A 52,611-nucleotide genomic window follows, 5' to 3' on the forward strand; every position below is an offset into this window, starting at 1 on the left:
ATCACCACGCGTCACAGATCGTTCCTGCAGCAGCCGGAAGCCTCCCGGGAGCCGAAGCAACCCATCAGTGATCTGAACTCAGAACAGGCCCTAGTCGACCAGGCCGAGGCGCGCGGCCCTGACTCCCGCGGCGAACCGGCTCTGAGCCCCCAGCTTCTCGACGATCTGGGTGATGAGCCTTCGTAGCGTCCGTTCGGAGCAGCCGAGCCTACGGGCGATGCTCTCGTCCTTGGCACCCGCCGCGAGGAGCGCGAGCACCTCCCGCTCCTGCGGCGAGAACCGGCTCGCGGGGTTCCCCGGCCCGGTGCCCCCGAGGTGCGGTCGGCCCACCTGCCAAGTGTGCTCGAAGACCTGCAGGAAGCACTGGGTGAGATCGGGGCTGTGCAGGATCACGTCCCCGTCCCCGCCGTGGGGGCCCGAGCCGAGGGCGATCACGGTGATCGCCCGGTCCAGGATGTTCATGTAGAGCGGGAGGGCCGGTACGACACGGACGGCCGCACCGCCCTCGATGAGCGTGTCGAGATAACGCGCCACGCCCGGGCTGCGCAGCGCTTGTGCGGAGACCAGCACCCGGACCGCGATCCCGTGGGCGAGCATCTGCCGATCCGATTCCAGGCTCGCCTCCAGGACGGGCGGCGGCGGGAAGGAGTTGCGCATCGCAAGGAACTCTTCCCGGCTCAGCGCATCCAGTTCCTCGAGACGTTCCCTCGTATGCGCCCGGTCCTTGAAGAACTCGACCTCCACGGTCTCCCGGCCATTGAGCTGCGTCGAGGAGAACAGGGCCAGTACGTCGTCGAGGGCCAGCACGTTCCGCGTGAGCGTCTCGGTCGCTGCCCGCAGCTGCCGCTCATGCTCCGAGAGCAGTTCCCGCAGGGCTCGTTCGGGCGGGCTCAGCCTGGTGCGTCTGCTGTCCAGCAGCCGTCGTTCGGTGAGCCAGTGCCCGACCTCCTTCGGAAGGGCCCCGATCTCCCGCGATTCCTTCGCCGCATCCCGCACCCCCGAGTTGGTGATCCGTTCCACCATCGAGACGTATGTCTTACGGGCCTGCGCTGTTTGGCCGGCGTGTGCATCCCCGTCGCACGGCGGTTCTTCCCGAAGGGAGGACGGCCGACGGTTCGGGCCGCTGTGCTCGACAGACATACGCGCACCATAGATCGCCCAACGGCTCACGACCAGAGACGAATTACCGGATCGGCGCCGTCGGCCGGGGGTGGTCATGTTGGATCCGGCCAGAGTTCGACTCGGAGGTGGCTCCCACAGCGGCCGCTACCGCTGCCCGCGCACCGGCCATGACGAGGGGTTCGCCGTGAAGCGCCCTCGGGGCGGACCTGTGCCGCTCGAATAGTCGTCGTCACAGGTCACGTGGCGTATCTGTACTCGTTGATGAGGCCGCCGACGGTCCGGGTGCGCAGCGGTCTGTGGGTGCGGACGTCCATCGCGGCCGGCTGCTCGGTAGTTGGCTGCGGGCCTGGTGGGGTCGGTGCTGATTTTGACAGGTCTCAAGGACCCTCCAGGCGTGCGCTTCGCCCATGACGAGGACGTGATCCCGCCGGCCCAACCGGGGATTCTCGCCGGCGAGCCGAAGCACGAGGTTTCTGATCGCGGCTCGAGTGGGCGGCCGACCGGTGCGCCTGCGCGCGCTGTCGTCCCACTTCGCAGCGGTGAATCGGCGATGCCGGCCGAGCAAGGTACCAGGGGTGATCGGGAAGACGTCGCGCCAGAGGTTTCGAGGTATCAGCCGGACAGGCCGCGAACCAGAATCGATCGGCTGGCGTAGAAGCCCGGGACGGCGTCGAGCAGATCCTCAGCTGAGGCCAGGACAGGGGCCGGGGCACACAGGCGTATCCCCAGGAGCGCGGCATGCACTTCGTGCTGGGCTTGGGTGTGGTTCCTCCATGCCTCGTCCCGGAGTTCGACGAACCGAGCGTCTAACCGCCGACGGCGGCTCTGAGCGGCTTCAGCGTCGCGCCGCCGGTAGAAGTAGAGGATCTGAGTGTCGATCACGTGAGCGATGGCGTCGAGGAAGCGGCGGTAGCTCTGCGCACGGTCCTCGGCTACCCACACGGGCGACGCCGACGGGGCGGTAGCGGTTGAGAGCGGCCTTGGTGACCATGCTGGCGGCCCGGACGGCCGCGCACGGGCCGCGGGCCTGCAGGCGCGGGTGCATCCGGTCCCAGGCGAGGGCTTCGGCCCGGCCGTAACGGGTGGTGTCGCAGGCAGTGGCCTGGTCGGGGGTGTGCCACGTCTCGGGCTTGGCGAAGGTGAGGACACCGCCGTGCTTGCGGGGCTGCCCGCCGCGCGGGGTGGAGCGACGCGGTCCGGCGTCGCGGAGCATGACCCGGTCCGAGCGCAGCCGGCCGACCAGCTCCACGGGCAGATCTGCCAGGACGTAGGCGAGCCGGGTGACGTCGTAGCCGGTGTCCATGACGATGAGGATGGGCTCGTCACCCGGGCGCCAGTGCCCGGCGCGCACGAGCCGGCCCACGACCTCGCGGAGCTGGGCGGCAGTCACCGCGGTGGCGTCGTCCGCCGGACCGAGCCGGATGGCGTCCAGCAGCGCGGTCCAGGACGTGCGGCCGGTCTCCAGCGCGGCGACGAAGGAGTAGGGCCAGCCGGGGATGAACTGGTCGGCGCTGCGGCCTCTGCCGTAGACGTGGCAGAACAGCAGGTCGGGGCTGGTGGGTGCGTCGGGACGCAGCCAGTTGCTCACGTCCACCGCGAGGACGATCCGCCCGTCGGCGGCACGCGGCAGCGGCGTGGAGGCAAGCAGCCGCCGTAGGCGGCGCGGTTCCAGCCAGCCGTGATTGACCGCGTCGTACATCGCCCCGTGCCCCCGCCGATGCTCGGCCGTCAGTGTCAGCTCGACCAGCGAGGTCACCGGGCCGTCCGCGCACAACGCCGCGTCGGTCAGCTCGAAGAGCGCGTCCGCGCGGGCGTACAGGCACTCGTAGAACTCAACCCGAAAGCGCGACAACACACCCAACGCCTCGACGGCGGGGGCATCGACGGGGAAACTCATCTCAGGGCCGTTCCTTCACGCTCCGTTACTCGACATCTCGAAGCGTGGGGGACGGCCGCGTCACGTGCGCCCGGAAACTGGAGATCTCAGCAGGTCGGGTGACGTGCGAGGTTAAACATCAAGCTTAGGCCAGAGTGCGGCTGCATTGACACCCCCCGACCTCACGCCGCCCGACAACCCACATCATCCCGCCTCGCCGCCAACCACTCCCCACCGTCGGAATTAGGCACCATAGTCGTGAAGCCTGTCAAAGCTCCAATCACGCTGCTGAAACTAGGGGTTTCCTTGGGAGCGCAGGGTGTATGGATTGGGGTGGGGTGGTACTCGTTGAGGAGTTAGTCGAGCACGTGTCAGAGCCTGACGGCAATTGCGGGAAGCGGGATGACGCTCGGATTGTCGTCCGGGGCCGTAGGCCCAGACTGCGGTGGCCGGCGACCCGATGGCCGCCCAGGCGAACCTGTGCGACGGCCTGACGGCCAGCTGCGGCCTGGGCGACGTCCTCTCGACCGCCGTCTACCAGGGTGCCCTCGCCCCACTGCTCCTGTGGCAACGTAATGGTCAGTCCTTTATCCAATTGCGCCAAACGCTGGCCATCCCGGGTCATGGAGGCACCTCCGCAGAGTAGTGTGGACCGAGGGGAATGTCGCGGAGCAGTGGCAATATGACGTGCTCTCAGAGTTACGAGAAGGGTCTCTACCGTCTTCGGGTGCGCTTGACAAGAAGACGAGGAACTTGTGCTTGACAAGAAGGCGAGGAGTTCCTGTCGTGCGCAAATTGGAAGGGCGAATGGCATGCCGGACAGCCGGATCGATCCGCATCTCATACCGGAGCCGCACGGCACGAGGTCCGCGAACCCCGGTGGTGATCGGCTGATCCATGAGATGGTGGCGCGCCAGGCCCGGCGGCGTCCGGCCGCACCAGCCCTCGTCTTCCGCGGAGAGACGATGTCTTACGGGCAGCTCGACCGCGCTGCCGACACCTGCGCGCGGGCGCTGCTGTGCAGCGGCGTCACGGCGGGACGGTTGGTTCCGGTGCTGCTGCCGCGCTCGCCCGAGCTTGTGGTGGCGCTGCTGGGGGTGCTCAAGTGCGGGGCCGCCTACACAGCCATCGACCACCGCTGGCCGGTGGAACGGGTCCTTTCGGTGGTCCGTGCCCTGGCCCCTCCCCTCCTGGTCACCAGCCGCCGATTGCCCGGCCTGGACCTGCCGACCTGGCGGCCGGGTCAGGAGCCGCAGCGGTCGGCTGACGAGGCTGCCAGTGCGGCTCCGCTTGGGGCGGTGCCCCTGCCACATCAGCCGATGGACGGTTCGGCCCTGGCCACCGTCTTCTTCACCTCGGGCACGACCGGTGAGCCCAAGGGCGTACTCTCCCCTCACCAGGCAACCACGCGCTTATTCGGCCCTGGTGGCTTACCAGGGTTCGGCCCGGGACGGGTGATGCCGCAGTTGGCACCGGTGCCCTGGGACGGCTTCACCCTGGAGCTGTGGGGCATGCTCACCACCGGTGGCACGTCGGTGATCGCGGACGACGACTATCTCCTGCCGGACGGCCTGCGTGCCATGGTGCGCGCATACGGTGTCGACACCAGCTGGTTCACCTCTTCCCTGTTCAACTTCTTCGTCGACGAGGACATCGACTGCTTCTCCGGAATGCGGCAGGTGCTCACCGGCGGGGAGCGGCTCTCGGCGGCGCACGTGCGCAGGTTTCTCAGCCGGCATCCCGAGGTGGCACTCGTCAACGGCTATGGGCCGGTGGAGAGTTGCGTCTTCGTCTCCACACACCGGGTGCTGCCCGTGGACTGCTCCCTGCCGGAAGGAATCCCGATCGGCCGTCCGGTGGCCGGCACCGAGGTGTACCTGCTGGACGGCGAGGACGGCGACGTCACCGCGCTCTCCGGCGAACGGCCGCTCCCGCCGCAGGGCGCGACCGGTGAGATCTGCGTCGCTGGGGACGGGCTGGCGCTGGGCTACCTCGGCGATCCGGCAGCCACTGCGGCGAAGTTCATCACCGCCGCTGTCGACGGCAGACCTGTCCGGCTGTACCGCACCGGTGACATCGGTCACCGGGACGCCGACGGCCTGCTGCACTTCCTGGGCCGCCGTGACCGGCAGTTGAAAATCTCCGGCCACCGCATCGAGCCGGGCGAGATCGAGGCTGTGGCGCGGCGCGTCCCCGGCCTGGGGGAGTGCTCGGTGGTCGCGGCTCCGAGACCGGACGGCAGCGGTGTCGACCAACTCGCGCTCATCTACACCGTGGTCCGGGATGGCACAGCGGCGGCCGGGCCGCCCCCGGAGCCCGATGTCGTCCGCCGCTCGCTGGCCCGGCTACTTCCCCACCACCTGGTGCCGCACATCATCCGCAGGGTCGCCGCACTGCCCCGCACCGCCAACGGGAAGGCCGACCGCGCCGCGCTCGTGGACTCGCTGTGCGCCCCGCAGGGCGGCGACAGCGCCGCGAACTGAGGGTCCACAGAGAAGTAGAGACAGGGGAGCACGGTGCTTTCGAACAATGCACGCGTGCGGGGCCGTCGTCGGCCCGGCACTGTGTGCATGGCGCAGGACTCCGGAACGCGGCCGTGGTGGGCCCGGATGCTGCCAGAGCCGGGTCCACTGCGCCCCCTGGCGGTCGCCACCGCGGCCAGCCGGATCGGCCGGGGGGCCTTCTACACCATTCTCCCGCTGTACCTTACGCGCGTCATCGGCCTGACAGCCGGCCAGGTGGGGCTGGGGCTGACCCTGGCCTCGCTGCTGGGCATGGTGGCGGGAGTGCTCGCGGGCCACCTCGCCGATGTGCTTGGTCCGAGAGGGCTGCGGATCACGGTCCGGCTGGCTGAGGCACTGATGTTGTGCGGCTACGCGCTGGTCGGCGGGTTCCGCGGTTTCGTGGCGGTGGCCTGCGTGGTGGCAGTGTGCGAGTCAGCCGGGCTGGCCGCTGAGGGTGCGCTGATCGCAGGCGCGCTGCTTCCGGAGCGCCGGGTACAGGGACGGGCCTATCTGCGCGCGGTCACGAACGCCGGATGGTCCGTGGGGGCCGTACTGGCCGCCGCGGCGCTTGCCGTGGGGAGTCGCCGAGCGTACACCGCGGTGATCCTCGGGGCGGCGACGTGCTACGTGGTCTCTGCCCTGGTCGTCAGATTGGTCCCGCCGCAGGCCCCGATCCACCAGCCGAGGCCGGTGGGCCCACGGTGGACAGCGTTGCGAGATGGTCCCTATGTGGTCCTGACGATGCTGAACGCGGCGCTGAGCATGAATGTCGGGATGTTCACCGTGGCGCTGCCGCTCTATATCGCCGACCGTACCCGTGCGCCGGCGGCGTTGTACGCCGGGCTGGTCCTGCTGAACACGACCGCGGCGACGCTCTGGCAGGTACGGGCGAGCAGGAACACCGACTCGGTGCGGGGGGCGGCGGTGGCGCAGCGCCGCTCGGGGGTGCTGCTCGCCGTCGCGTGCGCGATGTTCGGGTTCGCCGAAGGACGAGGTGTGGGGGTGGCCTGTGCCCTGCTGGTCGTGGGCGCGGCGGTGCATGTCTGCGGCGAACTGCTCCAGGCGGCGGGCTCTTGGGGGCTGTCCTTCGAGCTGGCGCCGCATGACGCCGTCGGCCAGTACCAGGGGGTGTACGGGGCCGGGCGGGACCTCGGCCAGCTCCTGACACCGGTCGTCGCCACCTCCGCCATGGTGTCATGGGGTTGGGGCGGCTGCCTGCTGCTGGGCGGGATCTTCCTTGTCATGGGCGGTCTGGTGCCACCGGCGGCTCGGCGGGCACAGCGGCACCCGCGGTCTTCTGAGGCCTGAGGCGCCCGGCGGTCTGGTCGGCGACGTGCCCGGCAACCTGCCCGGCAACCGGAGGCGGCCGGGCGCTGGGGGCGGCCGGAGGCAGGAACGGGAAGTCGCAATCATCCGGACGCCGGAGTCAGGCATGGGGAAGCACGTCGAACAGCTTCGGGTCCACGATCGCCTCCGCCAGCGACCGCACGGTCGGTCGGCGTAACACGGCGGAGGGCGGTACCTCGATGCCTTCCTCGCCGATACGGCGGGCGATGACCAGGGCCTGGAGCGAGTCGCCGCCCAGCTCCTGGAAGTTGGCATCCACGGTGACTTCCGGCACCGCGAGCACCTGTTGCCAGATACGGCTCAAAATGACGAAAAGGTCTTCGATACGCGGCGGCACAGTGTTTGACATGGATGTTTCTTTCCACTCGCGTGCCTGTGCCAACCATCTGTTTCCAGATTTTTTTCGGCCAAGCCCCCGACTGCCGATCCGGTCACGCTTTCCTGCGTCCCGCCTGTGGTGCTGATGGCGACGACATAAAGAGCGGCGAGCCTCGAAACTTGCGCGTAGTCGCATTCTGGCCAAGTCCGATACGGCAGTGCCTCATCGGCTTGACAGTCGCGATTCAAGGCTTAAAGTTGCGTGAACGTCGAATGAATGACGTCATTCGACGGCCAAGCGCGGAAGTATTTCGTAAGCTTCCGTTGTGCACGCCGATCGCGGTAGAAGTCGGCCCCTTGCCCCACGACGTGGTGGGCAGTATTCCCCTCCCTCAGGGAATGAGAGCGTAAAGACTTCTCAAAAACTTCACACGAATTACTAGGGGAATTACTAGGGGAATTACTAGAGCGCTCCGGCGCTCGCGGTGATTGCCGGACTGGAGGAGACATGCAGCAGCAATCTGTGCGGAGGGAGCCCTCGGCGCAGTCCGATGCGTCCCACGTGAAGGATCAGGACTGGGTGCCGTTGTCCGATGCCGACCGATATTCTTACCAAAAGAACGGTTACCTCCTTTTACGCGGGCTGTTCGACTCCGCGGCGGTGCGACGCGGCCGGGAACTCGTACGGGCTGCCCATGAGGGCAGCACGCCCAGCATCGCCGCCCATGAGAGCTTCACTGACCGCCCGCACACCGTTCGGGTGCGTGACGCCATCGCCCACCATCCGGGCCTGGCGGAGTTCCTCGACCACCCCGGCCTGATCGGCCCGCTGGTGTCGGTCCTCGGACTGAGCGTGCAGGTGCTCGGCACGGAGATCTTCGTCCGCGCGCAGCACGACGCTCCGCTGGAGTCCTGGCACACCGACGGGGGCGAACACCTCCAGCGGATACGGCTGGCAGCCGAAAGCGCAAGCCTCCAGGTAAAGGCGCAGGTCTTCTTGAGCGACGCCTCCGAGGACGACTGCGGTAACTTCCTCCTGATCCCGGGAAGCCACCGACGGATGCCCAAGAAGACGATCCCCACCTGCTACATCGCGGAGCTCAACGAGCCGTTCGAGCGTGGCGAACTGCCGGACGACGCCGTGACGGTGCATGCGGCCCCGGGGGACGTGCTGCTCTTTCCCTACTCCTTGTGGCACGCGGTCGCGAGGAACACCCGGCGTCCCCGCGAGACCTTCATCTTCCGTTACGGCCAGCTCTGGCACCGCCCCCACGACTACCTTCAGCAGCCGCCGGAGGTGCTGGCCAATATGTCGCCCCGGCTGCGCCGGATGTTCGGCGACTTCGGCGCCGACCCGCACCCCACGGAGTTCTACAAGCCCAACGATCAGCGGCGAGTCATGGCCGGTGAGGTGGAGGCTGGTAGGCGATGAAGCCGTTGGCTCAGGCGGCTGGTGGAGTTGTGGCCGGTCCCGACGGGCGCATCGTCGTCGTATGCCAGCAAGGACGCTCCTGGTCCCTGCCCAAGGGGCATCTGGAGGACGGCGAGGGTTCGCGCGAGGCCGCCGAGCGGGAGATCGCCGAGGAGAGCGGGCTGAGGGACCTGCGCTACGTAAGAACGCTCGACTCCTACGTACGGTCCTCCATCAGCGGCACCGGCCGCATACTCCCGGGCCGGCTGAAGAACATCGAGATGCACCTCTACACCACGGCCGGCGGCCCGTTGGTCCCCCACGACCCGGACAACCCATACGCCGTGTGGGCCGACCTCGCCACCGCGGCCCGACTGCTGACGCACCCGGCCGACGCCGAGTTCCTCAACGCTCACGCGGCGCACATCACCGCGCGTGCCCAAGCGCCCGAGCCTCCCCGCCCGGCGCACACCGCCGTGATCCTTGCCGCCGGGCTCGGCAGCCGACTGGCGCCGCACACCGAGCTGGCGCCCAAGGCATGCGTGCCGGTGGCCGGAGTGCCGCTGGTAGTACGGACCCTGGACGCCCTCGCCGCTGCCGGGATAGGGAGCGCCGTAGTCGTGGTCGGCCATCTGAGGGACCGGCTGATCGAGACCGTACGCCACTGGCGGCCGCGGTACGAGGTGCGGTTCGTGACCAATGAGCACTACGCGACCACGGGCACAGCGGTATCCCTGCGCGTGGGGCTCGCCGCGCTTGATCCGGTGGACGTACCGCTGGTCATCGAGGGCGATGTGGTCCTGGAACCGGCCGTCCTGCGGCGGCTGCTCGCCCGTCCGGGTAGTGCCACGGCTGTCGAGCCATACCGGCCGGGGCTGTCGGGCTCCTTCATGACCTTGGGCGACCAGCGACGCGCCGTGGCCATCAGCCGGGCGGACTGGCGTGCCCCGGACGACGATGTCACCCAGCAGTACAAGACCGTCAACGTCCATCTGGTCTCGCACGCCGACCTCCTCGCCACCTGGTGGCCGGCCCTGGTGGAGCTGACCGAGCGGGATCCGCGCGCACATCTGGAGCATCTGCTGCACCACTGTATGGGCGTGGGCATGCCGCTCGAAGCTGTGGACGTGGCGGGCCTGCGCTGGTGCGAGGTGGACGACAGCGCGGATCTGGCCGTCTCGGAGAGGCTGTTCACCTCTGCCGCCGCCCCGGCCGATCGGCGATAGCGGCGATGTGCGGAATCTGGGGTGCCGTGGGCACGGGCCAAAACGGGCACGGTCTCGACCGCGAAGCGGCCGGGGACTGCGTCCGTCTGCTGCGCCACCGAGGGCCGGACGGAGAGGGGCTGTGGTGGACACCGCGCACAGTGCTCGGCCACACCCGGCTGGCTATCTTCGACACGACTGACAACGCTGTCCAACCGATGACTTCCGAGGACGGCCTCCTGCGCATCGTGTTCAACGGTGAGGTCTTCAACCACGCCGAGATCCGAAGCGAACTGGAGTGCCTCGGTCACCGCTTCCGCGGCACCGGGGACACGGAAGTCCTGCTCGCCGCATACCGCCAGTGGGGCCTGGCCGTCCTGGACCGGCTCAACGGCATGTTCGCGCTGGCCATCTGGGACCGTGCCGACGGCAGCCTCACCCTGGCTCGTGACCGCTTCGGTATCAAGCCGCTGTACTACTTGCGGCAGGGGGAACGATTCGCCTTCTGCTCCGAGCCCAAGGGGCTGCTCCCGCTGTTGCCGGGACCACCCACGGCGGATATCCAGGGGATCTCCGCCTTCCTGTCGCTGCGTCACGTCCCCGCGCCACGCACGCTCTTCACCGAGCTGCGTCAGCTGCCGCCGGGTTCCTGGCTGCGCTGGCGCGACGACGACGTCACCACCGGAGTGTGGTGGGATCTGGCTCGGCAGCGGACCACGCCGCCGCCTCCCTGGCGGCGGGCGGCCGCCCTGCGCCGCGTCGTCGAGGAGGCCGTCGATGCCTGGAGCCGGTCCGATGTCCCGGTGTCTGCGTACCTGTCCGGCGGCCTGGACTCCAGCATCCTGGTCAGCGAACTCGGCCGCCTCGGCCGCTGCGCCGGGACCTACACCGCCGAGTACGACGTGCCTGGCTACTCGGAGGCGGACGGCGCCGCGGAGGTGGCCGCGGACCTGTCGCTGTCGTTGCACGTGGTGGGGGCCCGGGTAGCCGTCTCCCCCGAAGAGCTCGCCCACATGGCACGCATCCGCGATCACCCGCTGGGCATGCACAACGAGGTAGCCCTGATCCGGCTGGCGCAGGCGGTGAGCTCCGCGGCCCGCGTCGTGGTGTGCGGTGAGGGCGCGGACGAGCTGTTCGCGGGATACGGGCGGCTTTATCGGCTGCCCTTCGAGGTACGCAAGCGTCGGTTGGGTTGCCGCGCCCGCCGCCCCGCGGCCACCGGCTGGCGGCGTCACCTCGGCTCTCCGGTGCTCGCACAACTCCTGGAGGAATACTGCTACATACCGCTGGACACCAAGCACCGGCTGCTGCGTGATGACGTTGCCGCGCGACTGGACGACGACGCGGAGCTGATGCGGACCCTGCGCACCGAGTGGAACCGGCCGCGGCGCGTCGGGCTGCATCGCAGGCTGACCCACTTCATGGTCAAGGTGCACCTGCCCGGGCTGCTGCAGGTGCTGGACGGCACCGCCATGGCGGCGGGCGTGGAGGCCCGGGTGCCCTTCCTGGACCACCGCCTGGTGAGGTGGGCCTATCGGCTGCCGCAGCGCACCAAGCTGCGCTGGCATGGCCTGTTCGCCGCCGCCCGCGCGCTGGCGGAAGAGCCCAGCCGTTACAGCGAACGGCGCGACACCACCAAGTGGCTGCTGCGCCGGGCCTTCGGCGACCGCCTCCCGGACGGGGTGCTCACCCGCCGCAAATTGCCCTTCCCCGCTCCCCTCAACGAGTGGCTGGCCGGTCCCGGGGCGGCCGAGGTGGCCCGCCTCGTACTGGACGACGGAGCCCGCCTGCACGAGATCTTCGCCGCGGACCGCCTGCGCGAATGGTGGGCCGGCCGCGGAGAGGGCAGCCCGACTTTCGGCCGGCAGGCATGGATGCTGATGAACCTGGAGGTCTGGCTGCGGGTCTATTGCCCGCCACGCGGCCACGTCACCGACATCACGAGCAAAGAGGTCGTATGAACCGACTACTGTTCAACCCCGGTCCGACGAACACCCGGGCCAGTACCAAGCGGGCTTTGGTGGTCGACGACATGTCGCACCGCGCCCCCGCGTTCCGGGCCGTCCTCCAGCAGGTGCGCGACGCGTTGCTGAGAGTGCTGGGCGCCGAGAGCGATTTCGAGGCGTTGCTGTTCGCCTGCTCGGGCACCGGGGCCAATGAGGCCGCGGTGAACTGCCTGCGCGGCCCGGTCCTCGCGCTCGTCACCGGCTACTACTCCGAACGGCTCGCCGACATCGTGGAGCGCTCCGGCCTGGAGGTACGGCGCATGCGCTTCGGTACGTTCCAGGGAATCGATCCGCGAGAGGTGGCGGCGGAACTCGACGCGACGCCCGGGATCCGATCACTGACGTTCGTCCACCACGAGACGGCGACCGGCGTGCTCACCCCGATGGCCGCGCTCAACCGGCTCGCGGCCGAGCGCGGCATCCTCACCCTGGTCGATGCCATCAGCAGCGTGGGTGCTCACCGGATGACCCTGGATGCTGACGGCCCGGATGTGCTGACCGTTACGAGCAACAAGGGTCTGGAGGGGCTGCCGGGCGTGTCGTTCGTGGTGGGGAGGCGGGCGGTTCTGGAGAACGCACGGCCGGGCCACAGCTACTACTTCGACATCGCGCGGCAACTGGAGATGCAACGCGGCGCGGAGGTCCCGTTCACCGTCCCGGTGCAGGTCATCTGTGCTCTGGCCGAGGCGCTCGGCCACTTCGAACGAGAGACGCCCGCCGGGCGGGCCGCCCGGTACGCGCTGACCGCCGGTGTCCTGCGGGCAGGTCTGGCCCGGCGAGGGTTCCAGCTGGTCGACCTGGCGCCCGGCCGGCGCTCCGAGGTGGTGGTCCCGGTCCGGCTGCCGGCCGGGCTGGACTACGAGCGGGCGCGGAATGAACTGGACTCCCTCGGCATCGAGATCTACACGCCGGGCTACGCCGTCGCGGCCGGCTATTTCTTCATGGCGACGATGGGACCGCTCGGCCACGCTGATGTGGAGAACGGTCTCGACGCCTTCGTCGCGGCCTGCGAGCGACAGGGCTGCCCGCCCGGCGGCGCGCTGGAAGCCGCCGGGTACGAGGAGGACACCGGCGCGGCGCCGCTGCCCGGACCAACGGCCGGCACCGACCGGGAAGAGGCCGTGGCCTCCGTTGCCAAGGCGTCGGCATGAGCGGGCGGCCGGCGGCCAAGGCGCCGTTGTCCCCCACCTCCGGGCTCAATGCCCGGGTACGCGAACTGGTGGCACTGGGCCATGACATCACCGTGCTCACCGCGGGGGAGTCGCCGGGGAGTCCGCCGGAGCATGTGCGCCAGGCCGCCGCGCGGGCGGCACTGTCGCCGGACGGCCACGGCTACGGGCCGACAGCGGGCATGCCGCAGTTGCGTGACCGGGTGGCACAGTCCACCCCCGGCACCGCCGGTGAACTCCTCAGCACGGAGAACGTGGTGATCACCGGAGGCGCCAAATCCGCGCTGTTCTCCATCTTCCTGTCAATGCTGAGCCCCGGCGACGGGGTGCTGATCCCGACACCGGCGTGGCCGACCTACGGCCACGCGGTACGGCTGGCCGGCGGACGGACGGTCGTGGCGCCGACCACGTCCGCCACGGGCTTCCAGCCGACGACCGAACTGCTGGAGCGGCACCACGACGCCGGGATCCGGCTGCTCGTGCTCTGCTCGCCTGCCAATCCGACCGGGGCGGTGTTGGACCGCGAGCGGCTGCGGGAGATCGGCGGCTGGTGCGCGCGGCACCGGGTGACGGTGGTGCTGGACCAGGTCTACGGCCAGCTGAGTTGGGCCGGGGTCGACCAGCCGGCGCGGCGAGTGCTGCGCGAGGCCGGGGCGGAGGTCGTCGTCGTCGACGGGGTCTCCAAGACGTACGCGATGACCGGCTGGCGGGTCGGCTGGCTCGTGGCGCCCGCCCCGGTCGCCGCCGCCGTGACGGCCGTCGTCTCCCACACCGCCAATCACCCCAACCGCGTCGCCCAGACCGCGGCTCTCGCCGCGCTCGAAGGCGACCAGGAGTCGGTGGAACAACTGCGCCGGCATCTGCTGGGAAACCGTGAGCGGCTGGGCCGGATGCTCTCGGCGGTGCCCGATGTCGTCGACTACCACGAGCCCCAGGGCACGTTCTACGCCTTCCCCTCGCTCGCCCCCCTGCTGGAGCGCAGACCCGCACTGTCCGACGCCGCGACGGTGGCCGACAGGCTGCTCAACGAGGCGGGTATCGCGGTGATTCCGGGCGGCCCCTTCGGCGCCGCCCAGCACATACGTGTCTCGTTCGTCGAACCGGCAGAGCAGTTCGAACGCGCGATTCAGCGGATGATCGACCATCTCACAGCCATGAAGTGATAGGAAACAGCAGAAATGTCTTTAGAGTTGCCGCCCCAACCCCGCCAGGACAAAGCCCGGCTGCTGCGTGAGCGGCTGCGGAGCGGACAGCTGCTGAAAGCGGTCGGGGCGCACGACGGATTCACCGCACTGCTCGCGGACCGGCACTCCTTCGACGCCCTGTGGGTGAGCGGTCTCGGCATATCGGCGTCGCACGGGCTGCCGGACGCCAGCATCCTGACCATGACCGACTTCCTGGCCGCCGCGCGCATCGCGGACCGGGCCTCCAAACTCCCCGTCATCGCAGACTGCGACAACGGCTTCGGGGACGTCAACAACATCGTGCACATGGTGTCCGAGTACGAGCGGGCGGGCATCGCCGCCGTCTGCATCGAGGACAAGCGGTTCCCCAAGCGCAACAGTTTCAGCGAGGGCCAGCGGCTCGCCGACCCGCACGAGTTCGCGGCCAACGTCATGGCGGCCAAGAAGGCCCAGCGGACCGCGGACTTCACCGTCATCGCCCGCGTCGAGTCCCTGGTCGCCGGGGAGCGCGTGGACGACGCGCTGCACCGCGCCGATCTCTATACGGCGGCGGGCGCGGATGCCATCGTCATCCACTCCAAGGCGAAGGTGGCGGACGAGGTGCTCGCCTTCGCCCACCGGTTCCGGGCGGCGCACGAGCACGTCCCCCTGGTCGTCATACCCACCACATATCCGCTGGTGACCGAGGAAGAACTGACCGCGGCCGGGGTCTCCGTGGTCATCTACGCCAACCAGATGCTGCGTGCCTTCGTGGGCGCGGCCGACAGCGTGCTCTCGCGCATCCTCGCCGACCGCACGGCCGGCGCCGCCGACACCGAACTGGTCGACGTGCGCTACGTCCTGGAGCTCATCGGGACCGGCGCCATATCCGCGAACAGCGCATGGCAGGAGGAGGCGACCGAGCTGTCGCGTGCCTCCGGCCCACGCGTTTGACACCCCATCACCCTTCCGCCCCTCTCAGCGAACAGGATGACTCATGGTCGAGAAAGAACTCGCGCCAGTCGCGCGGGCCATGCGCCACTTCGTCATGTCGGCCAACCACCACGTGGGCGGCAGCCTCTCACCGGTGGACTTCCTCACCGCGTTGTACTTCTCCGGGGACTACCGTCTCGACGTCACTCAGCGGCTGGCCGCTGACCGCGACAAGTATGTGCACTCCAAGGGGCACGCGGCCGCGGCGCATTACTTCGCGCTGTGGCTGCACGGGTGGCTCGGCGACGTACCGCTCGACGAGCTGCTGACATTCGGGGCGGTCAACCACCGGTTGCCGCGCATTCCCCAGATACAGCAGCCCCGTGGCCTCGAGATGACCACCGGTTCCCTCGGCCAGGGCCTCTCGTTCGCCAACGGCCTCGCCCTCGCCGACCGGCGGGCCGGGCGGGACACCCAGACGCTGGTGCTCTTCGGTGACGCCGAGCTGAGCGAGGGCCAGGTCTGGGAGTCGGCGCAGACCACCGTGCGGCTGGGTCTGGAGAATGTGACGGTGGCCGTCGACGCCAATGGATTCGGCAGCCATATGAGCACCCTGCGCGACTCCATCGGCTCGTGGTGGAAGGGGTTCGGCTGGAAGATCTTCGATGTGGACGGCCACGACCTGGCGGCCGTCCACCAGGGCCTGACGCGGACCCGCGAGGAGTCGGCGCCGAGCGTGCTCCTGATGCACACCACGAAGGGTTACGGGCTGCTCCCGCCGTACAGCGACAGCCCCGACGCGGGTGGCGAGGTACCGGTCGAGTACCGGCCGCAGTACGACCTGGAGACGGACATCGAGGAAGCGCTGCGGGCGGTGGCCGAGCGCTTCCCGCAGTCGTCGGCCGCCCGCCAGGAGCCGCTGGCCGAGCCGGTGGCCCCGGTGCGCGAGAGCGTCCGGCTGTCCTGGGACCCGGCCCGCAATCCGGTCGGCCAGAAGATGGTGAGCAAGAAGTTCGCCGAGGAACTGGTGGACCACATCGCCCCGGGCGGCGACCTGTTCGTGGTGTCGCCGGACGCGATCCGCAACTCCGGGCTGCTGCCGATGCTCGACGCGCACCGCTCATGGAGCTGGTCCAACCCGACGAGCCCGGTGCTGGAGCACCAGATCGCTGAGCAGGACGTGGCCTCGATGGCCGCCGGCGCCACGGCCGCCGGGCTGCGGACGGTGGTCTTCCTGATGGAGGGCTTCGTCTGGCGGATGATCGACTCGCTGCGGCAGTCGATCTGCTTCCCCGGCATTCCCGTCGTGATCGTCGGAACCTCCGCGGGCCTCGGTGACGAACTCGGGCAGATGGTGCAGTCCGACGCGTGCTTCGCCGCTGTACGCAGCCTGCCGGGCCTGACAGTCCTGGAAGCGAATGACATCAACGAGGCAAAGGTGTTGTTCAACGAGGCGCTGGCGCTCGGCCGCCCTGTCTATCTGCGGCTGGCGCACGAGGCGCTGCCCGTCCTGACGGACCTGGGGCAGTTGCTTGCCCGGGACGCCTCGACCGGGGTCTGGACCCTGCGCGACGAGGAGGAGCCGGACCTGGTCGTGCTGGCCGCCGGGTCGATGGTGCCACAGGCGCTGGAAGCCGCCGACCGGCTCAGCGCTGAGGGGGACATCCGGATCCGGGTGGCCAACGTCTTCTCCGCCAGCAGGTTCGCCGGCCGCGACCTCGCCTTCCGCCGCGAAGTGGTCCCGCTCGACGTGCCGTCGCTCAGCGTCCACAACGGTCCGCCCTCGGTGCTGGGGGAGTTCCTGTCGCCGCATTCCACCGCCATCGGCCTCACCGACTACGGCATGCACGGCAAGCCGGTCAGCGATCTGTACGAAGCGTGTGGGCTCGGGGTCGGCGACATCGTCCGGGCGGCCCAGAAGCTGCTCTCCGATGGCTGAGGCAGTTCCGTATCGGAGCTCGGTCCGGCCGGTGCCCCGGCGTCGGCTGGGCCGGGACCTGAGCTGTTCCGCCGTCGGCCTGGGCTGCATGGGCATGAGCGATTTCTACGTAGTCGCGGACCGGGCGGAGTCGATCCGTACCATCCAAGCCGCCGTGGACGCCGGAATCACCCTGCTGGACACGGCGGACGTCTATGGCCCGTTCAGCAACGAGCGGCTGCTCGGCGAGGCCCTGCGCGGTCGGCGCGACCGGGTACTGGTGAGCACCAAGGCCGGCCAGCTTCGGCGTGCGGACGACCCCGCCTACCGTGGTCTGGACGGCAGCCCGGAGCACATCCACCGGGCCTGCGACGCCAGTTTGGAGCGGCTGGGAGTGGAGACCATCGACCTGTACCTGCTGCACCGGGTGGACCGCCGGGTGCCTGTCGAGGACTCGATCGGTGCGATGGCAGAGCTGGTGACAGCGGGCAAGGTGCGCTCCATCGGGCTGTCCGAGGTGCGGGCGGCGACTCTTCGGCGCGCGGCGGCCGTCCATCCGGTGAGCGTGGTCCAGACCGAGTACTCCCTGTGGTCGCGCGAAGTGGAGGACGAGGTGCTGCCTGCCCTGCGCGAACTGGGCGGCAGCCTGATCGCGTATGCCCCTCTCGGCCGCGGTTTCCTCACTGGTCGGCTCGACATCGCCAAGCTCTCCAACGACGACTACCGGCGCGGGCTGCCACGCCTGCTACCGGAAAACCTCGGCCGCAACGAGGTACTGGTACGGCGGCTCGCCCGGCTCGCCGAGGCATGGGGGCTCACTCCCGCACAACTCGCCCTGTCCTGGGTGCTTGACCGCGGGGATGACGTGGTAGCTCTGATGGGCACCACCCGCCGGAGCCACCTGGCGGAGAACCTTGCCGCCGCGGCGGTGACCCTGACCGCGGCGCAGGCCGCGGAACTGGAGGCCGCGTTCCCGGCGGACGCCGCCGCCGGCGACAGATACGCGAGCCGCGCCACCATCGACGGCTGACGCGCCCGGGTCCCGCCACCTGACGCAGTGGCGGGGCCCGGGCCTCGACAAAAGGGAGGAGCAGCAGGATGAGCGTCCTGTGGGCGTCCTGGAATCAGCGGCACCGACTTGGACAGACCTTGTCCGACGCGGCCGGGGACGTGCGAAATGCCCACCACACCGTTGCCTCCTTGTGTGCGGACGGTTTCTTCGACGAGCGTGCTATGCGCACCGCCTGGCACGCCCTGCAACTGCGGCACCCGGTGCTGGCCAGCGGCTTTGACCCGCACTCGGGCCGCTGGACGATACCGGAACGGCCGGAGCCCACCGACTTGACCATCACGCAGCCGCCGGCTCGACTGTCTGCAACAGCGGCGGGCCCCGGCGCGAGCGTATTGGCCGACGATGCGGTGCCGGCGCTGCTCAGGGAAGCTGCGGCCCGTCCGTTCAACCTGGTCGACGGGCCGCTGGCCAGGCTGCTTGTCGTTCCGTTGAGCAGCTCCCGCACGCTGCTCCAGCTCACTGTGGAGCACCTCATCAGCGACGGTTGGTCGCTGAACGTGCTGATGCGGGACCTGGCGGCGCTCTACTCGGCCGCGCTCAAGGGCGAGCCCCCGCGGCTGCCGCCGCCCGCGGACGAGGCGTTCCCGGAATTCGTGCGCAGGCAGAACATCATGCTCGAGTCCGGGCCGGGCCGGGCCGCGGTGCGGGCTCTCGCTGACCTGGTGAGCGACACGGGCCCGGTGCCGGCCACCCCCATCGCCGGTTTCAGCGGCAGCCGGACCATCCGCTACGACCGGCGCGACAGCATCGTGCGACGGCTCGATGCGCCGCTGTGCCAGGCGCTCACCAAGCGTGCGCGGGCCGCCGGGATGAGCCCACCGACGCTGATGCACGCGGCCCTGCATGACGGGCTGTGGCGGCTGTCCGATGCCCAGCGGGTGGCCACGACCCTGTCCACGGCCAACCGCGACGCGGCCGGGGCGGACAGCATGGTGGGCTGGCTGTCCAGCAAGGTGGTGGTGACCAGCGCGCCGGGCCGGACCACTGACCTGGATGACTTCCTGGCAGCCTTCCACCGCCGGGTGCTCAGCGCCTTCGACCTGGCCCGCGTTCCTTGGCCCCGCCTCATCGCCGAGATGACCCCCTGGGCCCTGGGGCGGCACACCTCGGAGCCCTATGTCACCTTCAACGCACAAACGGTCGGGATGCTGCGCTATCTCGGGCCCTTGCAGTTCGAGAACCTGACCATCACGACGCTGCCGGTCTCGGTCGGATGGCACGACGCGTCTATCGCGACGTTCTGGAACGAGGACTCCGACGGCATGCGGGTGACCATCAACTGGAAGACGGACTGGTACCAGGCGCCGGACATTGAGCGTCTGTGGACCGCCATCCGTGACACGCTACGGAGGTGGGCCGGAACGGAAACCGGTTGATCCAGACGAAACGGCCTTGACGCGGGGCCGTTCTCACCCGTCGAGTGCCGCCGCCATGTGGTCGAGGTCGGCGAGGAGCTCGGCGAGACGTTGCTCCGGGACGGCGTCGGTCACGCGCTGGTCGATGGCGTAGACGGCGGAGCGTGCCGCCACGAGTCGACGGTGGCCCTCCTCGGTGAGGTGGGTGGGCAGAGCGCACGCCTGCGTCACAGGAACCGGTGACAACGGACACAGCGACGCGAGCCGCCTGGTGGACCACGTCGTTCCCGGCCTCGACCAGCAGGCGGCGGTGTGGCGCTCTGCCGAGTTTCACGCCGAACTGGCAGCGCAGGTCCTGAAACCCGGTCTGGGCAAAACCGTGGTCTGAAAGGCGGCACTGCCCGGGCTGATACCCCGGCGCCGCCGGCGCCAGGTCTTCCCGGTAACCCCCGGTACGGCGCTCGGCCTTCGCCGGCCCGCGGACGGCTTGTCGACCACCGCGCAGGACCGTTCGTCTCTTCGCCGGCCACTCCGCAGTGGCAGTAAGCGTCAACAGGTTGTCATTGCGGCCGCGCCCGAGGCGGATACAGACTGTGATCGTGACGCAGCGACGTGTTGTGACAGTCGTCTATCCGGGTGCTCAGGCACTGGACATCACCGGACCCATCGAAGTGTTGGACACCGTGAACCGGCTGTTGTCCGAGCCGGGCACCGGCTACCGGATCGAGTGTGTCTCGGCTGATGCGCCCCTGGTGCGGACCTCGTCCGGGGTGGTGATTCAGGCCGAGCCGTTGGACGCGGGCGAGGGCCCCATCGACACCCTTCTCGTCCCAGGCGGCTGGGGATTGAAGGATGCCCTGGCGGACCGGACGCTGATCTCCTGGATCGGGCGGGCGGCGACCCGCTCACGAAGGGTCGCATCCGTCTGCGGTGGGTCGTTCCTGCTCGCCGAGGCCGGCCTCCTGGACGGGCGGCGTGCCACCACGCACTGGGCGTACTGCGAGGACATGGCGCGCCGTTATCCGCACGTGGCGGTGGACCCAGAGCCGATCTTCGTCTGGGACGGGCCGTACGTCACCTCGGCAGGCGTGTCCACGGGAATCGACATGGCCCTCGCGCTGGTCGAAGCCGACCATGGTGCGGCGTGCGCACTGGATATGGCCCGCTTTCTCGTCCTGGTCTTCAAACGGCAGGGCGGCCAGTCCCAGTTCAGTACGATGCTCGACGCGCAGCTGGCCGACCGCGCGCCGATCCGGGATGCACAGCAGTGGATCGTGGACCATCTCGATCGCCCGCTGCCGGTGCCCCAGTTAGCCGAGCGTGCCAACATGAGTCCGCGCAACTTCGCCCGGGTCTTCCGGCGCGAGGTGGGCGCGACACCGGGCCAGTACGTGGCGCGGGTGCGCATCGCCCGAGCCCGCATGTTGCTGGAGAGCACCGACCTGGCCGTCGGCCAGGTCGCCCCGCGGTGTGGATTCCTGACGGTCGAAACATTCATCCGGACGTTCGGCCGGGCCGTCGGGGTCAATCCGAGCGATTACCGGCAACGCTTCCAAGCCCTGTCGCCGTCCGGCCTCATCCTCGGGACCGACCGAGAGCAGGTGAGCTCGGCATGACGGCCGCCGGCCCCATACGCCTTGTCGACTATCTGGCCACGGAACTGGGCCGGGCCGGAGTCAGCCACGTCTTCGGTGTCGGCGGCGCGAACATCGAAGATCTGTACGACGCCGTTCACCACACCGCCGGCCTGGTGCGTTCCGTCGTGGCGAAACACGAGTTCTCCGCGGTCACGATGGCTGACGGGTACTCCCGGGCCACAGCGCGCCTCGGGGTCGTCGCGGCCACCTCGGGCGGCGGAGCGATGAACCTGGTGCCCGGGCTGACGGAGGCGTACGCCTCTCGGATCCCCGTGCTGGCGCTGGTGGGACAGCCGCCCACCGCTCTGGAAGGTCAGGGCGCGTTCCAGGACTCCAGTGGCAAGGCGGGCTCCTTCGACGCGCGAGAGGTGTTCGAGCCCGTCTCCCGGTTCTGCGCCCGGGTCACCGAGCCGGACTCGATCGTGGAACTGCTGGCGCGCGCGGTGACGACGGCACAGACGGATCCCAAGGGCCCCGCGGTGCTGCTGCTGCCCAAGGACGTGCAGCAGGCACCCGTCGCCCTCCCGCCGACGCGGGTGGACTCACCCGTCCAGCCACCCCCGCCGCCGGTAGGGCCGGACGCTACGGCCGTGGACCGGGCGGTGCGCGTGCTGGGCGCCGCCGACCACGTCCTGGTGATCGCGGGCGAGGGCGTGGCCACCGCGGCGGCGCGGACGGAGCTGGCCGAGTTGGTGCGGCGCCTCGGAGCCTGCGTGGCCGTCACCCCGGACGCCAAGGACGTCTTCGACAACCACGATTCCCGCTTCGTCGGGGTCGCCGGAGTCATGGGGCACCTCAACGTCGAGCAGTGCCTGCGGCGGTCCGACGCCTGCCTGCTGGTCGGGACCCGGCTGCCGTTGATGGCCCGCGGCGGTCTGGAAGCGGCACTCGCCGACACCCCGGTGATCTGCGTCGATCCGGAACCTCCCTTCGTGGCGGGCACGGCGCTCAGCGGCGGCCTGCGGGAAACGCTGCGTACGTTGACCGGCCGGCTGGAACCGCGGTCTCATGACCTGCCCGGCCACGGGGAGCTCGCCACGCTGCCGGTTCCGCCCAACGGTGGCGCCGAGTCCTACCTCCACGCGCTCGCCGCGATCGAGGCGGCCCTGCCACCGGACGCTCACGTCTTCGTTGATGCCGGGAACGTCGGGGCCAGCGCCATCCACCTGCTTCCCGCCCCGCGCCACGGCCGGTTCGTGGTGGCGGTGGGCATGGGCGGCATGGGCTACACCTTCGGGGCGGGCATCGGTGCCGCGCTCGCCACCGGGCGTCGCACCTACGTCATCGCCGGGGACGGGGCGTTCTTCATGCACGGAATGGAGGTACACACCGCGGTGGAGTACGCCGCACCCGTCACCTTCGTGATCCTCAACAACAACGCGCACGCCATGTGCGTGACCCGCGAAGACCTGTTCCAGGGCGGGGCCCGCGGCGACAACCTCTTCCTGCCGGCCGATATCGCCGGTGGCGCGGCCGCGATGTTCCCGGCCCTTGACGTGGCCCGGGCGGAGTCCGCCGCTCAGCTGCACCGGGCGCTGCTGCGGACCAACCGCAGCCCCGGACCGGCCTTGGCCGCCATGGACTTCGACCCTCGTGAAATACCGCCGTTCCTTCCCTTCCTGACCGCATTTGGCCAGAACCCCACCGACGTCGAGGAGAACTCGCATGAGCACGGACCGGTCCACGTTGGCTGACGTCCCCGGACTGATCCGGGTGGAGAACACCCCACCGGAGCAGTTGGCGGCCCACTGCGCCGAGATGACCCGCGAGTCCTACCCGCATCAGCAGGTCTACGGGCAGTACTGCACGATCCAGGAGTACGTCGACTGTCCGCCGGAGATCACCTACGACTACTTGCGTCAGGGACACCATCTGGAGGAATGGACGTGCAGCATGCGGCAGTTCAGGCCTGCCGGGCCCCCTGGTCTGTGGGTCGGCCTCGACCTGCTGGAGCCGGGTACCGACATCTACTGCAGGACAGTCGCCCACCCCGAGGCCATGACGGTGGACTACCACTGTGCCTGGGACCAGGGGGAGAAACTCTGGATGGTCTACATGATGCGGGTGATCCCGGCGGAGCTGGTGCTCGACCGGCCGGGTTCGCTGATCACCTGGACCAACTGCCGCCACCCGTACTACGAGACCAACCCCTACCCCGAACGTGCTCCGCACCCGGACCGGCGATGGGTCGGCGAGTACTGGAACTTGTTCTACGCCGGTCACACCGTGGAGATGAACAACCTCAAGGCGATCCTGGAACACCGCCACCTGAACGGCCTGCCGGTCAGTGTGCCCCCCGCGGCGGTGATGCGGTGACGACCGTCAGCCTCACCGACGTCGCCGGCTACCTGCCCGGCGATCCGGTCCCCGCGGAGTTCTACACCTCTCACCCCGAGGCGGAGGACAAGCTCCGCGACAGCCCGATGTTCAAGGTCCCGCCGTTACGGCACCACGTCGCCCCCGGCGAGAGCAACGTGGACATGATCGAGCGTGCGATGCAGCCGCTGGTCGAAAGGCACGGCCGGGACGAGATCCGGGGCGTGGACGTCCTCCTGGTGCACAGCCAGCTGCCGGATGTGCCGTTCGTGGGCGCGGGCACGGAGGTGGCCCGACGCCTGGGACTGAGTCCCGAGTGGCTCGTCGACGTGGCCAACGCCGGCTGCGCGTCCTTCATCCACATGCTCGGGCTGGCCCGGCAGATCCTGACCACCACCGAGGCGAGGACGGCCCTGCTCTGCAACGCGCAGAGCGCCGCGGGGCGGCTGTTCACCCAGTCGGAGGTGCGCAAACTCGCCCAGGCGGCGATTCCGGGCGACGGCTGCGGTGTGGGGTACCTCACCACCTCGGACGCGGCACCGGTGCTGGGGGTCGAGACCCGGCACGTCGGCGACTACGCCGGCGACATGACCATGGTGTGTGACGACGGCCGCAGGTACTGGGAACCGGGGGAGGCGCAACTTCGGATCGGCTTCACCGAGGCGGGGGTCGCGAGGGTGCTGGACCGCGGCAACCGTCTCGTTCCCGAGGTCGTCACGGACCTGTGCGGACGGCTCGGCAAGGCCGGCACCGACATCGACACCCTCGTCACCAACCAGCCCAACCGGACCTTTCTGCACAACTGGCGGCACACGTTGGAGGTACCGCCCGAAAGGCATCCGGACACCTTCGATCAGTACGGCAACCTCTTCGGCGCGGCGATCCCCATCACCCTGGACCATGCCATCCGCACGGGGCGAGTCCCTGACGGAGGCCTGGTGGTGCTCGGCGGATTCGCACACGCCGGTGACTTCGCCGGAGCAGCGGCGATCCGCTGGCACGGCGGAGGCGGCCGATGACGCTGCACCGCCTGGCACTGAACGAGAGCCCCTACCCCCCGCTGCCGTCCGTGCGGGAGGCCATGGCACACGCCACCGCGCAGGCCAACCGGTACCCCGAGTTCCTGCCTGACCGGCTCACCGAGCTCATCGCCGACTGGTGCCGGGTGGCCCCGGAGTCCGTCGCGGTGGGCAGCGGCTCGGTAGGGGTGGCGCTCCAACTGCTCCATGCGGTGATCAAGCCCGGCGACGCCCAGGCGTACGCGTGGCGGACCTTCGACGCCTATCCGCTGTTGGCCGGTATGGCGGGGGCCATACCCGTGCCCGCACCCCTGCTGCCCGACGGCCGCCAGGACCTGCCCGCACTCGCCCGCGCGATCGGCGACCGCACGGGTGTGGTGGTCGTGTGCAACCCGCACAACCCCACCGGCACGCTGGTCACCGCAACCGAGTTGGCGGCGTTCCTCGCACGAATCCCCGAACACGTCATCGTGGTGCTGGACGAGGCGTACATCGAGTTCGCCCGCCACCCCGAGCTGCCGGACAGCCGTGCGCTCCTGCGCGCGCACCCGAACCTGCTGGTCCTGCGGACCTTCTCCAAGGCCTACGGACTGGCCGCCCTGCGGATCGGCTACGGGCTGGGCCACCCCGCCCTGATCGCCCGCATCCGTTGTCAGCAACTGCCGTACGGAATCAACGCGGTGGCCGCCGCGGCTGTCGAGGCCTCCCTCCGCGCGGGCGACGAGTTGCGGCAGCGCATCGACACCGTCGTCGCCGAACGCGAACGCCTCAGCGGCGAACTCGCCCAGCTCGGGCAACATGTCACCCATAGTCACGCCAACTGCCTCTGGCTCGGCACCCCCAACCCGCTTGAGGACTGTGCCGCCGCCCTGGCCACCGCGGGAATCCAGGCCCGCCACTACGAGGGGGAGGGCATTCGCCTCACCATCGGCGAGCGCGCGGCCAACAACGCTGCCCTCCGCGCTCTGGCCCCACTCGGCCGACGACTCAAAGAGTGTGTGGCCCGATGAGTCGTGTTTGATATCCCTTAGCCCTCCGCCGTCCCGTCCGAAACCCACATCGTCGACCATCCCGAAGACGACCACGATGACGAGGGTCTGCGACACGTCCTGCCAGCCGAGGGAAGTCGCCCCGGCCTTGAACAACAGGCCGCCGAGCCGGACCCTGGACAACGGACCGCATGGAGCGGCGCACCGCACATCCCCCCGCGGCCACCAGAAGAATCGCCGTACATGTTCGGCGAGCAACCTCCAGGACGCTTACTTTCAGACTCCAGCGTCTGCTCAAAGGCTGTAAGTGCGCTTTTTCGAAGGGCGGCACGGCTTACCCATCCCGTTGCTCGGGTGGGCCTGCGGGAGCCGCGGTATGAGAACCATCTGAGGGCAGAGGCGTCAGGAAGCCTGGGTGACTTCGGTCGACTGCTTCTCAGAGCCGGCTCCGAGCGGTGCGGGTTCGTCGGACAGGAAGCGGTTCAGGACGTTCCCCATGAGGCGCGACGCATTGTTGTCATAGTTGTTGTGCGACAGCGAACCGCAGTAGGCGATCGAGCCGGCCGACCATACGCCGCCGCCGTTGGGGGTGGGGAAGTAGACGATGTCGGCACGCACGCGCGGGTCTTCGGTTCCGCCCGTGCCCGGGGCGTTGAAGTACAGCTCCTCCAGCACTTCGAGGTAGATGTCGGTGTGGTCCTGCGACGCGGCCGCGATCACCGTCTCGAGGGGCGTGCCGAGTTCGGCGTCGTAGATGTCGAGTTCCAGGCCTGCGGCGCCGTCGCCCACGAGCCCGAAATCGCCGAGCTTCCCGTTCTTCTCGATGCCCTCGAACATCCAGGAGGCGACACCGTTGAAGGTGTCCGGAGTGTGCCGGTAGTAGGACGAGACGTCGAAGCCCTGTGCCACGAATCCGACACCGACGAGGCGCTGCGGGGCTCGTCCTCGATGCCGCCACAAGGTGCCGTACTCCCCGGTGAACGAGAGGTGGAACTCGCCGGGCTTGCAGCGCCACGCGTTCGAGCCGTGTCCCTTGCGGACCTCGATGATGTTCTTGTTCTCGGGGTCGTAGTTGATGACCCAGTAGAACCCGTTGGCGCCGAGGTACATCATGCGGCCCCCGGTGTCGAGGTAGCCGTTCAGCGCGTCGAGCATCTGCTCCGAGTAGTACTCGGGATGGGATCCGGTGAGGACCACGCGGTAGGGCTTGAGCGCGCTCACACCTTCGTGGTGCAGGTCCTCGTCGGTGATGACATCGAAGTCGTACTCCTTCTCGATGAGCCAGTCGATGAGGTGCAGGTCCGCGTTGAACTGCCATAGCGACGGGGAGAGCCAATGCCGGAATCCTGGGCGCATGTTGAGGATGGGGCGCAGACGGGTCGAGTAGGCCACCCCCGAGCCGTCGCTGTGGGTGTCATACGTCGAGCGTCCGAACTCGCGGCGTTCACTGAGCACGATGTTCTGCTGTTGGAGGACGGGCGCTCGTGCGATGAGCAACTGGGCGAGGGGGGTCGAGACGGCGACGTGGTCATTGGCGTAGGCCATGTAGCTCGCCGTCGGCGCCAGGAAGCAGATCTTCTTCTCCCGGCCTTCGCGGGAACGCACATAGAACGGTACGTAGTCGGTGTCGTCCTCGGCGCGCAACCGCGCCGCGTACAGGCCGGAGACGAGGTCCTCCGGGACGGTCAGCGTGAAGCCGACTTGCCACCTGGCGTCGTCGAGATCGTCGTCGTGGAAGTGGATGGCGCCGTACTGCTCCGGCGCGTGGATGAAGTTCTGCTCGCGTGCCTGCCAGTTGTAGCCGGTGACGGCTCTGGTGGGCACGTTCACCGTGCGGCCGTGCAGTCGGTTCGGGGAGACGTCGGTGATGTGGCGGGTGCCCCGGATGCCGGAGTCGGTGATCTCCTCCTGGAAGTTCCACGCTGCCGCCAGTGTCGCCCCGCGGACCGCGTCGACCTGCGAGACGATCTGTGCCGGGGAGAGGGCTTCGCGGTGGATGCGCGGCCGGTCCAGCTTGCCGTTGTAGTGGCCTGCGACCACGACGCCAATGAGTTCGTCGGTCAGCGCCTCCACGTAGCCGGCCATCACCAACGGAACGTCGTTGTCCGAGGCCGGCGTGGTCCGAGCCCGTCCGGTGACCACCGCGGTGGTCGACTCCAGCGACGACGCGATCGTGAACCGCCCGTTGGCCGGGGTCACGAACGGCTCCTGGCAAAGTCGGATCTCGCCGTCGGTGTTCACCGACCCGGACGCGAGGTACCAGGTGCCCGCGAGCAGCGGCTTGCCGGAGGTGACCTTCTGCACTGTGCCGGAGCCGTCGCCGAGCCAGAGCTGCAGACAGCCGTCGTCGCCGATGAACAGGCCGTATCCGGCCTGCCTGCCCTCATGCCACTTGGTGACCAGCCCTTGGACTCCCTTGTTCGGGGTCGTGGGGGCGATGAACACCTGCAGCGTGAAGGCCGTGTCCACCTGAAGCGTCGGGTGATCGTCCACGAGTATGTGCGAGCCGGCATGGACGCGTTGGACCCGGCCGGGGAAGTCGGCGTCGACCTCGGTGTGCACGGGCTCGATCTTGAAACCCGGACCGTCGGGATTGGTGTCCCCGTGGATCAGCTTGACGATGTCCGCGTGGTACTGCTCGGCGTCGCAACTGACGAGGAAGTCCACCTGCCGGCCGGGACGGAGGCTCAGTTGATCGCTATAGCCGACGATCTTCATGGGAACTCATCCCTCACTCCGTGAGCAGCCCGGCGTCGCGTAGACGCTTGAGGAACAAGGCGTGCTCCGCCTCGTATCGATCAGGGAACGCCTCGTCGAGGAGTTGTGGCGGCACGTCGTCGCGGATCACTGCGATTCGCCACTCCTCGTGCGGTTTGGTGCAGACGAGGATGTATTTGCCGGTCATCTCGAAGTGGTGCCTGCGCAGGTAGGTGAGGACCCGCTCAAGGTCGTCGCTGTGCTTGCCGATGGGTCGGCGCCGATGCTCCTCGATGATCTCGGGCCTGACGCGCGGCTTGATCTCGGTTTCGAAGACGTGATTCTCGACTTGGCGGTAAACGGCATGTTCGCGCGCGTTCTGCTCGTCGAGCGAGGGGAGAACAATGCCCATGGGTCCCTCCCGGATGTGCGGAGCGATTGAGCGAGGGAGGCGGACAGGTGCTCCGCCACGACGGGCCGCGACCCGAGTGGGGCGGTCTCGAGGTGTGGGTGTGCGACAGCGCACGTCCGACGCATCCATCTACTTGGCGCATCCGCCTCGACATGCGGCGCTCGCCGTTGGGGCACCAGAAACAACGGCACTACCAACCAGTGTGTCGGGTGTCCCGGCATGACGCACCTTGTCCACGAAGAACGGGCCGGCGAACAGCCTCAAAGTCTCCGCGCGGTGCGAGCTTGCCGGTACTCGTTGATGAGGCCGGCGACGGCCTCGTGGCGTTCAACCCGAGCCGTTGACAGGGGGATGATGCGAGAGTTCTCCGTGCCGAGCCGGATGATCAGGTCGCGGACGTCCTCCGGTAGGGGCGGGCGCCCCGGGGGCGGCGGCAGTGTCCGCATCTTGGTTACCAGGCGCTGGTGCCAGGCCAGCAGGGTCCGAGGTGAGACGATCCGGTCCCCGCGCAGGGATCGCGGGAGCAATCGGGCGAGGGCAGTCATCAGGGCCCGGTCCGGCCGGCTGGGTCCGGGCGCGGCGACCTGTCGGCGCAGGACTGCGACCTCGTGCCGCAGGATCAGTATCTGCGCCTCATTGGCAGCCGGTGATCGGGACAAGAGCACCAGCCACGCGACGACGCGTGAAGTGACCGGATACAGCATCCGTACCGAGCACGAGGACCGATTCTGTCGTGCAGCTCAGCGAGCCCGTTACTTGAGGTCAGGCGCAGTCAAGCCATTCCGGAGCGCTACGCGCCGGCCTGGTGGTACCGGGGTGGGGATTCCACCGACGACCGACGGGACGACACCGAGCGCTCGCACCCCGAGGACGGCAACGCCTGACGCCACACCATCGGCCCGATACCGCCGATCGGCTGGCAGTGTGCGGCGAACCAGTCATCTTCACGCCCCCGGCGGGTCTCTCCCGACCCGGTGGGAACACTCCCCCCAACCCGAGGAGAGCAGAGAGGGCACAGATGAGCGACGACTTCGTGCTGGACGTGAGCAGGATCCGCGAAGAGGCCCGCCGGAAGATGGCGGCCGGACCGGTGACGCACACCTACGGCCTGGACGAGGACCGGGTCATCGGCATCCTCAACGACGTCATCGCGACCGAGGTGGTGTGCTGGCTGCGTTACACCCGCCACGCCATCTCGGCCAGCGGAATCGACCGCGCCCAGGTGTCCGCGGAATTCACCGAGCACGCGGCGGAGGAGATGCAACACGCGCTGCGCGCCGCCGCACGCGTCTCCCAGCTCGGCGGTGACCCCGACTTCGACCCCGCCTCGCTGACCCGGCGCGCCCACACCGACTACACCACACCGGCCGACAACGACTTGAAGGCGATGCTGGAGCACAACCTGCTCGCCGAGCGCATCGTGATCGCCAGTTACCAGGAGATCATCCGCTGGCTGGGCGACCACGACCCGACCACCCGCCGGCTGATGGAGTCGATCCTGGAGGAAGAGGAAAAGCACGCAGACGACCTGGTGGACCTGATCGGCGTCTGACAGCCGTGTAGGTGCCGAGAATTACGTTCGTGTAGGTCAGGCGACAGGTTGGCACGTGGAGGATGCCGCCGATGCGGTCGCGTCGGATGCATCGTGGCGCGGGAGCGCAGAGCGTGTCGGCGCCGATTGCGTGATCAGGAGGTGGCCGGTGTGACCCGCTCGACGAACTGGACCACGACCCCGTTGGGGTCAGTGATCTGGAAGAGCCGCTCACCCCATGGTTCTTCGCGCAGCGGCATGGTGATCGTCACGCCCTGGTCACGGAGTCGCCGTTCCTCGGCTTCGAGGCCGGTGATGGTGAACGCCAGGATGAGGCCGGCCGCGCGGTGGTCACGCTGATCGGCGGGCAGGACGTCGATGCCGCGTCGTGCGGACCGCCAAGCACTATGCGCGGTTGCTCGCCACCGCCGGGGTTCACCCTGGACACGGTGGAGCCACTGCGCCTGGACCGCTTCCTGCTCCGGGCCCGGCGCACCGCCGCGTACCCTGCCAGGACCTCGGAGTAGCCATGGGCGTCTTCCGAAGTGACTACCGCGTGGAGCCTCCGCTCCGCCCACCGAGGACGCACCGGACCACTGGCTGCGCCTCTTCCGCGCCCGGGAACGCCTGCTGCACGCGGAACTCACCGCCGCCCTGCGCGCCGCTGAGGCGCTGGGCATCGACGCCTTCACGGCCTGGGACACTCACACCGACCTGGCCCAGCGGTTCGCCGAAGCGCACCTGGCACGCGTGACCGCGGAGGCAGCCCATGCCGCGTACCGCCCCGGCGAGCCGCCCTCCGGCTCCGCCACCGACATCCGTGCGCAGCTCTACCAGCTCTTCTGCCTGGAGGAGATCACCGCTCACAGCGGCTGGTACCACGAGGCCGGGCTGCTCACCGTCGAGGACACCCGTGCCCTGCCCGACAGACTGGCCCACACCTGCCGCACCCTCATGCCCCGGTTGGACGAGACGCAGGCCGTACTCGACGTTCCGTCCGCACTGACCCGGGGCCCACTCGCCGGGCCGGACTAGGTGGCCGATCTGTACGCCCAACTCGAGGAGAGACCACCACCGTTTCCCCGCCCCGGCCGCGGGCACACAGTATGACGGGGTCGCCGCGCAAAGGCCGGGTCCGAGGCGCGCGTTACCGAGCGGCCCGGGCGGGCACAACCCCCTACCACCGGTCGTAGCCTCGCCGCCCACGTGGGTCGGGCGGCGCTCAGCGCCCGGGTGCTCCCGCACGCAGTCCGTCCATGACGAGGTCCAGAAGCCGGGTGACACGCGGTTGCCAGTCCCCGCGGGGATCGATCTGCCAGAGGCCGGCGATGGAGAGGAGGAAGTCGTCCGCGGTCACTCCCGGGCGGATGGTGCCGGCCTCCTGGTTGGCCCGCAGCAGGAGTTCGGCCGCGGAGGTCACCGGGGCGTGTCCCGGTTTCGCCATGTTCCCGGGTGCGCTGGTGGCCTGGCGTATCGCGTCCGCCAGTCCGGCCTTGGCCATGGCGAACTGGGCGAGGCGGTCCATCCACTCCCGCAGGGCGTGGTCCGGTTCCCGGGCCTTGAGCAACTGGGCCGCGGTGTCGGCGACCTGCTGCATCTCGTAGCGGTAGATCTCCAGCACGAGCGACTCGCGGTTGGGGAAGTTGCGGTAGAACGTGCCCTGACCGACGCCCGCCTTCTTGGCGATCGCGTTCAGCGGGGCGTCCGCGCAGCGCGTCAGCTCGGCCAGGGCCACTTCCAGGATGCGCTCGCGATTCCGTTGCGCGTCCGAGCGCAGAGGCGCGTCTTTCTTCTGCTGCACTCGTCCTCCTCGCGGGCTCATGGTCGAACCGGGCCTTGCCAAGCGGACAGCTGTCCGGTACGTTTCCGAGTATTGGACAGCTGTCCGGTTAGGTCCACCATAGCGCCGGATGCAGCCGGCGTGGGCGGTCGGTGGCGATCGCGACCGGCGTTCCTTCCCCCGCATCCTGCACGCTTCCGAGCCGACATCGCTACGTACAGCGCCATCTCCCTGTCTCCTGATTCGTCTGCCTGCCGGATCGTCCCGACGACGTGCCCCGGATATGCGAAAGAAGGCTGCTCATGGCCCCATCGACGTCCAGCGCCATCACCTTGCACATCAACGGCGAGAAGTACACGCTGCCCGTTGACCACCGCACCACCCTGCTCGACGCACTGCGTGAGCGTCTCGATCTGACCGGCACAAAGAAGGGCTGCGACCAGGGCCAGTGCGGTGCTTGCACCGTGCTGCTCGACGGACGCCGGGCTGTCTCCTGTCTGCAGCTCGCGGTGGCGGCCGAGGGGCGTGAGATCACCACCATCGAAGGCGTGGCCGACGGCGAGCGGCTGCACCCGGTGCAGCAGGCGTTCCTCGACCTCGACGGCTACCAGTGCGGCTACTGCACGCCCGGTCAGATCTGTTCGGCCGTCGCGGTGATCGAGGAGCACGCGGCAGGCTGGCCGAGCGCCGTCACCGACGACGTCCGGCCTGAGGCGGGACCGCCGCCGCTGACCGCCGACGAGATCCGGGAGCGGATGAGCGGCAACCTGTGCCGGTGCGGCGCGTACGTGTCGATCGTCCAGGCGGTCGCCCGGGCGGCCGCGGTCGAGGCGGAGGCGGCGGCATGAGGGAGTTCGGCTATCAGCGGGTGTTCGACGTCTCCGGCGCGGTCGCGCTGCTCGGCGCCGATCCGGACGCGCGCTTCCTCGGCGGCGGCACCAACCTCGTCGACCTGATGAAGAGCGGTGTCGAGAGGCCGGCCCGGCTCATCGACGTACGCGAACTGCCCCTCGACCGTATCGAGTTGACGAAGGACGGCGGCCTGCGCATTGGCGCTACCGTCACCAACAGTGACCTTGCCGCCCATCCCGAAGTCCGCCGCCGCTACCCGGCGTTGGCGCAGGCGGTGCTGGCCGGCGCCTCGGGCCAGCTGCGCAACATGGCCACGGTCGGCGGGAATCTGCTTCAGCGCACCCGATGCGGCTATTTCGCCGACGTGGCCAGACCATGCAACAAGCGCGTCCCCGGCAGCGGTTGCCCCGCCATCGGGGGCGAGCACCACAACCACGCGATCCTGGGCGCCTCCGAACACTGCGTGGCGGTCCACCCCTCGGACATGGGCGTGGCGCTGACGGCCTTCGATGCCGTCGTCTCGTACGAAACGGCCGACGGGCCGGGCGAGTTGCCGCTCACCGAGTTCTATCTGCCCGTGGGCGAGACCCCACACATGGAGACCGCCCTGCCGCCGGGAGCGCTGATCACCGGCGTCACCCTGCCACCCGCTCCGGTCGCCGCCCGCTCCCGCTACCGGAAGGTGCGCGAGCGCGCCTCGTACGCGTTCGCGATCGGCTCGATCGCCGCCGCGCTCGACGTCCGGGACGGAGCCGTACGCGATGTCCGCCTGGCCTTCGGTGCGGTCGCCTCCCGGCCGTGGCGGGCCCGGGAGGCCGAGCGGGTGCTGACCGGGGCACCGGCCGACGCCGAAACCTTCGCCGCCGCCGCGGACGCCGAACTGGCAGCCGCCAAGCCGCTGCCCCAGAACGGATACAAGGTGACCCTGATGCGCAACCTCGTGGTGGCCGTGCTGACCGAACTCGCCGAGGAGGCCGCCCGATGACCACGGTCACGACCGGAACCACGACCGTGAAAGGCGCCGTCGGCGTCGCGCACACCCGCGTGGAGGGCCGGGACAAGGTCACCGGAGCGGCCCGCTACGCGGGAGAGATTCCCTTCGCCGAACTCGCCCACGGCTGGCTGGTGTTGTCCACCGTCACCCGCGGCCGCATCCGCTCGGTGGAGACCGCCCCCGTCCTCGGGATGCCCGGCGTCCTCACCGTCCTGCACCACGGCAACGCCCCGCGCGTCGAGACCGACTACATAGGGCTGCTGGGGAACCTGCCCGACCCGACCGCCGCGGTCTTCCAGCACGACCGCGTGCCGCACATGGGCTGGCCCGTGGCGCTGGTCGTCGCCGAGACGTCCGAGCAGGCCAGGGAGGCCGCCGAAGCGCTGGTGGTCCGGTACGACGAGGAACCGCACGACGTCGCGTTCTTCGAGGGACATCCGGGTACGTACACGCCGGCGGACGTCCCCCACGCACAGGCGGTGGCCGAGAAGGGGGACCTGGAGTCCGAACTCGCCCTGTCCGCCGTCGTCGTGGACGCGGAGTACACCACACCCGAAGAGCACCACAGCCCGATGGAACCGCATGCGGCGACGGCCCGCTGGGACAGCGGCCGGCTCGAAGTCGTCGACTCCAACCAGGGCAGCACATGGGTCGCGGAGGAGCTCGCGAAGCTGTTCTCGCTCGACCCGGCGTCGGTGCGGGTGCGCTCCGAACACGTCGGCGGCGGCTTCGGCTCCAAGGGGGTCCGCCCGCACCAGGTGGCCGCCGTGATGGCCGCGACCGCCCTCCAGCGCCCGGTCAGAGTAGTGCTGACCCGTCGTCAGATGTTTTCGCTCGTCGGTTACCGGAGCCCCACGGCGCAGCGGATCAGGCTCGGCGCCGACGCCGACGGGCGGCTGCGCGCGCTGGAGCACCGCTCCCTGAACCTCACGTCGACCGTTCATGAGTTCGTCGAGCCGAGCGCCGGGGTGGGGCGGGTACTGTACGACGCCGAGGCCCACCACACCGCCAACCGGGTCGTACGGCTCGATGTGCCGACACCGACGTGGATGCGCGCGCCGGGTGAGGCACCGGGGTCGTTCGCGCTGGAATCCGCGCTCGACGAACTGGCCGAGAGGTGCGGCATCGACCCGATCGCGCTGCGCGCCCGCAATGAGCCCGAGACAGGCCCCGTGTCCGGACTGCCGTTCAGCAGCCGCAATCTGCTCGCCTGCTTCCACGAGGGCGCCCGCAGGTTCGGCTGGGCGGACCGGGATCCGCGTCCCGGCCTGCGCCGCGAAGGGCGCCGGCTGCTCGGGACCGGCACGGCGGCAGCCTTCTTCCCCGCGGGAGCCGCCCCCTCCACAGCGGCCGTGACGGCGGAGGCGGACGGCACCTTTACCGTACGGATCACCGCGGCGGACATCGGAACCGGAGCGCGGACCGCGCTGACCCTGATCGCCGCCGACGCGCTGGAGGTGGCACCGGACCGCGTCCGTGTGCGCATCGGAGACAGCGACTTCGGCCCGGCGATGATCGCCGGCGGCTCGATGGGCACCCGCTCCTGGGCGTGGGCGGTCACGGCCGCGGCGGGCGACCTGCGGGAGCAACTGGCCCTGGGCGGCGCCATTCCGCCGGAGGGAATCACGGTGCGTTCGGACACCTCCGCGGCCATCGCTGCCCTCGCGCATAAGGAACGGCACTCGTTCGGAGCGCAGTTCGCCGAGGTCGCCGTGGACGTCACCACCGGCGAGGTACGCGTACGGCGCATGCTGGGGATCTTCGCGGCGGGCCGGATCGTCAACCCCCTCACGGCGCACGGCCAGTTGGTCGGCGGTATGACCTGGGGCATCTCCATGGCCCTGCACGAGGAGGCGGTCAGGGACCAGGCCTCGGGCGGCCACGTCGGTGCCGACCTCGCCGGCTACCACTTCGCCGCGCACGCCGACGTTCCGCACATCGAGGCGGACTGGGTCGACGACCCGGATGAGGACGACCCGGTCGGGATCAAGGGCATCGGAGAGATCGGGATCGTGGGCGCCGCGGCGGCGATCGCCAACGCGGTCTGGCACGCGACCGGCGTACGCCACCGGAGCCTGCCGATCCGGCCCGACCGCGTCCTGCTGGCGGGTACGGGTACGGGTACGGGAGCACGGGATGCTTGACATCGCCGAGGAGTTGAACCGCTGGGCCGAGGAGGGCCGGGACTTCGCCGTCGCCACCGTCGTGGCCGTCGGCGGCAGCGCGCCGCGCAGTCCCGGCGCCGCCCTCGCCGTGGACAGCGAGGGCACGGCCGTCGGCTCGGTCTCCGGCGGCTGCGTGGAAGGAGCGGTGTACGACCTGTGTCTCCAGGCCCTCCGGGACGGACAGACCGTCCTGGAGCGATTCGGCTACAGCGACGAGGACGCCTTCGCGGTCGGGCTGACCTGCGGCGGGGTCATCGACATCCTGATCACGCCGGTCGGCGCGGACGCACCCGGCAGGACGGTGTTCGGGGCCGCGCTGTCGGCTGCCGCCCGGGGCGAGCCGGCTGCCGTCGCCCGGGTCGCCCGGGGTCCGGCCGAACTCCTCGGCAGGGCCCTGCTCGTGCGCTCCGACCGGTCGTACGAAGGCGGTCTCGGCGGCCACGCGGAGCTTGACCGGACGGCTGCGGCCGAGGCCCGTGCCATGGTGGACACGGGGCGCACCGGCACGGTCGACCTCTCGGAGGACGGATCGCACTGCCCCGGCGGCATCACACTGATCGTCGAGTCGAGCGTGCCACCGCCCCGCCTGATCGTCTTCGGGGCGATCGACTTCGCCGCGGCCCTCGTGCGCGCGGGCACGTTCCTCGGCTACCACGTGACCGTGTGCGACGCCCGCCCCGTCTTCGCCACGCGGGCCCGCTTCCCCGAGGCGGACGACATCGTGGTCGACTGGCCCCACCGCTACCTGCGGCGCACGGCGACCGACAGCCGCACAGTCCTGTGCGTGCTCACCCACGACGCCAAGTTCGACGTACCCCTGCTGGAGGCGGCCCTGCGGATGCCGGTCGCGTTCGTCGGCGCGATGGGCTCGCGCCGCACCCACGAGGACCGCAACCGGAGGCTGCGTGAAGCCGGCGTCAGCGAGCGGGAGTTGGCTCGGCTGAGGTCGCCGATCGGCCTCGACCTCGGCGCCCGTACGCCCGAGGAGACCGCCCTGTCCATCGCGGCGGAGATCGTCGCGGCCCGGCGGGGCGGCACGGGCGTTCCGTTGACCGGCTCGGGGACGCCGATTCACCGTGACGGGGGAGAGCGGGGAGCCGTGGCGGCCGCAGCCTGACGGCTCGGGCGCGGCGGTCCGGCGGCCGGACGCGAGTGCGCGAGCCTGTGTGGGTGCCGGAAACTGTGGCACCCTCCCTGTGCGACCTGTGAGTAGTCATCGCCGACCGCTGCTCAGCGGGGGTCTCCAGTCGGCTGCCGCCACAGTGGGGACCGTATCTGCGGCCGACGGAGCAGCCCGCGGTGGTGCCCCTGGGGCGGCCGTGGCATCCGGCGCCGTCAGGCATAAGAGCGGGAGGGCGATGGCCAGTACCGGTCTGACGAGGAATCCGTTCACGGACACCGTCCCGAGGTGTGGTGGTCATGACTGCGTCATGATGGCCCGGTGTCTCATCATTGATCCAGTCCTCCATCGCGCGCTCCGAGCGCGCGGCACCCGTGTCCGCCCTGCCGCCCCCGAGCGGGCCCGGGGCCCGGTGGTGGCCGAGACTGCGTCGGCCGCCTGGCCACCACCCGCGGGAGTCGGTCAGGGCCTGACGGTGGGGTCGACGCCGAGCACGACGGTGCCAGTCAAACGGCGCAGACGTATCGCCACGACCCAGCGACGCGGTTCTCCGGCACCCACAGGTTCCGGCACCCAAAATATGACTGTGTACACGTTTCGCCTGTCCGGGTTCGATCGTGGTGGAGATGAACCTCGACCGGCCGCCGGTCCCACCGGCCACTCGCCCGAGCGGCTAGCGTGCGACCAGGCCCCCAGGCCCCCAGGCGGCAGTCGGCCCGCCGGACCTGCCCGGAATGGAGCGCAATGTGACGTCCTCGTCCCTGGCCCGAAAGGGGATCCGGATCGCACCCCTTCTGCTGGCGACTCTGGGTATCGGTATCGCCGTCGCCGGATGCTTCGCGGACACCAGCGCCACGACACAGACCGAGGCGGCCGCACCCGGCAGCCCGTTGCTTGCCGAGGTCGCCGAGCAGATCGCCCTGCCTGCGCACACCTGGACGGCGATGGGCACCCACACGGCCAAGGGATATACGACCGAGGCGGCCGAGACCACCAGCGTCGAGGGCATGAAGGCAGACTGCGACAACATCAACCTCAACAAGAAGCTGGCAGCCGACTTCCGCAGCGACGTGTTCGGTCGTGGCATGAAGGGGTTCTTCTACAAGTGCCAGAAGGTCCGCCCGTACACCAACAAATACTGGTTCACCATCAGTTCTGCGGACCAGGCCCAGATCGACAAGCTCTGCGATCCGACCACCAAGTACCCGATCGTCTACGACGAGCAGCACGACACCTACTGGATCGACGAGCCGTTCACGTGCACCAACCGGGTCAACCCTTCGTAGGACGTCGGTGTGGGTGCCGAAATCCTCATCCGTCCAGGTCAAGCGGCATGTCGGTATCCGTGGACGACTCCGCCGAGCAGAGTCGAGTCGGCCTTGCGCGAGGGCCCGGTGCGGTCGGCGCCCGTTGTAGAGAGCGTCGGCCTGGGAGCGCCGGCTTCGTGCCGCAGTGTCCTGGAGGACACGGTGACCGGCGTGCGACCGGGGCGTCCGTCAGACCATGGCGTTCACTCCGGTGAGGTCAAGGGCGGCACCGATCGCCTCGACGGCGCACAGGTCGATCACGCCCGCGGCCGCGATGTCCGAGAAGTCGTGCACGTAGGCGAGATGGATGACGCCGTCCGCTGCGGCGGCGCCGTCGCGCAGGCCGTCGAGGTCGTCGAGGGTACCGCGGTGCACTCCGGCTCCGGCGGCCGTGATCGGTGGACGGGACACGGAGGCGGCGGCGCGGTGTGCGTCGGCCCTCGGCGGGCCGGCCGAGGCGATGGCCGTCGATGTCATGGACGACGACAGCCTCGATCGGTTCAGCCGCGGCTGCGACGTGGTCCTCAACTGCGCCGGACCCGCCTACGAACTGGCCGACCGTCCGCAGCGTGCCGTGGCCGCCGCGGGTCTTCGAATCCGATGTGCAACTGGAAGCAGTGCGAGGCCTCGAGACCTGCCACCAACTGCACCGAGTTGATGGTGTTGGCACGGCTGAAGCCCTCCCACCGCGGCACGCCCGAATCCGGGAGGATCTCCAGCAGCCGGCGCAGCCGGGTCGGCGGAATGGTGAATGTCGAGTCCATCGCCGATATGACGTCGCAGCCGTTCCGCTCGGCATAGGCGATCCAGTCGTCGCGTATCTTCTCCGCCGATTTGTAACGCCATTTCGGTGACGCGGCCGGGAAGGAGCAGAATTTGCAGTCGAACGGGCAGCCCCTCATCGACTCGTCCGGAACGGTAGGCGCATTGCCAGGTACGGTCGGCGACGGAAAATCCTCGATGTCGACGTACTCGGTCGGGTTGATGCGGATATTGTCCTCGTCGCGCCACACCAGATTGGGTACGGAGCTCAGCTCACAAGGCCTGTGTGGGAGAGGGGATTGAGGCGCCCGGAAGTGGGCATGGCAACCGATCGCGGGGGGTCGCCGGAGGTTGCGGACGGAGTTCTTATACGTGTAAAGTTATGTCTTGGTATTCACAGATCCTGCCGTCCGGCCGAGGTTCGCGCTGCCGCGCCCAGGCCGGTCGGTCGCGCCTGAGAGGTGGGAACCCCATGGCCACGGCAGAGGGCCTGAACAGCCGTGCCGGCCGCCGGGAGGTGGCCGGCGACGGCGGCCCGGAGAGCGATCCGGCCGGTGCGGCCGCGACACCCAGGCACGTGCTTCTGCGGTTACTCCGCCCCTACCGCACAAGCATCGTCGCCGTATTCGTCCTTCAGGTCGTCAGCTCCCTCGCGGGGCTCGCACCGCTGATCGGAGTGGTGGAGCTCGGCCGGGTCCTGCTCGCGCCCGGCCCGGTCGACCGCGGTGCCGCCTGGGTGGCCGTATGGATCGGCGTCGCCGGCCTGTTCACCCGCATCGTGCTCGCCGCGGTGTCCGGCGGGATCGCGCATCTCGTCGACGGCCGGCTTCAGTTCTCGCTCCGGCGGCTGCTCGCCCAGCGGCTCGGCAGGGTGCCGCTCGGCTGGTACTCCCGCCGCAGCTCGGGCGAGATCAACGGCGTGGTGCAGGGGGATGTCGACCAGTTGCACCACCTGATCGCCCACGCGCCGGTGGAGGCGACGTCCGCGGTCGTCGTTCCGCTCGCCTCGCTCGGGTATCTGGCCTGGGTGGACTGGCGGCTGACGCTCGTCGCGCTGATCCCGGTGCTCCTCGGCCTCCTGCTGCACCGCCTGCTGATGACCGAGGAACGGCAGCGCGAGGGCCGGAGGATGGGCGAGGCCATGGGGCGCATCGGTGCCGCGTCCGTGGAGTTCGTCGAGGGCATCTCGGTCGTCAAGACCTTCGGTGGCGGCGGGCGGGCGCACCAGCGCTACCGCAAGTCGGCGGACGAGTTCGCCGACTTCTTCCTGACCTACGTGGCCGGCGCAGCCGGTCTCGCCTCGCTCGCCGCCCTCGTCCTGTCCCCGCCGTTCGTGCTGCTGCTGGTCTTCACCGGCGGTACCGCACTGATCGCGGCCGACGCCATGCCGCCCGTCGACCTGCTGCCGTTCCCGCTGCTCGCGGTCGCACTGACCGCCCCCATCGCCGCGCTGGGGCACGGCATGGACAACGTCCACGTCGCCGAGCGGTCCGCCGAGCGCATCCGGGCGATGCTGACCGTGCCGCCGTTGCCCGAGTCGGACCTGCCGGCCGAACCGGGCAACGACCGCGTGGAGTTCCGCGGCGTCGGTTTCTCCTACGACCCCGGACACCCGGTGCTGCGGGGAGTGGATCTGACGCTCGAACCGGGCACCACCACGGCGCTCGTCGGCCCTTCGGGTGCCGGGAAGTCCACCCTGGCACAACTCGTGCCGCGGTTCTCCGACCCGACCAGCGGCTCCGTGCTGATCGGCGGCGCGGATGTCCGGGACATCCCGACCCAGCGGCTGTACCGCAGCGTCTCCTTCGTCTTCCAGGATGTACGGCTGCTGCGCGCCAGCATCGCCGACAACATCGCCCTGGCCGTGCCGGACGCCGGCCGCGAGGCTGTCGAGCGGGCCGCCAGCGCCGTCGGCCTCGCCGAGCGCATCGAGGCGATGCCCCGCGGATACGACTCCGTGATCGGCGAGGACGTGGGGCTTTCCGGTGGTGAGGCGCAGCGTCTCTCCATCGCCCGTGCCCTGCTTGTCGATGCCCCCGTGCTCGTCCTGGACGAGGCGATGTCCTTCGCCGACGCCAAGACCGAGGCCGAGATCCGCGCGGCGCTGGAGACCCTCGTGCGGGGTCGCACACTGCTGGTGATCGCCCACCGGCTGGAGACCGTCACCCGCGCGGACCGGATCGTCGTCATGGAGGACGGACGCATCGTGGAGAGCGGTGCTTACCGCGAACTGCTGGACAAGAACGGGAAGTTCGCCGCCATGTGGCGCGCGCAGCACGCGCGTGGGCGGCAGACGGGGGAGGTCCGCCGATGATCAGCCTGCTGCTGCGTGTCCTGGGGGAGCGGCACTCGGGCCCGCTGCGCCGTACCCTCGCGCTGATGTCGGCCTGTGCCGTGCTGGAGGGCCTGTCCTACGCGCTGCTCATCCCGCTGCTGCGCCCCCTGCTGGACGGCGAGCCGGAGGCAGCCTGGCCGTGGCTGGGTGCCTTCGCCGCAGCCGTACTCGCCACCTCGGTGCTCGGCTACCTCAGTGACGTGTCGGGGTTCCGTACGGGCGGCGAGCTGTCCCGCGGCCTGCACCACCGGCTCGGGGACCACCTCGCCGGACTGCCCCTGGGCTGGTTCACCCCCGGCCGGGTCGGTGAAGTCTCCGGGCTCACCAGCCGCAGCGTGATGGGGGTGATGTCGGTACCGGCCCATCGACTGCGTCCCTTGATCAACGCCACCCTGATCCCCGTCTCCGTGGTCGCGGTGCTGTTCGTCTTCGACTGGCGGCTCGCGCTCGCCGGACTCGTCGCGGCACCGTTGATCGCCGGTGTGCAGCGCTGGACGTCGAAGGCCACCGCGCGCCAGGACGCGGAGCGTGCCCGGCACAGCGACGAGGCCGCGGGCCGGGTCGTGGAGTACGTCCGTGCCCAGCCGGTGCTGCGGGCCGGCGGGAGGACGGGCGAGCGCTTCGAGCTGCTGGACGACGCACTGCGCGAGCAGTGGCGCAGCAGCAGGCGCGCGGCGCTGAGCGGCGTCCCCGGCATGCTCGGCCTCACCTTCTCGGTCCAGGCCGTCTTCACCATCGTCCTGGCGCTCGGCGTCCATCTCGCGCTGGACGGTGATCTCGGGGCCGCGGAGCTGCTGGCGATCATGGTCCTGACGGCTCGCTGCGTGGAGCCGCTGCTGTCCCTCGCCGACCTGGGCGGCATCATGCGGGTGTCCCGCGGGGAACTGGAACGCATCGACGCGGTCCTGACCGAGCCCCCGCTGCCCCGTGCCGAGCGGCCGGCCGCTCCGGCGCACGACGGCGTTCAGCTCGAGTCGGTCACCTTCCGGCGCGGTGAACGCCGGGTGCTCGACCGGCTCTCCCTGGAGATCCCGGAAGGCAAGCGGCTCGCCGTCGTCGGTTCCTCGGGCGCGGGCAAGAGCACTCTGCTCCAGCTCGTCGCCCGCTTCCACGACGTCGACGAGGGCGTCGTGCGCCTGGGCGGCGTGGACGTACGGGACATCGACGGCGAACACCTGATGGCCCGGCTGTCCATGGTCTTCCAGGACGTCTACCTCTTCGAGGGCACCATCGAGGACAACGTCCGGATCGGCCGGCCCGACGCCACGCCGGAGGAGGTGCGTGCGGCGGCCGCCGCGGCGTGCCTGGACGAGGTGGTGGACCGGCTGCCCGCGGGCTGGGACACCCAGGTCGGCGAGGGCGGCACCGCCCTGTCCGGTGGCGAGCGCCAGCGGGTCTCGATCGCGCGCGCCCTGCTCAAGGACGCCCCTGTGCTCCTCCTCGACGAGGCCACCTCGGCACTCGACCCGGAGAGCGAGGCAGCCGTCCAGGCGGGCCTGGACCGGCTCATGGTGGGCCGTACGGTCATCATGGTCGCCCACCGGCTCCGCACCGTCGAGCATGCCGATCTGATCGTCTTCCTCGAGGGCGGCGCGATCGTCGAGCAGGGCACCCACGAGGAACTCATGCGCCGGGGCGGCCGCTACGCCGAGTTCTGGAGGATCGCCGCGCACGCGGCGGCGTGAAGGCACCATGGCGGATCGCTCGCCCGTCACACACCGACACACGGGGGTAGGGATGTCACGCAAGAGCGCGGCGACGGGGCCTGACGGCCGTGTCGGCGGGGAGACCGCCGGATGGCAGCCGGCAGACCTCCGCGACGATGTCGCGGCACTGCTGGGAATCGAGCTGGGCCCCACGGACGACCGCCGACGCCGCGGAGCCCGCCTCCCTGTCCTCGCTGCCGGACGCGGCGCGGTGGATGCGGGCGCTCGAACGGGCCGCGGGCGGTCAAGGTCAACCGCGGTGGCGAGAAGGTCCCGGCGCAGGAGGTGGAGGAACATCTGCTCTCCCCGCCCCGGTCGTCGCGGCCGCGGTCATCGCGCTGCCCGACCCGGTCATGGGGGAGCGGACCTGCGCGGTCGTCGTGCCCATCGACGCGGGCCGACCGCCGACCCTGCGCGAGGTGCAGACGGCGCTCCGGGGCAGGGGGGTCGCCGCATGCAAGGTGCCGGACCAGCTGGTGGTGCTGGAGCAGATGCCGCTGACCGGCGTCGGCAAGATCGACAAGCAGGCTCTCAGGGCAGAGCTGGGCGCCTGAGCGACCGCCGGCCGCGGGCCCGGATCACCACCATGGACAGGCATGCCGGTGATCCGGGCCCGCCGTCACGCCGCCTCCCGAGGTGTCCCGGTCCGGGAGAGCAGGCCGTCGACGATGGCCACCAGGCCCTGACGGTGGGTGTCCCGGGTGGTGATCTCGTCCCACTGCCCGGCGAGGGAGGCGAGCCGGGGGAAGTTCTCCGGGGTCAGGGCGGCGAACGCCTTGTCCCGGTGCGGCGGTCGCTCGAGCCCCGCGTGATGCCGCTCGCGGTTGACCCGGATGGTCAGTTCACCGGCGGTGTAGTACCAGATGACGCGGTAGGCGTAGACGGCCTCCTCGGGGCTGAGTCCGCACTCGATCGCGGCGTCGATCATGTTCTCGACGATCCACAGGGCGGAGACGGCCATCAGGTCGTCGGAAGCGAGGACCTCGACGATCCACGGGCATTCGGAGAGCATGTCGTGCAGCACCTGGCTCGCGGCGATCAGGCGCTCGCGCGGCTCGGCGGGCAGCTCGGGGCGCGGGAACTGCTGGGCGTGGCGCTCCAGCAGGAGCAGCAGGAGCTCGTCCTTGTCGCGCACGTGGTGGTAGAGCGCCATGGCCGTGCTGGACAGCTCCTGGGCCAGCCGCCGCATCGACAGCTGCTCCGGTCCGTCCTCGTCCAGGATTCGCTCGGCTGCCGTGAGGATGGCCTCCTGGGACAGGCGAGGTGGACGGCCGGTTCTGCCGGTGCGTCGGGTTCGAGGCGTCATCCCTGTCTTCCTGTTGCTGTGGCCATGTGCTGAGAGGTGCGTGGTGTGCAGGGCGGGGCGGACCGGCCTGCGTACGCGGTCGCCCGGTGCTCCCCGCCGCACGTCGGCGATCCTCACCCGGGGCGTCGAGCAGCCGACGACGCCGATGTCATCATGCCCGTCCTGCCGGTCAGGACCTCCGTCGTCCGTAGCATCGTCTGCGGCAGGTGACGGATGATCCGGTCAGCGGTGCCCTTGGGCGGCAGCGTAGCGGCTGTCGCATGGACACCGGACGGTACACGGCACCTGGTGACGTCGTGCACGGAGACCGAGGCGGCCACCCCCACCGGCCCGACCACGTCCGCTCGTTCCGCGTCAGGGGTCCAGTCGACCCTGTTTCCGACGGGCTGTTCCGCGCCGGGCATCGGATACGCGGCGACCTCGGATATGTCCATGCTCTCCTGCCCCTCTCTTCTTCACGGGGGGGCGGTCGTCACGAGATGAAGTCGTAGGACAGGAAGCCGTTCTCCGCGTCCTCCGCCCAGGACCCGTACCGGCGCATGCCGTAGAGCAGGGGCATGGGCGAGCGCAGACCGGTGACCACGGCGCGCGGCGGCGTCGGCCGGCGCGACGGTCCCCTGCTCGACGGACTCGCACAGCTCACGGGTCATCGTGCCCAGGCGGACGAAACTCTCGCTGATGGGGAGCGGGGATCCGGGGTGACCGGAGCGTTCGGCCTCCAGGAACACCTGGGGGTCGCCGGTCTCGCTGTAACGGTAGTAGGCGTCCTCGACCATCATGTTGCCGCTCATCGTGCCGAGCATCCAGGTCCGGTTCACGGCATTCCACAGGTCGTAGTGGCCGAAGCCGACGAACGAGCTGTAGACGAGGTCGTCATGGAAGTCGAACAGCCCCTGCTGCAGGGCCTCCACGTGGGAGAACCGCTCCATGGACCAGTCGCCGTCGCGAGAGGCGGCGATGAGCCGCCAGCCCAGCGCGTTGACGAGCTCCAGGGTGGTGGCCAGGCCGCGCGAGTACAGCGCGTCGATGAAGCCGGCGGCGTGGGAGGTCAGGCAGTAGCGCTCGCCGACGACCTGCTTGGCCGAGTACTGGAGCCTGCCGGTGGAGACCCACGGGCGAACGGCCCTGCCCACGACAAAGCAATCACCGATATCTCGCTATACGGTAAAAGCGGGGCATAAGGAGATTTCATCAGCACTCAGGGGGCAGCATGGACGACGACGCCGAGAGCACCCAGGAGCTGGATGAGGCGTACGACCACGACGACAGCGACGAGCTGGTGGATCAGTCATCCGCTGAGCCGGACGTCCTTCTCGACGTACCGCAGCTCAAGGTCGACGAGATCGCTCTGGATGTCGAGGATCTACGGGCACGCGTGTCGTTGCGGGCGGACGTGCTCGACCTGCTGAAACTCAGCGTGGGAGCGGATGTGTCGCTGGGCGGTGTCCACCTGGACATCAAGGGCGTGGAAGCTCAGGCGCTGCTGAAGGTCCGGCTCGACAACGTGGCGGAGATCATCGGCAGGGTGCTGACGACGATCGACCGCAATCCGCAGATCCTGGAGCAGATCACGTCCGGCCTCGGGGCCGCGGCGGAAGAGCTGGGAAGCGGCGCGGGACGTGCCGTCGGCGAACTCGGTCGCGGTGCGGGGGCAGCGGTCGAGGATGTCGGGGAGGGTGCAGGGCGGGCTGTCGAGGATGTCGGGGAGGGTGCTGGGCGGGCGGTCGAGGGCGTTGGGGAGGGTGCTGGGCGGGCGGTCGAGGGCGTTGGGGAGGGTGCTGGGCGAGCGGTCGAGGGCGTTGGGGAGGGTGCTGGGCGGGCGGTCGAGGGCGTTGGGGAGGGTGCTGGGCGGGCGGTCGAGGATGTCGGGGAGGGTGCTGGGCGGGCGGTCGAGGGCGTCGGGGAAGGCGCCGGACAGGTGGCGAGGAAGGGGGCCAGGAAGGCGGTCGGGGGTGCCGGGGAGTCCGCCGGGAGCGCCGCCAAGCGTGGGCGGGGGACAGCGGGCGGAACCGGCGCGGCCAAGCGGACCCGAGAGCGCCGGGAGAAGGCCGACCGAGCCAGTGGCGACGCGGCACCGCGTCGCCCGCTGCGCAAGCGGGAGCCGGAGGGCAGGTCCGAGGGTCACCCGCCGTGAACGTCAGCGTCGGCCTCCCCCGGCCGGCTGTCCGGTGAGGTGGGCGACCCGCCGTCCCGGCCGCCGGACCCGGACCTCGGCTCCGCGGACATCGAGATCACCCTCACCGTGGAGGCCGCTCACCTTCGCTTTCGCGCACCACCGCACTCGGACGTCCGGTTGAGCGGCACCCCCGGCAGAAAGTCGGAGACGAGCAGCAGCCGCACCAACCTTGCCGACCCGGTGTCCCAGGGAGTGGACTATCGCGACGTGCGGGTCACATACACACTGGCGAACCGTCTCAAAGCATGACGAGAGCCCCGGCGGCGATCACTCGGCCCGCCCGCCGCATCACCGGGATCGCCGCCCGACAGGAAGACCGCGCGTCGCGGAGCTGTCGCGACGCCGACCAGGACCCCTTGGACTCTGTCGGGTCGCGGACCCGCGAGCGCCGATGCGACGTCTCCTAGTGACACGGGAGGTCGGGGTTGATTGAATGCCGTAAGCGCTTTCCGTTCGAACCTTCGAGCTTTGGAGCGTCCCCGTGCCGATCTCGCGTCGTGCCCTGTTGTCGACGGTCCCGGCAGCGACCCTGCTGGCGGTGGCGCAGCCGCTGCGCGCACGGGCGGCGAGCCGACAGGACGCGGTGACCGCCGAGGCGGCCGCGGACCATGCCGTGCTGATCAGGAACACCGTCGCGAACTTCGCCGGCACTGCCGACTCCAACGCCCGCCCCGAGGCGGTCCCCAAGCTCGCGGCCATCGACGCGACCGCCAGGGCCCGGCTCACCGCGATGGACAACGCCGGGGAGGGTGAGCTCTTCCAGGGCGTCACACTGGGCACGAGCGACCCGAACCTGGCGACATCGTTCCAGTACCTCTATGAGGTCGCCCTCGCCACCCGGACTCCCGGAGACACGGCGTCCGAGCTCCGCGACAACGCGACCGTCCAAAGACGGGTCGTCGACGGTCTGGTCCGGCTGCACGACCACTACTACGGCGACCTGTCAAAGGGCTACTACGGCAACTGGTTCACCTGGGAAATCGGCATCTCGTCCCAGGTGAGCAAGATCCTCGTCCTGCTCAAGGACGAGCTCGCGGAGTACAGGCCCGACCTCGCCGCCACCTACATCGCCTCGATGGACGCCTATCTGCGCAACGGCAAGGCCGGGGACGTCGATCTCGACTCGCGTTTCCACACCGGCGCCAACCTCGCCGACATCACCACGAACCGGATTCTCCAAGGTGCCGTCCTCGCCGACGACACCCGCATCAGCAAGGCGGTCGCCGACCAGCTGACGGTCCTCGCGACGGTCGACCCCTACCACCTCCGGCACGGCGTCACCGACGGTTTCTACGACGACGGTTCCTTCATCCAGCACGCCTCCGTGGCCTACACCGGCTCGTACGGCAAGGGCCTGCTCACCCGCGTCGTCCAGACCATCAAAACGCTCGAGGGCACGAGCTATGTACAGGGCGACGATTTCGTCGGCGTCGTGCAGGGCTGGATCGTCAACGGCTTCGCCCCGCTGGTCTTCGAGGGCTGGATGATGGAGATCGTCAAGGGGCGTGGGGTGTCCCGGACCTCGACGGGCTACGCCGATGTCGCCGAGGTGGTCGAGGCAGTCGTCGACCTTTCCCGATACGCGCGGGGTTCCGACGCCACGGCCCTCAAGGGCTATGTGAAGTCCGTGCGGCAGACCTCGCGGGCCGCCCTCGATCCGACGAGGTTCGTCTCACCGGTGAGCATCGTCCACTACGCCGACATCCTCACCGACTCCTCGGCCCCGGCGAAGGACCTCAATCCCGCCGAGCGCAACGTCGCCTTCAACGCGATGGACAAGACGGTCCACCGGCGCCCCTGCTACGCCTTCGCCCTGGCCCGGAGCTCGACGAGGATCAGCAAGTACGAGTACATGAGCGGCGAGAATCTCATGCCGTGGTTCCAGGGCGACGGTGCTCACTACCTCTACCTCTCCGGCGAGGACCAGACCCAGGCCTTCGGCGTCGACTACTTCACCACGGTCTCGCCCTACCGCCTCGCCGGCGTCACCGCCCCGGTGGAGACCCGCCGTACGGTCCCCGAGCTCTACGGCACCGCGTGGTACGACAACCCGGAGCGCGGGTTCACCTCGTCCTCCGAGTCACAGAACACCTATGTCTACTTCCCCCGCGGCACCAACACGTTCTCCGGCGGCGCCGGCCTCGGCGCGTACGGCGCGGTCGGGCTGGTCCAGGCCGACGACGTGGCGTACGCAGCCAAGCAGGACGGCACCCTCCCCGAGGACTTCGTCGTCTACCGCAACGCCGAGGCCACCAAGTCGTGGTTCATGCTCGACGACGAGATCGTCGTCCTCGCCGCGGGGGTGGGCGACTCAGCGGGCCGCGCGGTGACGACGACGATCGACAGCCGGATCGCCGACCCGTCGGACGCCATCGCCCTGACGGGGGAGCTCCACAGCGGCGCGGCCTGGTCGGGGACCGGCACGGCCCCTTTGGCGTGGCTGCTCCACCGCAATGCCACCCGGTCGACCTCGGTCGGGTACGTCCTCCTGGACCACCAACGGGCAACCGTCGCGCTCGACACGGTCACCCGCAGCCGCCGCGTCATCCGTGCCGCCAACCCCGACACCATGGTGGCCAAGAAGGTGTTTTCCCTCTCCGTCGAGCAGCCGGCCGCCGCCCCGCGCACCTCCATGGCCTACGCCCTGGTCCCGAACGCCACAGCACGACAGCTGAAGGCGTACGCCCACGGGCCGGTGTCCATCCTGGTCAACACCACCCGAGTGCAAGCCGTGACCCACACGGGGTTGGGCATCGTCGCCGTCAATGTCTTCGCCCCCGGCAGGCACCGTGCCGGGCGGCTCTCGCTCGAAGGCCCGGCATCGGTGATTCTCCGTGAGGCGCACGACGGCACCGTGTCGATCGCGGTCTGCGACCCCACCATGAAGCGGGACAGGGTCTCGATCGTCGTCCACGGCCGCACGATGAGGGCGCTGTCGGCGGACGACGGTGTCCGGGTCAGCCGGGCGCCTGGTGGCACCCGTATCCACGTCACCACGCATCATGCTCACGGCCGGAGCTTCACGGCGACGCTGCGGTGAGACGCGGCCAACGGGGAGTGACCGAGGTCGGCGCGAACGGACAGCCGCAGCGGATGGCGGCGCGGGGCTGTCGTGCCGACGGTGCGAGTTTGCCGCTCTGCAGGGCGAACAGCGCCAGGGAGACGCCGGTGACGGCCGCGACCGCACCGGCGGTGCCGAATGAGCCGGTGGTGTGGCGGAGCAGGAGCACGATGCTGATTGTCAGCATCGCGCATGGCTGCCGGGCGGCGAAGCCAGGCAGCAGGAACGTCCATGCGCCGGGTGTGCGCAGCAGCTGCCCGTAACCGGGGCGCTTGACGGGAGGGGTGGTGGGGACCGCGGATACCACGGCCGTGCCTTTCTGCCGCCTGGTAGCGCACCCGAGCCAACGTCGCGGAGTGCGCCAAGAGCTGTCCTCTCGCGCAGGACCGGGGTAGACACCGGGTCCGCGCCGATCAGGAGGCAAGAGGACCGCGGCCGCCGAGCGGTCGCGCCGGCTCTGCGTCAGGCAGAGGCCGGCGATCTTGTAGCCGTACTCGCAGGAGTCCACCTCGTGGTAGGTGCCCTCCGTGAGCAGCACGGCGGCCGCCACCCCGCCGAGCCCCTCCAGCAGCCCCTCCCTCAGCGCCGGAAGGTACTCCGGGGGGAGGAGCGCCTTCGGTACGGCGCTGAGCAGCTCCAGCCCGCCGTCCGGGCCGGGCGGTTCGAAGCGCGCGACGATCTACGCGTACGGACGGCAGGCGAATGGGCTGCGACTGGGGCTGGCAGCAGCACCGCACCACCAAGCTTGTCGGCAGGGCGAAGGCCCGCACCCAGGGGGTGCGGGCCTTGGGCCGGACTTACTCGCCCTCGCGTGTTGGGTCAGCGGTGGCTGCGGCCCCAGGCGGTGGTGTCGATGAGGCTGCCTTCGTCGTCGTGGAGGGTGGCGCGGTCGGAGCGGTTGTCCCAGATGTAGTGGCGGCGGTCCTGGTAGACGTCCTGGCTGGTGTCGCGGCCGAAGCCGGTATGGATACGGACGGTGGAGCCGCCTGCCAGGAGCAGGTCGCCGAAGCGGTAGCGGTCGCCGTCGGCGTTGCGCAGGGTCCAGCCTTCCAGGCTGATGCCGCGGCGGGACGTGTTGGTGACCTCGACCCACTCGGCGTTCAGCGAGCGGTTGGAGCCGTCGTCCCAGCCGGGGCTGTCGGCCTGCACGTCACTGATCACGACCGCGGAGGGGTGGGGCCAGTGGTGGTGACGGCCCAGGTGGTCGTCGGCTGAGGCAGAAACGCTGACGGCGCCGACCAGGGCGCCGGCGGCGAGCGCGGCGGCCGTCATACGACGGGTGATGGCAGTGATGGCAGAAGCAGACATGTGATGCTCCTTCAAGACATGCAGGCCGCGCCCTTTTCCGGAATCGGCCGTGCGGTGCGGTTCCCGGCCCCAGCGGGCCGAGGACCATCACTGTGGAGCACCCCTGCGCCCGCACCCAGGGCTGCCGCTTCGTGTTACCAAAGGCGGATATTTCCGTAACTGTCCGCTGTGTATGGCATGCATCCGCGTTCGACGTGACCCTGCCATTCGCTGACCGATACACCGACCCGCTGAACAAGCAACAACAAGCCCTTACCGGCTCCGACGCGCACTCCCCGCGCCAACCGGCGCACACCCCGTCGCGCCGGGGCCGAGTCTGTAACAGCAGTTCAGAGAGCGACTTCGCATAATGCATGCTAATGGGATAGATGCTCGATAAGCGGCCACATCATCTCGTAGAGCTGTTTCGCCGCCACTTGGCGCGACCACAGGGCACCGGCAGCCCGGGCTTCGAGAGGGATTGCCGCAGCAGTACCAGTGCGCGTTGCCGTACTCGCAGTCGTGCCATTGCTGGTGCTCCGGGCGGTGGACGTAGTCCTTCCGCAGACGCACGCATGTGGAACCGGCGGCCGCCCCCACGGCTCACTCGGCAGGACACGGTCCGAATCACCACGGCCGGACCGAGTCACGCCGAGTGCAACCTGACCGTCAGTCCGGAATCAGCCGCCGCTCTTGCGCCGGAACGATCGCTGACTCGCAGCCGGGCCGTGAGCGCCGTGGATCTTCGACGTTGTGTTCGCGGCGCCTGCGGCGACGTCCGTCTGCGTGCCGCGCTTGCGCGCCAGAGCCTCCCGGAACTTGCGCTTCAGGTCGTACTGGCCGTCATCGCCGGGCGCCAGGGAAGGGCTCTCGGCATCGGCCGGCTCCGAACCCTCGTGCGGTTGAGACTCGGCAGTCATGGTGACCTCCTGGATTCGGATGGTGGAAGACACAGCTTGTCACGCCCAGCACAGCGAGGGACGGTCTCCGTGGTGCGGCCATGTGCGCGGTGAAGGTCAGGGCATCCACAGCAGGAGGACACTGACCGTATGTCCCTGCCCCAAGGGCATCGCTGCCCCGTTGACGGTCTTTTGCCCGGTGGCCCAGGCGGCTGGGAACTGAAACGGGACGGCGAGGCCGGATCCGGGGAAGCCTCGCTGGTCCCGCCGGTGCTGAGCAAAGACGGCACCCCCGCGGTTCGGAAACTCCAGATGCCCAGAGAGGAGACCACCGCCGCACTGATCGGGCTGCGCGCCGGGAACGGCAAGGGGATGTGCGGTTACTCGACCACGATCCGAGAGCAGCACCATGCTCATGGAGCGGCTGGACGCTGCCCGCACGCCGGCCTCGGGCGAGGACGACGACGTCGCGATGGGCATCCTCGCCGAGCTCCAGGCGCGGCAGGTGTCCGTTCCCGCGCCGCAGGGGCTAACAACTGATGCGTGATTCATCAGTGAACCTCAGTCTTCCTCTGCTGCTATCTTGATCTGGTGAAGCTTTCCGAGTGGGCGGTACGCAACGGCGTGCATTACCAGACCGCGTGGACGTGGGCGAAAGAGGGCCGCATGCCGGTCCCGGTGCGCCAGACGCCATCCGGCACCTGGCTGGTCGATGAGCCCGCTTCGGAGCCGTCCGGCCGGGTCGTGGCGTACTGCCGGGTCTCATCGGCGGACCAGAAGCCGGATCTTGACCGCCAGGTGGCCCGCGTTGTCCAGACGGCCACTGGTCTCGGCCTGCCGGTTGCGGAGGTAGTGACCGAG

Annotated in this window: 39 protein-coding genes and 6 pseudogenes; 31 read left to right on the forward strand and 14 right to left on the reverse strand. The window is 69.7% G+C overall.

The annotated features are described in order from the left end of the window. Positions 1-90 precede the first annotated feature (90 nt). Positions 91-1,023, reverse strand: coding sequence for a LuxR C-terminal-related transcriptional regulator (locus tag ABZS71_RS28620; RefSeq protein WP_355854525.1), 933 nt, complete (start codon positions 1,021-1,023; stop codon positions 91-93). A gap of 1,129 nt (positions 1,024-2,152) precedes the next feature. Next, positions 2,153-3,019: pseudogene (locus tag ABZS71_RS28625) on the reverse strand (transposase); the annotation flags it as partial. Between the two features lie 791 nt (positions 3,020-3,810). On the opposite strand from ABZS71_RS28625, the gene ABZS71_RS28630 reads away from it, so the two are divergent. Then, entirely contained in the window at positions 3,811-5,481 is a 1,671-nt protein-coding gene (locus ABZS71_RS28630; protein ID WP_356214734.1) for an amino acid adenylation domain-containing protein, read from the forward strand. A 126-nt stretch (positions 5,482-5,607) separates the two neighbouring features. Then, positions 5,608-6,810: an MFS transporter gene (locus tag ABZS71_RS28635; RefSeq protein ID WP_356214736.1), complete on the forward strand. Its 1,203-nt coding sequence runs from the start codon at positions 5,608-5,610 to the stop codon at positions 6,808-6,810. A gap of 118 nt (positions 6,811-6,928) precedes the next feature. On the opposite strand, the gene ABZS71_RS28640 is transcribed toward ABZS71_RS28635, so the two are convergent. Next, positions 6,929-7,198: a phosphopantetheine-binding protein gene (locus ABZS71_RS28640; protein ID WP_355856192.1), complete on the reverse strand. Its 270-nt coding sequence runs from the start codon at positions 7,196-7,198 to the stop codon at positions 6,929-6,931. A gap of 477 nt (positions 7,199-7,675) precedes the next feature. On the opposite strand from ABZS71_RS28640, the gene ABZS71_RS28645 reads away from it, so the two are divergent. From ABZS71_RS28645 to ABZS71_RS28715, 15 genes are all read left to right on the forward strand, one after another. Further along, a complete protein-coding gene (locus ABZS71_RS28645; RefSeq protein WP_356214738.1) occupies positions 7,676-8,599 on the forward strand; it encodes a phytanoyl-CoA dioxygenase family protein in 924 nt (307 codons plus the stop codon). Then, on the forward strand, positions 8,596-9,804 hold the full coding sequence (locus ABZS71_RS28650; RefSeq protein WP_356214740.1) for an NTP transferase domain-containing protein: 1,209 nt from the start codon (positions 8,596-8,598) through the stop codon (positions 9,802-9,804). Before ABZS71_RS28645 ends, ABZS71_RS28650 begins: the two co-directional genes overlap by 4 nt. Before the next feature lie 5 nt (positions 9,805-9,809). Continuing rightward, a complete protein-coding gene (gene asnB / locus ABZS71_RS28655; protein WP_356214742.1) occupies positions 9,810-11,744 on the forward strand; it encodes an asparagine synthase (glutamine-hydrolyzing) in 1,935 nt (644 codons plus the stop codon). Then, a complete protein-coding gene (locus tag ABZS71_RS28660; protein WP_356214744.1) occupies positions 11,741-12,940 on the forward strand; it encodes an aminotransferase class V-fold PLP-dependent enzyme in 1,200 nt (399 codons plus the stop codon). The genes asnB and ABZS71_RS28660 overlap by 4 nt, the downstream gene beginning before the upstream one ends. Further along, on the forward strand, positions 12,937-14,121 hold the full coding sequence (locus ABZS71_RS28665; protein ID WP_356214746.1) for an aminotransferase class I/II-fold pyridoxal phosphate-dependent enzyme: 1,185 nt from the start codon (positions 12,937-12,939) through the stop codon (positions 14,119-14,121). Before ABZS71_RS28660 ends, ABZS71_RS28665 begins: the two co-directional genes overlap by 4 nt. Before the next feature lie 15 nt (positions 14,122-14,136). Beyond that, positions 14,137-15,075 (forward strand): isocitrate lyase/phosphoenolpyruvate mutase family protein, encoded by a 939-nt coding sequence (locus tag ABZS71_RS28670; protein WP_355856174.1) that lies wholly within the window; start codon positions 14,137-14,139, stop codon positions 15,073-15,075. A 43-nt stretch (positions 15,076-15,118) separates the two neighbouring features. Further along, complete coding sequence (locus tag ABZS71_RS28675) at positions 15,119-16,993, forward strand: transketolase C-terminal domain-containing protein (RefSeq protein WP_356214748.1); 1,875 nt, start codon at positions 15,119-15,121, stop codon at positions 16,991-16,993. Further along, a complete protein-coding gene (locus tag ABZS71_RS28680) occupies positions 16,986-18,002 on the forward strand; it encodes an aldo/keto reductase (RefSeq protein ID WP_356214750.1) in 1,017 nt (338 codons plus the stop codon). The genes ABZS71_RS28675 and ABZS71_RS28680 overlap by 8 nt, the downstream gene beginning before the upstream one ends. 68 nt (positions 18,003-18,070) lie before the next feature. After that, positions 18,071-19,420: a condensation domain-containing protein gene (locus ABZS71_RS28685; protein ID WP_356214753.1), complete on the forward strand. Its 1,350-nt coding sequence runs from the start codon at positions 18,071-18,073 to the stop codon at positions 19,418-19,420. A 184-nt stretch (positions 19,421-19,604) separates the two neighbouring features. Further along, positions 19,605-19,787 carry a hypothetical protein gene (locus tag ABZS71_RS28690; protein ID WP_356214755.1) on the forward strand — a complete coding sequence of 61 codons (183 nt, stop codon included), beginning with the start codon at positions 19,605-19,607 and terminating at the stop codon, positions 19,785-19,787. 211 nt (positions 19,788-19,998) lie between these two features. Next, a complete protein-coding gene (locus ABZS71_RS28695; protein WP_355856204.1) occupies positions 19,999-21,015 on the forward strand; it encodes a GlxA family transcriptional regulator in 1,017 nt (338 codons plus the stop codon). Next, positions 21,012-22,730 (forward strand): thiamine pyrophosphate-binding protein, encoded by a 1,719-nt coding sequence (locus ABZS71_RS28700; RefSeq protein WP_356214757.1) that lies wholly within the window; start codon positions 21,012-21,014, stop codon positions 22,728-22,730. Before ABZS71_RS28695 ends, ABZS71_RS28700 begins: the two co-directional genes overlap by 4 nt. Then, positions 22,702-23,352 carry an SRPBCC family protein gene (locus ABZS71_RS28705; protein WP_355856160.1) on the forward strand — a complete coding sequence of 217 codons (651 nt, stop codon included), beginning with the start codon at positions 22,702-22,704 and terminating at the stop codon, positions 23,350-23,352. Before ABZS71_RS28700 ends, ABZS71_RS28705 begins: the two co-directional genes overlap by 29 nt. Then, positions 23,349-24,371: a 3-oxoacyl-[acyl-carrier-protein] synthase III C-terminal domain-containing protein gene (locus ABZS71_RS28710; RefSeq protein ID WP_356214759.1), complete on the forward strand. Its 1,023-nt coding sequence runs from the start codon at positions 23,349-23,351 to the stop codon at positions 24,369-24,371. The genes ABZS71_RS28705 and ABZS71_RS28710 overlap by 4 nt, the downstream gene beginning before the upstream one ends. After that, positions 24,368-25,381, forward strand: a complete 1,014-nt coding sequence (locus ABZS71_RS28715) for a histidinol-phosphate transaminase (RefSeq protein WP_356214761.1) — start codon at positions 24,368-24,370, stop codon at positions 25,379-25,381. The genes ABZS71_RS28710 and ABZS71_RS28715 overlap by 4 nt, the downstream gene beginning before the upstream one ends. A gap of 381 nt (positions 25,382-25,762) precedes the next feature. On the opposite strand, the gene ABZS71_RS28720 is transcribed toward ABZS71_RS28715, so the two are convergent. Both ABZS71_RS28720 and ABZS71_RS28725 read right to left on the reverse strand, forming a co-directional pair. Then, positions 25,763-28,078 (reverse strand): N,N-dimethylformamidase beta subunit family domain-containing protein, encoded by a 2,316-nt coding sequence (locus tag ABZS71_RS28720; protein WP_356214763.1) that lies wholly within the window; start codon positions 28,076-28,078, stop codon positions 25,763-25,765. A 13-nt stretch (positions 28,079-28,091) separates the two neighbouring features. After that, complete coding sequence (locus ABZS71_RS28725; RefSeq protein WP_355856148.1) at positions 28,092-28,469, reverse strand: hypothetical protein; 378 nt, start codon at positions 28,467-28,469, stop codon at positions 28,092-28,094. Between the two features lie 1,018 nt (positions 28,470-29,487). Here ABZS71_RS28725 and ABZS71_RS28730 point away from each other — a divergent pair. Beyond that, the gene (locus ABZS71_RS28730) at positions 29,488-30,021 is read left to right on the forward strand and encodes a ferritin-like domain-containing protein (RefSeq protein WP_355856145.1); all 534 of its coding nucleotides are present in this window, start codon (positions 29,488-29,490) and stop codon (positions 30,019-30,021) included. 134 nt (positions 30,022-30,155) lie between these two features. On the opposite strand, the pseudogene ABZS71_RS28735 reads toward ABZS71_RS28730, so the two are convergent. Continuing rightward, positions 30,156-30,386 (reverse strand): annotated as a pseudogene (locus ABZS71_RS28735) (VOC family protein); the annotation flags it as partial. Positions 30,387-30,600: 214 nt separating this feature from the next. On the opposite strand from ABZS71_RS28735, the gene ABZS71_RS28740 reads away from it, so the two are divergent. Further along, positions 30,601-31,035 carry an acyl-CoA dehydrogenase gene (locus ABZS71_RS28740; protein ID WP_356214795.1) on the forward strand — a complete coding sequence of 145 codons (435 nt, stop codon included), beginning with the start codon at positions 30,601-30,603 and terminating at the stop codon, positions 31,033-31,035. Between the two features lie 187 nt (positions 31,036-31,222). On the opposite strand, the gene ABZS71_RS28745 is transcribed toward ABZS71_RS28740, so the two are convergent. Next, positions 31,223-31,801, reverse strand: coding sequence for a TetR/AcrR family transcriptional regulator (locus tag ABZS71_RS28745; protein ID WP_356214765.1), 579 nt, complete (start codon positions 31,799-31,801; stop codon positions 31,223-31,225). A gap of 281 nt (positions 31,802-32,082) precedes the next feature. Here ABZS71_RS28745 and ABZS71_RS28750 point away from each other — a divergent pair, with 281 nt between their 5' ends. From ABZS71_RS28750 to ABZS71_RS28770, 5 genes are all read left to right on the forward strand, one after another. Next, positions 32,083-32,628, forward strand: coding sequence for a 2Fe-2S iron-sulfur cluster-binding protein (locus tag ABZS71_RS28750; RefSeq protein WP_356214767.1), 546 nt, complete (start codon positions 32,083-32,085; stop codon positions 32,626-32,628). Next, positions 32,625-33,617 (forward strand): xanthine dehydrogenase family protein subunit M, encoded by a 993-nt coding sequence (locus ABZS71_RS28755; protein WP_356214769.1) that lies wholly within the window; start codon positions 32,625-32,627, stop codon positions 33,615-33,617. Before ABZS71_RS28750 ends, ABZS71_RS28755 begins: the two co-directional genes overlap by 4 nt. Beyond that, positions 33,614-35,770 carry a xanthine dehydrogenase family protein molybdopterin-binding subunit gene (locus tag ABZS71_RS28760; protein ID WP_356214771.1) on the forward strand — a complete coding sequence of 719 codons (2,157 nt, stop codon included), beginning with the start codon at positions 33,614-33,616 and terminating at the stop codon, positions 35,768-35,770. Before ABZS71_RS28755 ends, ABZS71_RS28760 begins: the two co-directional genes overlap by 4 nt. Next, a complete protein-coding gene (locus tag ABZS71_RS28765; RefSeq protein WP_356214773.1) occupies positions 35,763-36,908 on the forward strand; it encodes an XdhC/CoxI family protein in 1,146 nt (381 codons plus the stop codon). Before ABZS71_RS28760 ends, ABZS71_RS28765 begins: the two co-directional genes overlap by 8 nt. A gap of 749 nt (positions 36,909-37,657) precedes the next feature. Then, complete coding sequence (locus tag ABZS71_RS28770; RefSeq protein ID WP_356214775.1) at positions 37,658-38,197, forward strand: hypothetical protein; 540 nt, start codon at positions 37,658-37,660, stop codon at positions 38,195-38,197. Between the two features lie 228 nt (positions 38,198-38,425). Here ABZS71_RS28770 and ABZS71_RS28775 read toward each other — a convergent pair. Both ABZS71_RS28775 and ABZS71_RS28780 read right to left on the reverse strand, forming a co-directional pair. Next, positions 38,426-38,614 (reverse strand): annotated as a pseudogene (locus ABZS71_RS28775) (3-beta hydroxysteroid dehydrogenase); the annotation flags it as partial. Between the two features lie 128 nt (positions 38,615-38,742). Further along, positions 38,743-39,231: a radical SAM protein gene (locus ABZS71_RS28780; protein WP_356214777.1), complete on the reverse strand. Its 489-nt coding sequence runs from the start codon at positions 39,229-39,231 to the stop codon at positions 38,743-38,745. Positions 39,232-39,452: 221 nt separating this feature from the next. Here ABZS71_RS28780 and ABZS71_RS28785 point away from each other — a divergent pair, with 221 nt between their 5' ends. The 3 genes from ABZS71_RS28785 to ABZS71_RS28795 all read left to right on the forward strand — a co-directional run bounded on the left by ABZS71_RS28785 (position 39,453) and on the right by ABZS71_RS28795 (position 43,575). Further along, positions 39,453-41,294: an ABC transporter ATP-binding protein gene (locus tag ABZS71_RS28785; RefSeq protein WP_356214779.1), complete on the forward strand. Its 1,842-nt coding sequence runs from the start codon at positions 39,453-39,455 to the stop codon at positions 41,292-41,294. Next, the gene (locus tag ABZS71_RS28790; RefSeq protein ID WP_356214781.1) at positions 41,291-43,000 is read left to right on the forward strand and encodes an ABC transporter ATP-binding protein; all 1,710 of its coding nucleotides are present in this window, start codon (positions 41,291-41,293) and stop codon (positions 42,998-43,000) included. The genes ABZS71_RS28785 and ABZS71_RS28790 overlap by 4 nt, the downstream gene beginning before the upstream one ends. A gap of 137 nt (positions 43,001-43,137) precedes the next feature. Further along, positions 43,138-43,575, forward strand: a complete 438-nt coding sequence (locus ABZS71_RS28795) for a hypothetical protein (RefSeq protein ID WP_356214783.1) — start codon at positions 43,138-43,140, stop codon at positions 43,573-43,575. 65 nt (positions 43,576-43,640) lie between these two features. Here the strand turns inward: ABZS71_RS28795 and ABZS71_RS28800 are convergent, their stop codons facing one another. Continuing rightward, positions 43,641-44,327, reverse strand: coding sequence for a TetR/AcrR family transcriptional regulator (locus tag ABZS71_RS28800; RefSeq protein ID WP_356214785.1), 687 nt, complete (start codon positions 44,325-44,327; stop codon positions 43,641-43,643). A gap of 455 nt (positions 44,328-44,782) precedes the next feature. After that, on the reverse strand, positions 44,783-45,460 hold the full coding sequence (locus tag ABZS71_RS28805) for a hypothetical protein (protein WP_356214787.1): 678 nt from the start codon (positions 45,458-45,460) through the stop codon (positions 44,783-44,785). A gap of 77 nt (positions 45,461-45,537) precedes the next feature. Between ABZS71_RS28805 and ABZS71_RS28810 the strand changes: the two genes are divergently transcribed. Together ABZS71_RS28810 and ABZS71_RS28815 are read left to right on the forward strand one after the other, a co-directional pair. Beyond that, a complete protein-coding gene (locus ABZS71_RS28810) occupies positions 45,538-46,461 on the forward strand; it encodes a hypothetical protein (RefSeq protein ID WP_356214789.1) in 924 nt (307 codons plus the stop codon). 523 nt (positions 46,462-46,984) lie between these two features. Continuing rightward, on the forward strand, positions 46,985-49,543 hold the full coding sequence (locus ABZS71_RS28815) for a polysaccharide lyase family 8 super-sandwich domain-containing protein (protein WP_356214791.1): 2,559 nt from the start codon (positions 46,985-46,987) through the stop codon (positions 49,541-49,543). A gap of 82 nt (positions 49,544-49,625) precedes the next feature. Here ABZS71_RS28815 and ABZS71_RS28820 read toward each other — a convergent pair. The 3 genes and pseudogenes from ABZS71_RS28820 to ABZS71_RS28830 all read right to left on the reverse strand — a co-directional run. Continuing rightward, positions 49,626-49,871: pseudogene (locus ABZS71_RS28820) on the reverse strand (MFS transporter); the annotation flags it as partial. Between the two features lie 512 nt (positions 49,872-50,383). After that, complete coding sequence (locus ABZS71_RS28825) at positions 50,384-50,872, reverse strand: lamin tail domain-containing protein (RefSeq protein WP_355860687.1); 489 nt, start codon at positions 50,870-50,872, stop codon at positions 50,384-50,386. 659 nt (positions 50,873-51,531) lie between these two features. Then, positions 51,532-51,771 (reverse strand): DUF5302 domain-containing protein, encoded by a 240-nt coding sequence (locus ABZS71_RS28830; RefSeq protein ID WP_356214793.1) that lies wholly within the window; start codon positions 51,769-51,771, stop codon positions 51,532-51,534. Between the two features lie 192 nt (positions 51,772-51,963). On the opposite strand from ABZS71_RS28830, the pseudogene ABZS71_RS28835 reads away from it, so the two are divergent. Both ABZS71_RS28835 and ABZS71_RS28840 read left to right on the forward strand, forming a co-directional pair. Beyond that, positions 51,964-52,273, forward strand: a pseudogene (locus ABZS71_RS28835) (aminoglycoside phosphotransferase family protein); the annotation flags it as partial. Between the two features lie 68 nt (positions 52,274-52,341). Further along, positions 52,342-52,611, forward strand: a pseudogene (locus ABZS71_RS28840) (IS607 family transposase); the annotation flags it as partial.

It is taken from the genome of Streptomyces sp. NPDC005393 (assembly GCF_040606675.1).
In the GTDB taxonomy this organism is placed as follows: Bacteria; Actinomycetota; Actinomycetes; order Streptomycetales; family Streptomycetaceae; genus Streptomyces.

Bases quoted from the DNA above. Each gene is read 5' to 3' on its own strand.
- ABZS71_RS28790 (WP_356214781.1), top strand. From the start codon at position 41,291: ATGATCAGCCTGCTGCTGCGTGTCCTGGGGGAGCGGCACTCGGGCCCG.
- ABZS71_RS28720 (WP_356214763.1), bottom strand. From the start codon at position 28,078: ATGAAGATCGTCGGCTATAGCGATCAACTGAGCCTCCGTCCCGGCCGG.
- ABZS71_RS28675 (WP_356214748.1), top strand. From the start codon at position 15,119: ATGGTCGAGAAAGAACTCGCGCCAGTCGCGCGGGCCATGCGCCACTTC.
- asnB (WP_356214742.1), top strand. From the start codon at position 9,810: ATGTGCGGAATCTGGGGTGCCGTGGGCACGGGCCAAAACGGGCACGGT.
- ABZS71_RS28715 (WP_356214761.1), top strand. From the start codon at position 24,368: ATGACGCTGCACCGCCTGGCACTGAACGAGAGCCCCTACCCCCCGCTG.
- ABZS71_RS28810 (WP_356214789.1), top strand. From the start codon at position 45,538: ATGGACGACGACGCCGAGAGCACCCAGGAGCTGGATGAGGCGTACGAC.
- ABZS71_RS28785 (WP_356214779.1), top strand. From the start codon at position 39,453: ATGGCCACGGCAGAGGGCCTGAACAGCCGTGCCGGCCGCCGGGAGGTG.
- ABZS71_RS28665 (WP_356214746.1), top strand. From the start codon at position 12,937: ATGAGCGGGCGGCCGGCGGCCAAGGCGCCGTTGTCCCCCACCTCCGGG.
- ABZS71_RS28750 (WP_356214767.1), top strand. From the start codon at position 32,083: ATGGCCCCATCGACGTCCAGCGCCATCACCTTGCACATCAACGGCGAG.
- ABZS71_RS28800 (WP_356214785.1), bottom strand. From the start codon at position 44,327: ATGACGCCTCGAACCCGACGCACCGGCAGAACCGGCCGTCCACCTCGC.
- ABZS71_RS28645 (WP_356214738.1), top strand. From the start codon at position 7,676: ATGCAGCAGCAATCTGTGCGGAGGGAGCCCTCGGCGCAGTCCGATGCG.
- ABZS71_RS28700 (WP_356214757.1), top strand. From the start codon at position 21,012: ATGACGGCCGCCGGCCCCATACGCCTTGTCGACTATCTGGCCACGGAA.
- ABZS71_RS28660 (WP_356214744.1), top strand. From the start codon at position 11,741: ATGAACCGACTACTGTTCAACCCCGGTCCGACGAACACCCGGGCCAGT.
- ABZS71_RS28730 (WP_355856145.1), top strand. From the start codon at position 29,488: ATGAGCGACGACTTCGTGCTGGACGTGAGCAGGATCCGCGAAGAGGCC.
- ABZS71_RS28620 (WP_355854525.1), bottom strand. From the start codon at position 1,023: ATGGTGGAACGGATCACCAACTCGGGGGTGCGGGATGCGGCGAAGGAA.
- ABZS71_RS28635 (WP_356214736.1), top strand. From the start codon at position 5,608: ATGCTGCCAGAGCCGGGTCCACTGCGCCCCCTGGCGGTCGCCACCGCG.
- ABZS71_RS28760 (WP_356214771.1), top strand. From the start codon at position 33,614: ATGACCACGGTCACGACCGGAACCACGACCGTGAAAGGCGCCGTCGGC.
- ABZS71_RS28650 (WP_356214740.1), top strand. From the start codon at position 8,596: ATGAAGCCGTTGGCTCAGGCGGCTGGTGGAGTTGTGGCCGGTCCCGAC.
- ABZS71_RS28765 (WP_356214773.1), top strand. From the start codon at position 35,763: ATGCTTGACATCGCCGAGGAGTTGAACCGCTGGGCCGAGGAGGGCCGG.
- ABZS71_RS28685 (WP_356214753.1), top strand. From the start codon at position 18,071: ATGAGCGTCCTGTGGGCGTCCTGGAATCAGCGGCACCGACTTGGACAG.
- ABZS71_RS28670 (WP_355856174.1), top strand. From the start codon at position 14,137: ATGTCTTTAGAGTTGCCGCCCCAACCCCGCCAGGACAAAGCCCGGCTG.
- ABZS71_RS28755 (WP_356214769.1), top strand. From the start codon at position 32,625: ATGAGGGAGTTCGGCTATCAGCGGGTGTTCGACGTCTCCGGCGCGGTC.
- ABZS71_RS28795 (WP_356214783.1), top strand. From the start codon at position 43,138: ATGTCGCGGCACTGCTGGGAATCGAGCTGGGCCCCACGGACGACCGCC.
- ABZS71_RS28725 (WP_355856148.1), bottom strand. From the start codon at position 28,469: ATGGGCATTGTTCTCCCCTCGCTCGACGAGCAGAACGCGCGCGAACAT.
- ABZS71_RS28705 (WP_355856160.1), top strand. From the start codon at position 22,702: ATGAGCACGGACCGGTCCACGTTGGCTGACGTCCCCGGACTGATCCGG.
- ABZS71_RS28830 (WP_356214793.1), bottom strand. From the start codon at position 51,771: ATGACTGCCGAGTCTCAACCGCACGAGGGTTCGGAGCCGGCCGATGCC.
- ABZS71_RS28630 (WP_356214734.1), top strand. From the start codon at position 3,811: ATGCCGGACAGCCGGATCGATCCGCATCTCATACCGGAGCCGCACGGC.
- ABZS71_RS28640 (WP_355856192.1), bottom strand. From the start codon at position 7,198: ATGTCAAACACTGTGCCGCCGCGTATCGAAGACCTTTTCGTCATTTTG.
- ABZS71_RS28680 (WP_356214750.1), top strand. From the start codon at position 16,986: ATGGCTGAGGCAGTTCCGTATCGGAGCTCGGTCCGGCCGGTGCCCCGG.
- ABZS71_RS28825 (WP_355860687.1), bottom strand. From the start codon at position 50,872: ATGTCTGCTTCTGCCATCACTGCCATCACCCGTCGTATGACGGCCGCC.